The sequence below is a fragment of the Phenylobacterium sp. genome (assembly GCF_030680185.1).
Lineage (GTDB): Bacteria > Pseudomonadota > Alphaproteobacteria > Caulobacterales > Caulobacteraceae > Phenylobacterium.
The window spans coordinates 1-46,896 of the sequence record NZ_JAUXVZ010000037.1 but is presented as its reverse complement, the minus strand read 5'-3'; the positions used below and the strand labels follow the sequence as shown (position 1 = coordinate 46,896).

Below are 46,896 nucleotides of genomic sequence, written 5' to 3'. Positions count from 1 at the left end.
GTCCTGGTACAGGAAGGTGTGCTCCCGCTCCTCGACGAAGGCCCGCTCCACCTGCTCGGTGGTGCGGTAGCGTTCCGACACCTTCACCCCGTCGGAGATGCGGCGCATGTTCAGCTGGGTCACGGGCGTGCCCTTGCCGGGATGGATGTTCTCGACGGTCAGGACCACGTAGAGCTTGCCGTCCACATCGACGACATTACCCTTGCGGAGCGAGCTGGCGGCGACCTTCACGTGATGTCTTCCTCGAACCTGGGGCGGGCCGACGCGGGCCCGTTTGATCTCAAAAACCTATAGAGGTCCCGCGCACCTATAGGATCGCCGGCGTTTTCGCCAGCTTTGGCGCTGATTTTCCCCCTCAAGCCGGACCGCTTCCATGCCGCACGCGACCACGCCCTGGTGGGACAAGGACGCCCACAGGGACCGCCGCCCCTTTCTCGCCGCCCGGGGCGCGATCACCAAGGCCGTGCGCCGCTGGTTCGAGGATCAGGGCTTCACCGAGGTGGAGGCCGCCGCCCTGCAGGTCTCGCCGGGCAATGAGGCCCATCTGCACGCCTTTTCCACGCAAGCCATCGGGCCGGACGGGCGGCGCGCGGCCATGCACCTGCACACCTCGCCGGAGTTCGCGGCCAAGAAGCTGCTGGCGGCCGGCGAGACCAAGATCTTCGATCTCGCCCGGGTGTGGCGCAATCGCGAGCGCGGGCCTTTGCACCATCCGGAATTCACCCTGCTGGAATGGTATCGGGTCGACGCCCCCTATGAGACCCTGATGGAGGACTGCGCCCGGCTGCTGGCGCTGGCGGCCGACACCCTGGACGCCAAGATGCTCACCTGGCGCGGCGCGCAGGCCGATCCCTTCGCCGAGCCGGAGAAGGTGAGCGTGGCGCAGGCCTATGCGCGGTTCGCAGGCATCGACCTGCTGGCCACGGTGGGGGAGGGCGGGGCGACCGACCGAGCCGCCCTGGCGACCGCTGCGCATGAGGCCGGCGTCCGGGTGGCGCCCGACGACACCTGGGCCGACATCTTCAGCCGGGTGATGGTGGAGAAGGTGGAGCCGAAGCTCGGCTTCGGCCGGCCCGCCATCCTCTGCGAATATCCGACCGCCGAGGCCGCGCTGGCGAGGCCCAAGGCCAGCGATCCCCGGGTGGCCGAGCGGTTCGAGCTCTATGCCTGCGGGGTGGAGCTGGCCAACTGCTTTGGCGAACTCACCGACCCGGCCGAACAGCGCCGCCGCTTCGAAGCCGAGATGGACGAAAAGGCCCGCGTCTACGGCGAGCGCTATCCCCTCGACGAGGATTTCCTGGCCGCGCTCGCCCACATGCCGCCCGCCAGCGGCGCCGCGCTCGGCTTCGATCGCCTGGTCATGCTGGCCTCGGGCGCCCAGCGGATCGAACAGGTGATCTGGACCCCGGTGGCCGAGGTCTGACAGGGGGCTTCCATTGCAGGGCGGCCCCATCTCAGCCATATGCCGCCGATGACGAGCCCGGCGCCCAAGACCCTGCGCACGCCTGCGGCCCTGGCCGGGGCCGGGCTGGTCGCGGCTGACGACATCGCGCCGCTGGAAGCCGTCGCCGCCCGCTACGCCGTGGCGATCACGCCTTACCTCGCCCAGCAGATCGCCGAGGGCGGGCCGGGGCTCGCCCGCCAGTATCTGCCGGACCCCGCCGAGCTGGACGCGACGCCAGACGAGCGCGCCGACCCGATCGGCGATCACGCCCATATGCCGGTCAAGGGGATCGTCCACCGCTATGGCGACCGGGCGCTCTTGAAGATCACCCATGTCTGCGCGGTCTATTGCCGCTTCTGCTTCCGCCGCGAGATGGTGGGACCGGGCGGGGAGGGGGCGCTCAGCCCTGCCGAACTGGCCGCGGCCCTGGCCTATCTGGCTGAGCACGAAGAGATCTGGGAGGTCATCGTCACCGGCGGCGATCCCCTGGTGCTGTCGCCGCGACGGCTTGCCGAGCTGATAGCGGGTCTCGGCTCAATCGACCATGTGAAGGTGGTCCGCTTCCACACCCGCCTGCCGGTGGTCGATCCGGCCGCGACGACCGACGAGCTGGTGGCGTCCTTACGTGCGCCGGGCAAGGCGGTCTATGTGGCCCTGCACGCCAACCACCCCGATGAGCTGACGCCGCAGGCCCGGGCGGCTTGCGCGAAGATGATCGACGCCGGGATCGCCATGGTCAGCCAGAGCGTCCTGCTGCGCGGGGTCAATGACGACGTGGCGGTGCTGGGCGCCCTGATGCGCGCCTTCGTCGAGACCCGCATCAAGCCCTACTACCTGCACCAGGGGGACCTGGCGCCCGGCACCAGCCACCTGCGCGTGCCGATAGCTGAAGGCCAGGCCCTGATGCGGGCCCTGCGCGGCGACTATTCGGGCCTCTGCCAGCCGACCTATGTGCTCGACATCCCCGGCGGCCATGGCAAGTCGCCCATCGGCCCGGCCTATGTCGAGGGCGTCGAGGGCGGCTATGAGGTCGAGGACCCGCAAGGGGTCCGCCACCCCTATCCGCCCAAAGCCTAGAGAATGTAGCGGGACAGGTCGGTGTCGCCGGTCAGCTCGCCTAGGCGCTGGCGGACATAGTCGGCGTCGATGGTCAGGGTCTCGCCGTCCTTGTCGGCGGCGGTGAAGCTGATCTCCTCCAGCACCTTTTCCATCACCGTCTGCAGGCGACGGGCGCCGATGTTTTCCAGCGAGCCGTTCACGGCCACCGCGGAGTCAGCGAGCGCATCGATGGCCTCCTCGGTGAAGGTCAGCGTCACCCCTTCGGTGGCCAGCAGCGCCTGGTTCTGACGGATCAGATTGGCCTCGGGCTCGGTCAGGATGCGGCGCATGTCATCCCGCGTCAGCGCCTTCAGCTCCACCCGGATGGGCAGGCGGCCCTGCAGCTCGGGCAGCAGGTCCGAGGGCTTGGCCACATGGAAGGCGCCCGAGGCGATGAACAGGATGTGGTCGGTCTTCACCGGCCCGTACTTGGTGGCCACCGTCGTCCCCTCGATCAGCGGCAGCAGGTCGCGCTGGACGCCCTCGCGGCTGACATCGGCGCCAGCCCGGTCCGAGCGGCTGGCCACCTTGTCGATCTCATCGAGAAAGACGATGCCCTCGTTCTCGGCCAGTTGCAGGGCCTCCTGGGTCAGGGCCTCCTGGTCCAGCAGCTTGTCGCTCTCCTCGGCGATCAAGGGCGCCCAGGCGCCGGCCACCGTGGTCTTGTGGGTCTTGGTGCGGCCCTGGCCGAAGGCCTTGCCCATGATGTCGGAGATGTTCATCACCCCCATGGAGGCGCCCGGCTGGCCCGGCACGTCGAACAGGGGCATGCCGCCGGAATCGGCCAGGGTCAGCTCCACCTCCTTGTCGTCCAGCTCGCCGGCCCGCAACTTCTTGCGGAAGCTCTCGCGGGCCGCGGTGGAGCCTGGGCCGGTGAGCGCGTCCAGCAGCCGCTCCTCGGCCGCCGCCTCGGCCCGGGCGGCGACGGCGCCGCGGCGCTTGTCGCGGACCATGGCGATGGCGCTTTCCACCAGGTCGCGAACGATCTGGTCCACGTCGCGGCCGACATAGCCGACCTCGGTGAACTTGGTGGCCTCGACCTTCAGGAACGGCGCATTGGCGAGGCGGGCGAGCCGCCGCGCGATCTCGGTCTTGCCGACGCCGGTGGGGCCGATCATCAGGATGTTCTTCGGCGTCACCTCGTCGCGCAGGGCGTCGGGCACCCGACGGCGGCGCCAGCGGTTGCGCAGGGCGACGGCGACGGCCTTCTTGGCGTCCTTCTGGCCGACGATGAAGCGGTCGAGTTCGGAAACGATCTCGCGGGGGGAGAAGTCTGTCATGGGTTCACGGGGTTTGAGCCGACGGGCGCCTCTAGAGGCTTTCGACCGTCAGCTCGCCATTGGTGTAGACGCAGATGCGCGCGGCGATGCCCATGGCCTTGCGGGCCACCTCTTCGGCCGAAAGCTGCGAGTCCATCAGGGCCATGGCCGCAGCGAGCGCATAGTTGCCGCCCGAGCCGATGGCCGCCACGCCGCTCTCGGGCTCCAGCACGTCGCCGACCCCGGTGACCGTGTAGATGGCCTCTTTATCGGCCACCAGCAGCATCGCTTCGAGCTTGCGCAGATAGCGGTCGGTGCGCCAGTCCTTGGCCAGGTCCACGCAGGCCCGCGCCAGGTGCTCGGGATACTGTTCGAGCTTGGTCTCGAGCCGCTCGATCAGGGTGAAGGCGTCGGCCGTGGCGCCGGCGAAACCGGCCAGGACGCGACCGCCGGCGAGCGTCCGGACCTTGCGGGCGTTGCCCTTAACTACGGTCTGGCCCATGGAGACCTGACCGTCGCCGGCGATGACGGTCTGGCCGTCCTTGCGCACCGCCAGGATGGTCGTGCCGTGCCAGTCGGGGAAGTTGGAAGAAGTCTGCGACATCCGCCGGGATGTGGCGACCAGGGCAGGTGAGGTCAAGCGCCATGGAATTTTCCGACGCCGAGGTCGAGCGCTACGCCCGCCATCTGGTGCTGCGCGAAGTGGGCGGGCCGGGCCAGCAGAGGCTGAAGGCCGCCCATGTGCTGATCGTCGGCGCCGGGGGCCTGGGCGCCCCGGCCAGCCTCTATCTGGCCGCGGCTGGCGTGGGCCAGATCACCCTGGTGGACCCCGACGAAGCCGACCTCTCCAACTTGCAGCGCCAGGTGATCTATCGCCCCTCAGACATAGGGACCGCCAAGGTCGAGGCCGCCGCCGCCGAGCTTTCCGCCCTCAACCCGCATGTGAAGGTCAATCCCGTCCGCCTGGCCCTCGATAGCGCCAACGCCGGACCCCTGATCGCCGGCGCCGACCTGGTGCTGGACGGCACCGACGACTTCGCCACCCGGTTTGCGGTCAACGCGTCTTGCGTGGCGCACGGCAAGCCGCTGGTCTCCGGCGCCATCGGCCGCTGGACCGGCCAGGTCGGCGTGTTCAAAGGCCAGCCCTGCTACCAGTGCCTGGTCCCGGCCATCCCCCCCGACGCCGAAACCTGCGCCGCCGTCGGCGTCATCGGGGCGCTGGCCGGCGTCATCGGCTCGATGATGGCGCTCGAAGCGATCAAGGTCATCACCGGGGCCGGCGAGGCGCTGGAGGGCCGGCTGCTGATCTATGACGGCCTGGCCGCGGAGACGCGGACGGTGCGGATTGGCGCTGATCCGGAGTGTTCGGTGTGTGGGGATCACGTATTAACGAGAATAAAAGCCAGCACGAGCAGACGTTATATAGTCCATGATTAGTACATGAACAATGTTCGCTGTATTCAACAATGAAATCAAGTTATAGCCGCCAACTCATGAGAGAGGGCTATGCGCACACGATCCCTAAAGCGCTGCATTAGCGAGCCGGACTGGTAGAATCTTGCGGCTCGACCCGAGTCGCTGTTTGGTGCCGCTGTTGCATCCGGTGTGTATTCGCCGGTGTGGGCAACGGAGTTTCGGATTGCGTACATAGCCCCGAGGTCCTCCCACAAACGGATGACCTCCTCGCCCGGTGGCGCATTGACAGGCTGAGCGCCCTCGAAATGCACGGTTCCATTTTGATCGCCTTCGGAACTCTGAAATGTACCAAGAGATATCAGGTGTGCATATACTTTAGCTTGAGCGCCCCTTGTTAGTACCGGCTTTCCCTTTGCGCTCAATATTGGAGATCCATCGGGGTAAAAAATCTGTGTAGTTTCGGATATGATGTGCTTCTTCGCGATGAGCTCCATAAGACTCCAGTAACGCAGGTGTTGAATCCCCGGATCAAACTCAGAAGTCGCATCTGCAAAGTTACTAAACAAGAGACGCGCCCAGGCAGAATTTTGTAATCTAGGCAGTGTCCTTTCGATGTAGTTCTCAATATCGCCACTGAACATTGGCGGGATTTTGTTGCCCCTATATCCGGGATAGTAGTAGCCCACCCGAATATCATCATCTCGGCCCAGTCGCATCGATAAGACGCCGAACACAGACGCCTTCTGGCCGCGTTCAACGCCAAGGACGTCGTTGACGTGGTCGGCGTGTTGCTGCGCGAATATCAAGGCGTCGTCGTGCGAGGTGGCCCGCACTCGATGGTACGCGATAACATATGCAGGGCTACTTTGTTTAAAGTTAGCTGAGAGACCGGCATCAGGCATCACCTCAATGCCAATCTGCTGCATAGTGAATGCGTTCATTGCATTCCGCAGCGCTTCCTCAGTAAGCGCGTTCTGCAGCGGGTAGATAGTGAATCCTGCAAAGTGGTGCTCGCCGTGGATCAGCGTTGCTGCGCAGAAGACATAAACGGAAAATAGATTGCCTCGCCCTCCAGACACTGGAGTGGCGAGCTCCGCCTGAATCGCGTTGTTGCGCGCCCGCTCCGCGCGAACCACCTCAGCCTGGGTTACTGGGCCTATTAGCAGGTGGCTGGACACACGGAAAACAGCCTCTGCGCCGGCAAGCACGGGCGCCTCCTCCTCCTCCTCCCCGGAAATGGCCCTTAAACGCACACGTAAAAAGTGAATGCCGGTTTCAGCAGAGCCCATCAATTCTTGAACGTGTTGAAGGACGCCTGCCTCTACTTGTGCCGCTCCCCATCGAGCCGCCGCGAGCGTATTGCGGATAAGCCCCATCCGCTCCACCTGAACCTCTAGCTGATACTGTCCGTCAGGCACCGGCAACTGCTCAATGCGGAACTCGACAACCGTGAGAGCTGTCAATAGCACCACAGGTGTCGCAAGGATTATTCGCGTCAATTGAAACTCTTCATAATTGGTCGCGCTGACGCGCCCATAGGTGAGCCTTTAGCTCGGCTTGTCTATGAGAAAGAAGCTGTGACCCAGGCGTTTGTTTCCCACGGTCGTCACACGGCAGTCGGGCACGGTCAGAGTCGAGAGCAGAAATGTTTTGGCAGGTAGAAGGCTGGCCTCGCCCGATCCTCGACGATAGCCATCGTCCCTCACGTTGCCCCCAAACCCTCGACCTGACGCGCCAGGGCTGATCCCCTATATGCTGTACCTGCGTCGCCACAGCCCCCAGAGCCCATGCCCCCTCGCCTGAAACCCACCCGCCTGGAATATGTCGTCGATGGGGTGCGGCTGCGCGCTCAGTTGTCGGCGGCGGCGCTGGATGCGGCCGGCGATGAGGCCGAGCAGCGCAGGCGCGCGCTGGAGATCCTGAAACAGGCGCTGTTTCGCGGCCGGATGATCGCCAAGGAGCGGCTGGAGAATGGGGCCGGCGGGATCGAGACCGCGCGGCTGCTGTCCGGGGTCACCGACGAGGTGGTCACGGCGCTCTATGACTTCACCACCGTCCACATGATCCGGGCGCGCAATCCCACCGAGGGCGAGCGCCTGTGCGTGATGGCGGTCGGCGGCTATGGGCGGGGCACGCTCGCGCCCTTCTCCGACCTCGATCTGCTTTTCTTAAGGCCCTACAAGCAGACCGCCCATGTGGAGAGCGTGATCGAGTTCATGCTCTATGCCCTGTGGGATCTGGGCTTCAAGGTGGGGCACGCCTCGCGCACGGTGGACGAGTGCGTCAAGCTCGCCCGGGAAGACTTCACCATCCGCACCTCGATCCTGGAGGCTAGGCGGCTGATCGGCGACGAGGCCCTGGCCCAGGAGCTGACCACCCGGTTCCGCAACGAGGTGGTCAAGGGCACCGGCGCGGAGTTCGTCGCCGCCAAGCTCAAGGAGCGCGATGAGCGCCAGGCTCGGGCCGGCGCCAGCCGCTATATGGTCGAGCCCAACGTCAAGGACGGAAAGGGGGGCTTGCGCGACCTCAACACCCTGTTCTGGATCGCCGAATATCTGAACCCGTCCAAGCCGGTGGACGGGGTGCCGCAGCTGGAGATGTTCGAGGGCCGGGAGATCCGCGCCTTCATCCGGGCCTTCGATTTCCTGTGGGCCGTGCGCGCCCACCTGCATTTCGCCACCGGCCGCCCGGAAGAGCGCCTGACCTTCGACCTGCAGCCGGAGATCGCCCAGCGGATGGGCTATGGCGACCGGGCCGACAATCCGGCGGTCGAGCGCTTCATGCGGCGCTATTTCCTGATCGCCAAGGAGGTCGGCGCGCTGACCCGCGTCTTCGCCGCCAAGCTGGAGGCCGATCGGGTCAAGTCCGCGCCCCGCGGGATTTCGCGCCTGTTCCCCGGCAGCGGCCGCAAGACCACCCGCAAGCCGCTGGATGTGGCGGGCTTCATCGAGGAGGGCGGGCGCCTGGACGTGGAGGGGCCGGAGACCTTCGAGGCCGATCCGCTCAACCTGTTGCGGCTGTTCCAGATCGCCGACCGGCGGAACCTGGACCTGCATCCCGACGCGTTTACCGCCGCGACCCGATCGATCGGTCTGATCAGCTCGAAGATGCGGCGCGACCCCAAGGCGGCGAAGATCTTCCTGGATATCCTGGCCGGCGGGCGCGATCCGCAGCGGACGCTGACCCTGATGACCGAGGCCGGGGTGCTGGGGCGCTACATCCCGGAGTTTGGCCGCATCGTCGCCCAGATGCAGTTCAACATGTACCACTCCTATACGGTGGACGAGCACACCCTGCGGGCCATTGGCGTCATCGCCGATATCGCCGCGGGCCGGCTGATCGACGAGCACCCGCTGGCCGTCTCGCTGATGCCGCAGATCCAGGAGAAGGACGTCCTCTTCCTGGCCATGCTGCTGCACGACACCGGCAAGGGGGGCGTGGCCGGCGGTCAGGAAAAGGCCGGCGCCCGGGCCGCGCGCGCCGCCTGCGAGCGGCTGGGCCTGCCGCGGGCGCGCATCGACCTGGTCGCCTGGCTGGTGGAGCATCACCTGGAGATGAGCGACTACGCCCAGAAGCGCGACATCTCCGACCCCCGCACCGTCGCCGACTTCGTGCGCATGGTGCAGACCCCCGAGCGCCTGCGCCTCCTGCTGGTGCTCACCGTGGCCGATATCCGCGCCGTGGGGCCGGGCGTCTGGAACGGCTGGAAGGGCCAGCTGCTGCGCGACCTCTACGCCTCGGCCTCGGCCGTGTTCCGCGGCGGCCGGGCCAATGACGCCGTGGCTGTGGTGCGCCAGCGCCAGGCCTTCGCCGCCGCCGAGATCCGCGCCCGTCTGGTGGAGGCCGACCCCGCCGCCGTGGCCTGGGGCGAGGCCATGGAGGACGCCTATTTCACGGGCTTCGGCCAGGACGAGATCGCCATCCATGCGGCGGTCTCCCAGCGGGCCCATGCCGAGGGCGCCGCAGCCATGGGCTATGTGCGCGAAGACCTCAACGCCGCCGAGCTGGTGGTCGCCGCCAAGGACCGGACCCGCCTGTTCGCCGACCTGACCCGGGCCATCACCGTCTCCGGCGCCAGCGTGCTCGGCGCCCGGGTCTTCACCTCCCGCCAGGGCCAGGCGCTCGACGTCTTCTACCTGCAGGACATCACCGGCCAGCCCTTCGGCCACGACAACCCTGCCGCCCTGCCGCGCCTGGCCGAGGCCCTGGAGGCTGCGGCCCGCGGCGAGGCGCCGGCCGGCGAACCGCCGCGGGGCGGGGGCGAGGCGCGCACCGCGGCCTTCGCCATCAAGTCCACCGTGCTGATCGACAACGAGGCCTCGGAAAGCGCCACCATCGTCGAGGCCTCGGGCCGCGACCGGCCGGGCCTGCTGACGGCGCTCGCCAATACGCTGGCGGACGCGGGCCTCTCCATCACCTCGGCCCATATCGATTCCTATGGGGAGCGGGCGGTGGACGCCTTCTATGTCACCGACGCCGCCGGCTGGAAGGTGACCCAGACCAAGGCGCTCGCGCCGCTCAAGACCGCCCTGATGGCCGCCCTGAACGAGGGCGACGCCGCCCGCATCCGCAAGAACACCCGCCTCCAACGCGCCCGGGCCAGCGTCGCGCGCTGAGGCTCAGGCGGCTGTCCGAGCCTGGGCCAACTCCGCCACCAGGGGCTCGGCCTGATCGGGATGAGTCAGGCGGAAGATCTGCGCGTGGGCGAAGCGGGAATCTTCCATGCGGGCGGTGAATTCCCGCTGGCGTCGGTGATAGGTGTCCCAGGCCCAGCGGATCGGATGATCTCGGCGGAACCACATGGCGGCGCTTTCGCGATTTCCCGTGCCGGGCCACAGCTCCTTGCGGTCGATGGCGCGGATCACCGAGCGCCAGATCACGCGCCGCATCACCACCGGGCGCGAATAGTCCAGCCAGATCACATGGGTGGCCCGGCTCCATATGCGGTCGCGGACATTGGAATAGCCGCCGGCCATCACCCAGGCCGGCTGGCTGATGGCCGCCTCGATCCGGCGGATGAATTCCGGCTGATCGGTGTCGTTCAGCGAAATCCAGCCCGGCTGCCAGTTGATGGCGTCGAGCTCGAAGTGCGGCAGGTCGAGCGCGCCCGCCAGCCGTCCGGCCAGGGTGGTCTTGCCCGAGCCGGTGGTCCCCACCACGGTGATCCGCATGAGCCTACTCCGGCGTAGATCGCTGGCGGACCTCGGCGAAGACTTCCTCGGTCTGTTCGCCCAGGCGCGGGGGGTGGCGGCGGATGTTGGCCGGCGTCTTTTCGAACTTCACCGGCGGGCGGATGGCCTTGTAGGGGCCGAGATGCGGGTGGTCGTAACGCTCGAAGAGGCCCACGGCCTCCAGGTGCGGATCGCCCTCCAGGTCCTCGAAGCGGTTGGTCTTCTGCACCGGGATCGACAGGCCCTTGAGCAGGGTCAGCCATTCGTCGGTGGTCTTGGTGGCGGTGACCTCTTCCACCATGGCGTAGAGTTCGCGGGTGTGTTTGGCCCGCTGGGCGTAGTCGGCAAAGCGCGGGTCCTTGGCCACCGTCTCGGCCCAGCCGGCCACGGCGAAGAACTGGTCCCACTGTTTGTCGGTATAGGGCAGCAGGCCGATATAGCCGTCCTTCGTGGCGAACGGCTTGCGATGGGGATTGGTCACCCGCTGATAGGACCACTGGCCCGTCGGCGGCTCATAGGCGTGGTCATAGAGATTCTCCACCAGGTTGAAGCTGGTGACGCATTCCAGCATCGGCACCTCGACGAACTGGCCCTCGCCGGTGCGCGCCTTGTGGAACAGGGCCGCGGTGATCGCCTGGGCCATGAAGAGCCCTGAGACCTTGTCGGCCACCAGGGTCGGCAGGATGCGCGGCGTCTCATTGCCATCGGTGCGGGGCAGGAGGTCGGCCAGGCCTGAGGCCGACTGGATCAGATCATCATAGGCCGGTTCCCCGGCATAGGGGCCTTCGGAGCCATAGCCCGCGGCATGGACATAGATCACGTCGGGCCGGATCTTCTTCACCGCCTCATAGTCCAGGCCCAGGCGCTTGAGCCCCTCATAGCGGACCGACGCCGCAAACACGTCGCAGCTGGCGATCAGGGCTTCCAGCGCCGGGCGCATCTCGGTGTCGCGCAGGTCGGCCAGGACGGAGCGCTTGTTGCGGTTGATGGTCAGGAAGATGGGGCCGAGGTCCTTGGGCGCGCCCTCTGGCGGATGGCCGGCCCAGCGCATGATGTCGCCGCCGTCCCCGCGGCCCGAGCCCGGGTCCTCCAGCTTGATCACGTCGGCGCCCTGGTCGCCGAGGATCTGGGTCGCATAGGCGCCGAACACCACGCTGGTCAGGTCCAGGATGCGCACGCCGCTCAGCGGGCCGGTGGCCTCGCTCGCCAGTCGCCTGACGTCCGCCTGCTTGCCTTCCGCCACGGCCGTTCTCCCCTATGCTTCTTATCGGCGTTTATGCTGCGCCCAAGAGATCGCGCCAAGCGACGAACAACCGTGACGTAGAGGGAGGACGCGATGGATTTCCAACTCTCCGACGAGCACCGGATGCTCAAGGAGCTGACCGCCCGCTTCGTCCGCGACGAGCTGATGCCGCTTGAGGCCGGCGTGCTCGACCGCGAGGCCAGGGGCCAGGGCCTGTCGCTGGCGCCCGAAGAGCACGCCCGACTCGATGAAATCTCCAAGGAGCTCGGCCTCTGGGGCCTGGACGCGCCGGAGGACGTGGGCGGCTCGGACCTGCCCTATGTGGCCATGGTCGGCGTCGGCGAGGAGCTGGGCCGCACCGTCACCCCCTACACCCTGCCGCCCGACAGCCCGAACCTGCGCATGCTGATGGCGACGGTGAACGAGCGCCAGCGCGAGGCCTATCTGGCGCCCTATGTGCGCGGCGAGACGGTCTCGGCCATCGGCATTTCGGAGCCCGGCGCCGGGGCCGATCCCTCGGCCATGATCACAAGGGCTGTCCGCGACGGGGACGACTGGATCATCAATGGCCGCAAGATCTGGATCACCCGGGCCGCGGACGCCGACTTCACCATCCTGATGGCGGTGACCGACACCGAGAAGCGGGCCCGGGGCGGCATCTCGGCCTTCCTGGTGGACCGCGATACGCCGGGCTTCAACGTGCTGCGGCAGATCCCGATGATCGGCGGCCAGTCCACCTATGAGATCGCCCTGGAGGATTGCCGGGTCGAGGGCTGGAAGCTGCTGGGCCAGGAGGGCGCGGGCTTTGCGCCGATGCAGATCCGGCTGGGCACGCGGCGGATCGAGATGGCCGCCTGGTCCATCGGCATGGCCCAGCGGGCGCTGGACATGATGGTCGAATACGCCCCGCAGCGGACGACCTTCGGCTCTCCCCTGTCCGAGCGCCAGGCGATCCAGTGGTGGGTGGCCGATGCGGCGACCCGCATCCATGCCGCAAGGCTGATGACCTATGACTGCGCCTGGAAGCTCGACCAGGGCCGCGACACCCGGGTGGAAATCTCGATGATCAAGGCCTACGCCACCGAGATGGCCTGGGAGGTCGTCGACCACGCCATGCAGACCTTCGGCGCCATGGGCATGACCAAGGAGCTGCCGCTGCAGCTGATGGCCACGCGCCTGCGCACCATGCGCATCTATGACGGCCCCACCGAAGTCCACAAATGGGTGGTGGCCCGCAACCTTCTGGGAACCCGCAAATGAGCGCCAAGTCCGACCATCTCTCGATCACCGTCCAGGACCATGTGGCCCAGCTGGTCTTCCACCGGCCGCCGGCCAACCATGTGTCTGTGGAGCTGGTGGCCGACATTGCAGACGCCCTGCTGGCCTTCGACCGTGACCCGGCCGTGCGCGCCAGCGTGCTGGCCTCGGACGGCAAGCCCTTCTGCGCCGGCGCGGATCTGGCCTCGCCGACGGGCATCGGCGGGGCAGGCATGGGCGGGGTGTCCGAGCTCTATGACCAGGCGATCCGGCTGTTTTCGGTGGAAAAGCCGATTGTCGCGGCCGTGCAAGGCGCGGCCGTAGGCGCGGGCCTCGGCCTCGCCCTGGTGGCCGACTTCCGCGTGGCGGCGCCGGAGGCGCGGTTCTCGGCCAACTTCGTCAAGCTGGGCTTCCATCCGGGCTTTGGCCTGACCCACACCCTGCCGCGGGTGATCGGCGCCCAGAAGGCCGACCTGATGTTCCTCACCGGCCGCCGCATCCGCGCCGAGGACGCGCTCGCCTGGGGTCTGGTGGACGAGCTGGTCCCGGCCGATGAGCTGCGCCAGTCGGCCTTTGCGCTGGCCGCCGAGCTGGCGGAGAACGCGCCGCTGGCGGTTGTGGCCACGCGGAAAACCACGCGCGGCAAGCTGGCCGAGGCGGTGCGCGCCGCCACCGCCCACGAGCATGTCCAGCAGACCGCCCTGCGCGCCACCGAGGACTTCGCCGAGGGCGTGGCCGCGGTGAACGAGCGCCGGCCGGGCCAGTTCAAGGGGCGGTGAGGGGCGGGTGGCGCCGCCCTCGTCCTTCGAGGCCGCTTCGCGGCGCCTCAGGGGCGAATGAGAGCATGCCGTTGACCCCCACCTCCTCATGCTGAGGTGCGAGCGCAGCGAGCCTCGAAGCACGCTGCGCTCCATCCCCCTCAGGTGACGGGGAAGCCCTTGTCGCGCAGATAGGCGCCCACGTCCGGGTCGCGGCCGCGGAAGGCGCGATAGGCCTCCGCCTGGTCGACGGTGTCGCCGACCGACAGGATGTGGTCGACCATCCGCCTGGCCACGTCCGCGTCGTACATGCCGCCCGGCGACTCCTTGAAGGCCTCCGCGGCGTCCTGCGACAGCACCTCGGCCCAGAGATAGGAATAGTAGCCGGCCGAATAGCCGTCCGAGGCGAAGATGTGGCCGAACTGCGGGGTGCGGTGGCGCATGGGCAGTTCGCGGGGCATGCCCAGCTTTTCCAGCTCCTCGCGCTCGAAGGCGTCGGGGTCGATATCGGCGTCGCCGGCCAGGTGCAGCTTCATGTCGATCAGCGCCGAGGACAGGTACTCGGTCACATCGAAGCCCTGGCGGAAGGTCGAGGCCGCGGCGATCTTGTCCACCAGGGCCTGGGGCATGGGCTCGCCGGTCTGATAGTGCAGGGCGAAGCGGCTCAGCACGGGCTGGGTGGGCAGCCAGGCCTCGTTCACCTGGCTGGGGAACTCCACATAGTCCCGCGGCACGCTGGTGCCCGACAGGGACGGATAGGTCACGTTCGACAGCAGGCCGTGGATGGCGTGGCCGAACTCGTGGAACAGGGTGGTGGCGTCGTCCCAGGAGATCAGCACCGGCTGGCCCGGCGCGCCCTTCACGAAGTTGGAGTTGTTGGAGACGATCGGGGTGATCGGCCCGTCCAGCTTCCGCTGACTGCGATAGGCGTTCATCCAGGCGCCCGAGCGCTTGCCGGTGCGGGCATAGGGGTCGAAGTAGAAGAGGCCCAGATGGCCGCCCCCGCGCTTCACCTCCCAGACGCGGACATCGGGATGGGCGACCGGGACATTGGTCACCGGGGCGAAGCTCATGCCGTAGACCTCGCCGGCGGCCCAGAACATGCCGTCCACCAGCTTGTCGAGCTGCAGATAGGCCTTCACCTCGTTCATATCGAGGTCGTAGCGGGCCGCCCGCACCTTCTCGGCATAGTAGCGATAGTCCCAGGGCTCGATCTTGATCCCGGCCTTTTCGGCGTCGGCGATGGCCTGCATCTCGGCCACCTCCTCGTGCACCCGGGCCACGGCCGCCGGCCAGACCCGCATCATCAGCTCCATGGCCGCGTCCGGGGTCTTGGCCATGGCCGCCTCCAGCCGCCAGTGGGCGTGGGTGGGATAGCCCAGCAGCGCGGCGCGCTCGGCCCGCAGCTTGAGGATCTTCTGGATGACGCCGTTGTTGTCGTGGGCGTCGCCATTGTCGCCGCGGCTGTAATAGGTGCGCCAGACCTTCTCGCGCAGGTCGCGGCGATCCGAATAGGTCAGGAACGGGTCCATGGAGGACCGGGTGTTGAGGATGGCGTACTCACCCGGGCGATCCCGATCCGCGGCGGCGGTCGCCGCGGCCGAGCGCACATCCTCTGGCAGGCCGCGCAGTTCCGCCTCGGTCTTCAGATAGAGGACGTAGTCGGTCTCGTCGGCCAGCAGGTTCTGGCTGAAGGTGGTGAAGGCCTGGGCCAGCTCGCCGTTGATCACCGCCACGCGGGCCTTGGCGGCGGGATCGAGACGGGCGCCGGCCCGGACGAAGGCGTTCCAGCGCTTCCAGGTCAGCCGCTGCTGCTCCGGCGTCAGGCCGGCGCTTTCCCGGGCTTCATAGACCTGCTCGATGCGCTGGAAGAGCGCGGCGTTCTGAAGGATCCGGTCCCCGTGGGCGGCGAGTTTCGGCTCCATCTCGGCCTCGACGGCCCGCATCTCCGGCGTTGACAGGGTTCCGCCCCAGACCCCATAGGCCATCACCACCCGGTCCAGGGCCGCGCCCGCGCGTTCCAGCGCTGCGATGGTGTTCTCGAAGGTGGCGGGCTCGCGACGGTTGGCGATGGCCTCGACCTCGGCCAGCTCCTGCGCCATGGCCGCATCCAGGGCCGGGGCGAAGTCGGCCACCTTGACCTTGTCGAAGGGCGGCACGCCGCCATAGGGCCCTGTCCAGGGCGCCAGCAGGGGCGCGCCGTCGGCGGCGAAGGCGGGCAGGGGAAGGGCGGCGGCGCCGAGCGCTGCGCTCGAGACGGCCAGGAACATGCGCCGGTCCATGAAATCTCCAGGTCGGACGGTAAGGGTTGGCGCGACCTTAGGCGCCGCGGGGCGAGCCGTCACATGACAGCCTTGTAATGTTACATCTGCGACCTCTGGCCGGGAACCCGGCGGCCAGCTAAAGCCGTCGTCATGGCCATTGGCGTGTTTGATTCCGGAGTGGGCGGCCTGACCGTCCATCGCAAGCTGGTCGAGCGCTTCGCGGGCGCCGACCTCGTCTATCTGGCCGACCAGGCCAACGCCCCCTATGGCGGCCGGAGCGGCGAGGAGATCGTCGCCCTGACCCAAGCCGGCTGTGACCGGCTGTTCGCGCAGGGCTGCGATCTGGTGGTCCTGGCCTGCAACACCGCTTCGGCGATTGCGCTGCGCCGCCTGCAGCAGACCTGGCTGCCCCAGCGCCGCCGCGAACTGGGGCGGCCCGTCAACGTGCTGGGCCTGATCGTGCCGACCATCGAGGCGGCCACCGGCCTGCCCTGGGAGCACGAGGCCGAGCGCCGCGGCGACAAGGTGGAGAAGCTGGACATCCTGGCGGTGTTCGCCACCCCGGCCACGGCCCGCAGCCGGGTCTATGAGATCGAGATCGACAAGCGCCGCCAGGACGTGGCCGTCTTCGTCGAGCCCTGTCCGGACCTCGCCCGGATGATCGAGGGCAACGCCGGCGCCGTCGAACTGGCGGCCGAGGTCGAGCGGCATGTGGTCCAGATCACCGCCCGCATCGGCCGGGCGCCCGATCGCGCCATCCTCGGCTGCACCCACTATGAGATCATCGCCGACATGTTCCGCGCCGCGTTGAAGCCCGGCACGCCGCTGATCCACCAGCCGGAGGCCACGGCCGCCGCGCTTGCGGCCTATCTCGAGCGACACCCGGAGATCGACCCGGGCTCAAGCGGCCTGCGCCGCTTCCTCACCACGGGCCGCCCAGGCGCCCAGCACCAGCTGGTGGAGACCTTCTGGGAAGGTCCCTTGAGTTTCGAGCAGGCCTGAAGGGAAAGGCGGGGTCCGGGGGCGCATCGGCGCTGGGGGAGAGAAGACGCTAACCCCCGGACATTGAGGCGGCTTGGAAGCGCGCCGCCTCGACACCGCCAATCTCGCCCAGGCGCGCCCTGGGGTCCAATCGATTGTTTTTGGAAACTCGATAGGCGCGCCCTATATTGCAGGCATGATCCTGCCCACCGTCCGCCAACTGCAATATCTCAAGGCCCTGGCCGAGCACGGCGCCTTTGGCCGCGCCGCCGAGGCGGCCCATGTCACCCAGCCCACCCTGTCGGCCGGCATCCAGGAGCTGGAGCGCACCCTGGGCGCCCCGGTCGTGGACCGGGCGAGGTCCGGGGTGATCCTCACCGCCGTCGGCGAGGCCGCCCTGCGCCGGGCCGCCACCATCCTCAACGAGGCCGAGGAGATGGTGCAGGAGGCCCGCCACGCCGGCCAGCCCCTGGCCGGGCGGTTCCGCCTGGGGGTGATCCCGACCATCGCCCCCTTCCTGCTGCCCAGGGCCTTCCCCCTGCTGCGCACCCAGTATCCCAATCTGCGCCTGTTCCTGCGGGAAGACCTGACTCAGCGCCTGATCGCGGGCCTCAAGGCCGGCCAGCTGGACGCCGCCCTCATCGCCCTGCCTTACGAGACCACCGGCCTTGACCTCGCCCATGTGGCCGATGACGAGCTGGTCGCCGCCCTGCCGGCCAACCACCCCCTGGCCCAGATGAGCGCCACCCCGCCCGACGAGCTGGAGCGGGCGGAGATGATCCTGCTGGAGGATGGCCATTGCCTGCGCGAGCACGCCCTGGCCGCCTGTGGCCTGAAGGCGCCCCGGGCCAACGCCGATGACGGACCCTTCGCGGCCACCTCCCTGCCGACCCTGGTGCAGATGGTCGGCTCAGGGCTGGGCGTCAGCTTCCTGCCGGCCATGGCCGTGGCTGCGGGCCTGACCGACGCCGCGGCGGTGACCATCCGGCCGCTGGCCACCGACCATCCCAGCCGTGAGATCGTGGTCGCCTGGCGCTCGGGCTCCAGCCGCGCGGCCGAGGGCCGGCTGCTGGCCGAGATCATGCGCAGCGTGGTCGACAAGCCCCTGACCCACTGAGGCCTCGCCTTTTGGCCCCGGCGCCTTGCGCTCCGATATGTTTCGATATATCTATTATTTCGATAGATCGAAATAGGAACGAAAACACACATGCACCGACACTTTGGTTTCAACCCCCACCGCGCCCGTCACAGCCGCGACGGCATGTCCGGACACGGCGGACCGCTCGGCGGTCATGGCGGCCGGCGCGGCGGCGGACGGCCCCGCATCGGCCGCTTCCTGGAGCACGGCGACCTGCGCTTCGTGCTGCTGGCCCTGATCGAACAGGCGCCTTCCCACGGCTATGAGCTGATCCGCGCCCTGGAGGAGCGCACCGGCGGGGCCTATCGCCCCAGCCCCGGCGCCATCTATCCGACGCTGGCCCTGCTGGAGGACGAAGGCTTCGCCCTGCAGAGCGGCGGCGAGGGCGGACGCAAGCTCTATGCGATCACGGAGGCCGGCCGCGAGGCCCTGGCCGTCCAGAAGCCCTCGGTGGACGCCATCTTCGCCCGCATGAGCGCGGTGGGCGCCGATGACGCCGGCCGCGACAAGGTCCGCCGGGCCATGGAAAACGTGAAGATGGCGCTCAGGCTGCGCCTGGCCCGCGGGGCCAGCGACGCTGAGGCCGCCGCCGTGGCCGCCGTCCTCGACGAGGCGGCCGGCAAGATCGAACGTCTGTGAGGGCCAACCCCATGCTCACCGCAACCGCATCGGTCGCGACCGCCCACGCCCACCGCTACATGGTCCAGCTCTGCAAGCATTTCGGCCACAAGGTCACCGCCGAGTTCGACGAGACCAGCGGGCGTATCGCCTTCCCCATGGGCGAGACCCGCCTGGCCGTCGCCCCAGAAGCTCTGGAGCTGTCGGCCCAGGCGAATACGCCAGAGGACCTCGCCCGCCTGGAAGAGGTGATCGCCAGTCACCTCAAGCGGTTCGCCTTCCGCGAGCCGGACCTGGCCGTGGCCTGGCGCCCCGAGGCCTGAACCCTCAGGCTGGCAGGACGATGACCCCGTCCTCGTCGGCGAACAGCTTGTCGCCCGGGGTGAAGATCACGCCGCCGAAGGCGATCACGACATCGGTCTGCCCCTGATCGCGGCGGACGCTGCGCAGGGGCATGGTCCCCAGCGCCTTGACGCCCAGGTCCAGCGTGGCCAGGACGGGGGCGTCGCGCACCGCCCCGTGGACCACCAAGCCTGCCCAGCCGTGATCGACCGCGCTCTGGGCGATCATGTCGCCCACCAGGGCGCAGTTCAGCGAGCCGCCGCCATCCACCACCAGAACCGCGCCGTTCCCCGGCGTGGCGAGGATGGCCTTCACCTTGGAATTGTCCTCATGGCAGGCCACCGTGCGGATCGGCCCGGAAAACGCCTTGCGGCCGCCGAGGTCGCGCATCTGCAGGCGCAGGACCTGGGCCTGGCCCTCGTTCTCGTCGCTGAGGTCGGCGACCGACGTCTGGGATTCCGACATGGGGCGAGGGCTCCTGCGTAGAATGAATGTGCGTCCCGCTGATAGCCGCAGGGGGCATGATCTTCCAACCCCTTGCCAGGGCGGGCGGTGGCGGGGGAAACTGGTTTCGCCGCCCGCCCATTTTGGCGGCATACCATTTCATAGAGATCGCGGACGCTTCAACGAGCCGCGACGACGCATTAGGGACGACAAGCATGGCCGACGAGACGATTTCCCTGGGCGCCCGCCTGGCGGACCTGGCGCGGGAAAAGCCGGACGCCCCGGCGGTCTCCTGCGGCGACGAGACCCTGACCTATGGCCAGTTCCACCGGCGCACCAACCGCCTGGCCCGCGGCCTGATGGCGCTCGGGGTCAAGCACGGGGATCTCGTCACGCTGGGCCTGCCCAACAGCATCGGCTTCGTCGAGGCCTGCTGGGCCCTGTGGAAGGTGGGGGCGACGCCGCAGCCGGTGTCCTTCCGCCTGCCCAAGGCCGAGCTCGAGGCGATCATGGAGTTGGCCAGGACCCCCATCGTCATCGCCGCCTTCGACCATGCGATCGACAAGCCCCTGGTCAATATCGACGATATCGCCGCCAAGGCCGATGACGACAGCGACCTGCCCGACGCCATCGCGCCGGTCTCCAAGGCGCCCACCAGCGGCGGCTCCACCGGCCGGCCCAAGCTGATCCTGGCCGGCCAGCCGGGGGTCACGGCGAAGGAGGCGCCCGAGGTCGGCGGCTGGCAATTGCGGGCCGAGTCCGTCGCCCTGCTGCCAGCGCCGCTCTATCACAACGCGGGCTTCGGCATGATGATGTCGGCCATCAACATGGGCGCCCACATCGTGGTGATGCCGAGGTTCGACCCCGAAAAGACCTTGGCCGAGATCGAGCGCTGGAGGGCCACCTGGATCTACATGGTGCCGACCATGATGAACCGGGTCTGGCACCTGCCCGAGGAGACGCGGGCCAAGTACGACCTGTCCTCGCTGCAGACGCTCTGGCACCTGGCCGCGCCGTGCCCGCCCTGGCTGAAGGAGGCCTTCATCCACTGGCTGGGGGGCGAGGTGATCCAGGAGCTCTATGCGGGCACCGAGGCCCAGGCCTCCACCGTGATCTCCGGAACCGAATGGCTGGAGCACCGCGGCTCCGTGGGCAAGGTCCGCATGGGCGAGATGGTCGCCATGGACGAGGCGGGAAACCCCCTGCCGCCCCGGGAGGTCGGCGAGATCTATATGCGCCGTCCCGAGGGCGCCGGCCCGTCCTACCAATATCTCGGCGCCACGGCCAAGACCCTGCCCGGCGGCTGGGAGAGCCTGGGCGACATCGGCTGGTTCGACGAGGACGGCTATCTCTACCTGGCCGACCGCCGTACCGACATGATCCTGGTGGGCGGCTCCAACGTCTATCCGGCCGAGATCGAGGCGGCCCTGGACGAGCATGAGGCGGTGATGTCCTGTGCGGTCATTGGCATCCCCGACGACGACCTGGGAAACAAGATCCACGCCATCGTCCAGGTGAGCCGGCCGACCACGGAAGCCGAGCTGCGCGACTATCTGTCGTCGCGTCTGGTCACCTACAAGCAGCCCCGGACCTATGAGTTCGTCGACGAGCCCCTGCGCGACGACGCCGGCAAGGTCCGCCGCTCGGCCCTGCGCGAGGCCCGCATCGAGGCGCTGAAGGCGCAGCAGCCGGCCTGAGCCGGCGCGGTGCGTGCTTCGAGGCTCGCTTCGCTCGCACCTCAGCATGAGGAAGCGGGTTGGGCGACAGCCTCTCAGTCGTCCTCATCCTGAGGCGCCGCGAAGCGGCCTCGAAGGACGAGGGCGGCCGCACCTCATCACCAGGGATGACACCGCGCGCCTGCGCGGATAAGGCCAATCACATTGATCAGAACCATAATCCGGGAAGGGACATGAGCATTAAAGGCAAGGCCTACATCATGGGCGCCTACGAGCATCCGCTCCGCGACGCCCCCGACAAATCCACCCCCCAGATCCACGCCGAATGCGCCAAGGGCGCGCTCGAGGACGCGGGCCTGACCAAGGACGACATCGACGGCTACTTCTGCGCCGGAGACGCCCCGGGCTTCGGGGGCATGTCCATGATCGACTATATGGGCCTGCGGAATGTCCGTCACATGGACTCCACCGAGACCGGCGGCTCGTCCTACATCCTGCATGTGGGCCACGCGGCCCAGGCGATCGCCGAGGGCAAGTGCAAGGTGGCGCTGATCACCCTGGCCGGCCGTCCGCGGCAGAACCAGTTCGGCGGCTTTGGCGGCGGCGCCCGTCCGGGCAAGCTGACCGACGGCCCGCCTGAGGCCGGCTTCGAGAACATCTACGGCGGCACGACCCACAACACCTACGCCATGTGCGCCGCGCGCCACATGTACGAGTACGGCACCACCTCCGAGCAGCTCGCCTGGATCAAGGTCGCCGCCAGCCATCACGCCCAATGGAACGAGCACGCCATGCTGCGTGACGTGGTCACGGTCGAGGACGTGCTGAACTCGCCGATGATCTCCGATCCCCTGCACCGGCTGGACTGCTGCGTCGTCTCCGACGGCGGCGGCGCGCTGATCGTCACCAGCCCCGAGATCGCCAGGAGCCTGAACCGGCCGATGGTCAAGGTCATCGGCGCTGGCGAGAGCCCCAAGGGCCCGATGGGCGGCCACGACCTGGACCTGACCCATTCGGGCGCGCTCTGGTCTGGCCCCATCGCCTTCGAAGAGGCCGGCGTGAAGCCGTCCGACATGAAGTACGCCTCGATCTACGACAGCTTCACCATCACCGTGCTGATGCAGCTTGAGGATCTCGGCTTCTGCGCGAAGGGCGAAGGCGGCAAGTTCGTCGCCGACGGCAACCTGATCTCCGGCGTCGGCAAGCTGCCCTTCAACACCGACGGCGGCGGCCTCTGCAACAACCACCCGACCAACCGCGGCGGCATCACCAAGGTGATCGAAGCCGTCCGCCAGCTGCGCGGCGAAGCCCACCCTAAGGTCCAGGTTCCCAATTGCGACCTGGCCATCGCCCACGGCACCGGCGGCTCGCTCGGCACCCGCCACGGCTCGGCCACCCTCATCATGGAACGGGAGTAGGTCCCATGAGCGATACGAAAACCGCCCCTGAGGCGCAGGCCCGCAAGATCCCCGCCCCGGCGGTGACCATTGAGTCCAAGCCCTTCTGGGACGCGGCCGCCGAAGGCCGCTTCCTGATCAAGCGCTGCAACGGCTGCGGCAAGGCCCACTGGTATCCGCGCGCCATCTGCCCGATCTGCTTCTCCGACGACACGGTCTGGGAAGAGAGCCCGGGCGAAGGAGTAATCTACGCCCACTCGGTCATGCGCCGCTCGCCGACCGGCCCCTTCGCCATCGGCTATGTGACGCTCGATGAAGGCCCGGCCGTCCTGACCAATTTCGTGGACTGCGATCTCGACGCCCTGGCCATCGGCCAGCGGGTCAAGGTCAAGTTCCAGGAGACCGAGAACGGTCCCCCGGTCCCAGTCTTCAGCCCGGTCTAGGCTCCTCCCCATTTCCGTCACCCTCGGGCTTGACCCGAGGGCCCATGCACACAGGCCTCTGGCTGGTGTTCATGGATGGCCCGGTCAAGCCGGGCCATGACGGGGGAGGGGTTGTGCGACCGCCCTCGTCCTTCGAGGCCCTTCGGGCGCCTCAGTATGAGGACGGACTGATGGGCTTCAGCCCCCACCCACCTCCCTCATCCTGCGGTGCGAGCGCAAGCGAGCCTCGAAGGACGCAAGGCCCTCTCGACACGGCCAAGCCGGCCGTGCGCTTATGACGCCCGATGCGTTCCGAATTCCTCCCCCGCTCGCCCCTGCGCCTGATCGCGCCCCTGATCGCTGCCCTGGCGCTTGTCGCCTGTCAGGAGGGACCGAGCCGTCCGCCCTGCGCGGCTGGCGAGACCTGTCTGGAGTTCGGCAACAATACCGAGCCGGCGACGCTGGACCCGCAGAAGAGCAATCTGGTCGACGAGTTCCAGGTGATCGGCGACCTCAATGTCGGCCTGACCACCGATGCGCCGGACGGCACGCCCATCCCGGCCCTGGCCGAACGCTGGGAGACCAGCGCCGATGGCCTGGTCTGGACCTTCCATCTGCGCGAGGCGCGGTGGTCGGACGGGGCGCCCATCACGGCGGACGACTTCGTTTACGCCTATCGCCGAATCCTGGCCCCGGAGACGGCGTCGATCTACGCCTATCTGGTCTTCCTGCTGAAGAACGGCGCGGCGGTGAACGCCGGCCAGGCCGCGCCGGAGACCCTCGGCGTCCGGGCGCTTGGTCCGCGCACCCTCGAGCTGACCCTGGACCACCCGGCGCCCTACCTGCCGGAAATGCTCAAGCACCTGTCCTTCTTTCCTGTGCCGAAACATGTGGTGGAAAAGCTCGGGGACGCCTGGGTGCGGCCGGGAAACTATGTGAGCAGCGGCCCATACCAGCTCGTCGCCTGGCGGCTGGGCGAATATATCGAGGTCAAGAAGAACCCCGAGTTCTGGGACGCCGAGCAGGTCTGCGTCGACACCATCCGCTACTATCCGACGCCTGATCAGGTGACCGCCGAGCGCCGGGTGGCGGCGGGCGAACTCGACATCAACACCGCCTTCCAGTCCAACCGGCTCTCGCGGATCAATGAGGCGATGCCTGGCTATGCGCGCACGCACATCTCCCTGGCCACCTCCTATCTCTCGTTCAACACCCGCGAGGTGGCCGCCTTCCGCGATCCGCGGGTGCGCAAGGCCCTGTCGGCGGCGGTGGACCGGGACTTCCTCACCGACAAGCTGATGCGCGCCGGTCAGGTCCCGGCCTACGCCTTCGTGCCGCCGGGCACGGCCAACTATGTGGAGGACGGCCCGAAGGCGAGCTTCGCCGGCCTGGGCTTCGAAGCCCGCCAGGCGCTGGCTCGCCGGCTGCTGGCCGAAGCCGGCTATACGCCTGAGCGCCCGCTCTCCATCGAGATCAAGACCGGCAACACCCCCGACACCATCCTGATCGTCCAGGCCATCCAGGCCGACTGGGAATCGGTGGGCGTCCATGTCCGCCTGGTGCAGAACGAGGGCCAGATCGCCTTCGCCGCCTACCGCCTGCGCGACTTCGACGTCGGCGCCATGAGCTGGTACGCCGACTATAACGACCCCCTGACCTTCCTGGAGCTTCTGAAGTCCGACACCGGGGCGCAGAACTATGGCGACTATTCCAATCCCCGCTATGACGCCCTGCTGGCCGCCGCCAACGCCGAACCCGACCTGGCGGCCCGGGCCGAACTCCTCGCCCAGGCCGAGGCCCTGATGCTGGCCGAGGACGCCCTGGCGCCCCTTTACTTCGTGGTCAACAAGGCCCTGGTGGCGCCCCGGGTCACCGGCTGGGTGGATAATATCGCCAACTTCCACCGCAGCCGCTGGCTGTGCGTGGACGGCGCCGGGCAGGGCGGCGCTTGACCCCTTCCTCCGGGCGGCGCAAAGGCGCGGCGTGAGCCAGACCCCGCCCACCGATTCCGCAAGAGACGTCGCCGCCCCGGGCGAGCCTGCGTCCCCGCCGCCGCCGGCCCCCCGCCGCGGGGGCATGCTGCGTTCGTCGGTGATCTTTGCGGCGCTCACCCTGTTCAGCCGGGTGCTGGGCCTGGCCCGGGACCTGGTGGTCACCGCCAAGCTGGGCGCCAGCCTGACCATCGCCGCCGACGCCTATTATACGGCGCTGGCCTTCCCCAACCTGTTCCGCCGGATCTTCGCCGAGGGCGCCTTCGCCGCCGCCTTCGTGCCCGGCTACGCCAAGCGGCTGGAAGGCGAGGGCGAGGCGGTCGCCAATCAGTACGCCGCCGATGCGGCGGCCGGCCTGGCCGTGGTCACGGTCGCCCTGACGCTCGTGGCCCAGGCGGCCATGCCGTGGCTGATGTACGCCATCAATCCCGGCTATGTGGATGAGCCCGACAAGTTCCGGCTGGCGGTGATCCTGACCCAGATCACCATGCCCTATCTGCCCTGCATGGCGATCGCCGCCCTGTTCTCCGGCATCCTCAATGCGCACGGCCGGTTCATCGTCTCGGGCTTCTATCCGACCATATTGAACGTGGTCATGCTGGCCGTGGTCTGGCCGCAGGGGGATGCCATCACCGCAGCCTATGCGGCCTCGGTGGGCGTGATCGTAGCGGGGATCGGCCAGGCGGCCCTGGTCATCTGGGCCGCCCGAAAGGCCGGCGCCCGGGTGCGGTTCGTGCGCCCGCGGCTGACGCCGGACATGAGGGCCCTGGTGCGCCGGGCCATCCCGGCGGCCATCGCCAACAGTGCCACCCAGATCAACATCTTCGTCTCCGGCATCCTGGCCTCGCAGGTGGCCGGCGCCCGGGTCTGGCTGAACGTCGCCGACCGGCTCTATCAGCTGCCCATGAGCCTGGTGGGGGTGGCCATCGGCGTGGCGCTTCTGCCCCGCCTCTCCCAGTCCCTGCGCCGGGGCGACGCCGCCGACGCCAAGCTGGTGATGGACCAGGGCCTGGTGTTCGGCCTGGCGCTCAGCCTGCCGGCGGCTGCGGCCCTGATGGCCATGCCGGTCTATCTGATCGACGGCCTGTTCACCCGCGGCGCCTTCGTCTTCACCGACGCCGCAGCCGCCGGCGCGCTCCTGTTCCACTATGGCTGGGGGACGCCGGCCTTCGTCCTGCAGCGCATTCTGCAGCCGGCCTTCTTCGCCCGCGACGACACCCGCACCCCCATGCGCTTCGCCCTGATCTCAGTGGCGGTGAACATCGTCGCCGGGGTGGCCCTGTTCTTCGTGATCGGCGTGCCCGGCATCGCCGCGGCCACCAGCCTGGCGGCCTGGATTGCGGTGATCCAGATGCTGCTGGCGCTCTGGCGGCGGGGCGACTACCGGCCCTCGCCCCAGGTGATTTCCAAGATCGTCCGGGTCGCCGCCGCCAGCCTGGTCATGGGGGCCGCGCTCGCCTTTGCGGCCCTGAACCGGGCGGCCATCGAGGCGGCGCTCGCCGGCCTCGACCTGCCCCTGATCGGCGCCAAGGAGATCGGCGTGCTGGGGCTGTCTCTGGCCGGCCTGGCGCTCTACGGCCTGCTGGTCCTGGTCTTCGGCGGGGTGACCCGCGCCGAGCTCAAGGCCGCCATGACCCGGCGCAGCGGGACGCCGGCGACGCCCGTGGATCTGGGCTAGGGCTTTTCGCCCTCCCCCCAGCGTCATCCTGGGCCTTGTGCCCAGGACCCCTCGCGACGCTTGCGCCTGCCCTCGACAGGGATGCTCGGCACAAGGCCGAGCATGACGGGGTTTGGGGTTGAGGCGGGGCTGCGCCTCGCCCTGGCCCTCTCCAGACTTGCCACCGGACCTTGGCCCGACTATGCGCATCGGCATGGCTTTTCCGGCTCGGATCTCCTGGCGATGGCGCCGCGCGTCCTGAACGCCCCTTCCTAGGGGGCGCAAAGCCCCTGCGCGTCCTCGGCGCGTGTCTTCAAACTCCCCTCGAAGTCGAAGCCTTGATCCCATGACCGACCAAGTCCCCCCCGCCTATAGCGGCCCCCAGCGCGTGCTGTCTGGCGTGCAGCCCTCCGGCGCCCTGCATCTGGGCAACTATCTGGGCGCGCTCGTAAAGTTCGCCCGCCTGCAGCACGAGATGGACACCTTCATCTTCGTGGCCGACCTGCACGCCATCACCGTCTGGCAGGACCCGGCCAGGCTGGCCGATCAGGTGCGCGAGATCACGGCCGCCTATCTGGCCGCGGGCCTGGACCCGGAAAAGGCGACCATCTTCCCGCAGTCGGCCGTGCCGGCGCATGCGGAGCTGGCCTGGATCTTCAACTGCGTCGCCCGCCTCGGCTGGCTCGACCGGATGACCCAGTTCAAAGAGAAGTCGGGCAAGCACAAGGAGCGGGCCAGCGTCGGCCTCTACACCTATCCGGTGCTGCAGGCCGCCGACATCCTGCTCTACAAGGCGACCCACGTGCCGGTGGGCGACGACCAGCGCCAGCACCTGGAGCTGACCCGCGACATCGCCGCCAAATTCAACCACGACTTCGCCGCCGAGGGCTTCTTCCCCCTGCCCGACGCCCTGACGCAAGGCCCCGGCTCGCGGATCATGTCCCTGCGTGACGGGACGGCGAAGATGTCCAAGTCCGACCCGTCGGACAATTCGCGGCTGAACCTGCTGGATGACGAGGACGCCATCGCCCAGAAGGTCCGCAAGGCCAAGACCGACCCCGAGCCCCTGCCCGAAACCCTGGACGAGCTGAAGGGGCGGGCCGAGGCGGAGAACCTGATCGGCATCTATGCGGCGCTGGATGGGCGGACCGCGGCCGAGGTGTTGACCGAATTCGCCGGCCAGGGCTTTGGCGCCTTCAAGCCCAGGCTCGCCGATCTGGCCGTGGCCAAGCTCGGCCCGGTGGGCGGAGAGATGCGGCGGCTGATGGCCGACCCGGGCGAGATCGACCGCGTCCTGGCCAAGGGCGCCGAGCGGGCGCGGGCGGCGGCGGCCCCGACGCTCGCGGAGGTGCGGGCCAAGGTGGGCTATTGGGGCGCCTGAGGCCCAGCCCGCGGCCCCTCTTGCCCAAATCCCGCAGCCGGGCCAACGTCGCCCCATGAGTCAGCGCAAGTTCCTCGTCATCGCCGACGACACGCCCGAGTTCCAGACCGCCCTGCGGTTCGCCTGCCGCCGCGCCCGGTCCACCGGCGGCCACCTGGCCATGCTGCGGGTGATCGAGCCGGCCGTGTTCGAGCACTGGTCGGGCGTGCGCGAGGAGATCGAGCGCCAGGCGAGAGCCGAGGCCGAGGCCTTCCTGCAGAAGATGGCCGAGTTCGTCATCGCCGAGACCGGCGCGGCGCCGGAGTTCATCATCGTCAACGCCGAGAGCGCCCGCCAGGCCCTGCGCAGCGTCATCGCCGACGACCCCGACATTAAGATCCTGGTCCTGGGCGCGGCGCCGCACGGCCGCGGGCCAGGCCCCCTGGTCTCCTCCATCGCCAAGGAGGGCATTCGCTGGGGCGGCCGCAACCTGCCGGTCACCGTGGTGCCGGGCGAGCTGACCGACGCAGAGATCGCCGACCTGGCCTGAGGGCGTCGCGTCCTTCGAGGCTCGCTTCCGCTCGCCCCTCAGGATGAGGGGCGTGGGTGCAGGCGGCGCCCTCTCATTCCGACCTCATCCTGAGGCGCCCTGCGTCAGCAGGGCCTCGAAGGACGAGGACGGTCGCAGGGCCCCCGCCGCCATGCCCCACCAACACCAGGGGTCTTGCGCCCCGCGGCCGCAGAGGCCACATCTGATCCATGTTCATCCAGACCGAAACCACCCCGAACCCCGAGGTCCTGAAGTTCCTGCCCGGCCGCGACGTGGCCGGCGAGGGGAGCCACGACTTCCGCACCATGGAGGCGGCCCAGGCCTCGCCCTTGGCGGCCGATCTCTTCGATATCGAAGGGGTGGAGCGGGTTTTCTTCGGCCCGGACTTCGTCACCGTCGGCAAGGACGTCCATTCGGCCTGGCCGCACCTGAAGGCGCCGATCCTGGCGGCCATCATGGACCACTTCACCTCCGGCAGGCCGCTGTTCACCGGCGAGGCCGCGGCGCTGGACGAGGTCGAGCCCGTCTATGAGGGCGAGGTCGCCCAGATCGTCACCGAGATCAAGGAGCTGCTGGACAGCCGCATCCGCCCGGCCGTGGCCCAGGACGGCGGGGACATCGTCTTCTCCCGCTTCGAGGCCGACACCGGCGTGGTCTGGCTGCACATGAAGGGCGCCTGCGCCGGCTGCCCTTCCTCGACCGCCACCCTGAAGTCCGGCGTCGAAAACATGCTCAAGCACTACGTCCCCGAAGTCACCCGGGTCGAGCAGACCCTGTAGGGCGCGGACGACGGGAGGGCTCAGCGCCTGACGGCGGGGGCGCCCTTCATTTAGCCCCTGGCCAAGGCGCTGGCCGCCTTGCCGTCATACTGGCCGCCGAAGTTCGTCTTCAGGTGGGCCATGATGGTCCCGACGTTGGCGTCGGGGTTTGTGGCTCGGAAATCGTCGATGGCCTGACGCAGTTCCGAGTCCGTCATCTGCTTCGGACCATATGAGGACAGGATCGCCAGTTCGGTTTCAGCGGCCCTGGCGCGCTGGTCGACCTTGGACGCATCGCTGCCGGCCTCGATCAGGCGGGCGCGCTCGCTCGCGAGGTTGTCTAGGGTCAATTTCGTATTCTTCAGGAACTTCGCGACGGTTGCGGCGACCTTCTCATCTGTGATTTCCGTCACGCCGCGCTTGAACTCTTCGGTCGTGATCTGCGTGGCTTCGCCGATCAGCGTGGTGAGCAGGTCAGCCTTCAGACGGTCGTTCGACTTACGCGCCGCGAGTTGGTCAGCTTTGAGCTCGTCGAGCAGAGCCATGTCGCCGTCCTTTCAATTCAATCTATTGGGCCGTTCCGGAGTGGGGGAGCCAGACCGCCGTTCGCGCGCGGTCGCGCCGGAGGGGGCAGCATAGCAGGCGCTAGCAATATCCACGGCCGCATTCCGTCAGCCGTGCGCCAGCACACGACATTGGGTTCGGGCCGCAGAGCGGACCTTCACCTTCCATGCCAACCCAATGGCTGCCCCCGTCTAATCGGCCAGCAGTGGTAGGAGCCCAAAGCATCCGATTTCATTTCGGTTTCACAGGTTGCGCTTTGTGCAATCAAGGGGTACCTTCTTTGTTAGGAGATCGCCCCATGAGCAAGAACGTCGTCTATCTGCACGGCCAGCCAAGCCCGATCGGGCACTTCCTGCGGATCGGCACGTCCGGTCATCGTCAGCTAGAGACGCTGCTGAGCTCCGGGAAAATGATGGTCGACCGCGTTGTGGTGGAGGCGTCGGCAGCGACGCGACAGCGCGACCTCATCAGCGCAATCGGTGAAGCTGGCGGAGAGCTGATCCTCGACACCAATGTCGCGGAATTGTCATCCGTCGGTCGTTTCTCCGGAGCAGCCAAGGCTACGCCTTGGGCCAATCCGGACGCGGTTCTCACGCACGACGATCTTCGTCCGAGCGCGCAACGCGACGTGATCGGGCACATCGCCCGCTTTGCCGTGCGCGAAGGTTTCCACGCCGTCCAAGCTCCGGCCCATGTCATCGAGGACTCCACCGATCCCCTCTTCCGCTTGGACCTCCAGTCGGCCGTTGCGCTGCGCAAGGCGCTGGACGCTGAGGGGGGCAAGCACATCGGCTTGGATTTTCCCCTGATGATCAAGAATGCCTCTCTGCGCGATCCCGTGCAGCGGCGGGCGTTCATCGCCGGCCTGGCCGACACGCCCTTCGACAACCTGTGGTGCCGCGTTTCAGGGTTCGGAGCCGACGCCACGCCCTCGGGTCTGCGCCGCTACATCGCCGCTGTGATGGATTTCCATCGCCTGGATCGCCCGATTATCGCTGATGGCGTGGGAGGCCTCACCGCGATGGCGATTGCTGCGTTCGGCGCAGCCGGAGGAGTATGCCACGGGGTGGCGGAGAAGGAGCGGTTCAACGCTTCCGACTGGCATAAGCCGCCGCAGAGTGGGGGCGGCGGCCGAGAGAAGCGGGTGCTCGTGTCGGGTCTTGATCGGCTGCTGAGCATGAAGCAGATGGCCGCTCTGATGGCCGCCCCCGGCGCGCGTCGTCATTTTAGCTGCGGCGACCCATCCTGCTGCCCTCGAGGGCTCGACGACACCTTGAAGGATCCGAAAGCACACTATCTGCGCCAACGTCATCGTCAGGTCGAAGAGCTCTCACGCGTGCCCGAATCGCGCAGGGCTCAACACTTCCTTGAAAAGCAGCTGGCCCCCGTCGAGAAGTCGGCACGCCAGGCCGCGAAGCTCAAGGTGGCGGACGAGGCCCTGGCCAAGTCGCTCCAGAAGATCAGCGAGCACCTGGAAAAGAAGCACGCCGTGCTGGAGGCGCTGCATGCGGCCATGCCGGACGCCGCCCATTCTCGTGCGCCAGCGCGCCGTAAGGGGCTACCCTTGGGCGCAACAATGCGTAAGAGGTGACGTCATGAGTACGGCCGTCGCCAGAATTCTAGAGGGCCTTCGCTCCGTCGGAGGGCTGCAGGGTAAAGACATCGCGAACATCGTCGATGTCTCGACCGCCACTGTCTCGCGCTGGTCGCACGGCAATGGGTCGCCTAACCTCCGCACACAGACCGTCATCGCCGATCTGCGCTATGTCGTTGATCGCCTCAGCGACTTTTACACCGCCGACGAGACCAGGCTTTGGCTTCACTCGCGCCATCCCCTGCTCAATGGAGAGCGGGCGATCGACCTTATCAACACCGATCGCACCGAAGAGGTGCTCGCTGTGATCGAGCGCCTCGACGCTGGGGCGTATGTCTGAGGCGTGACTGAGCGACGGGCCCGCGATCTTCAGCTACTCGACGCGCTTGATGCCCATGCGGGCGTAAGTTTCGACGGCGATGTATGGCGCATCGTGCGTGAAGAGCGCGACGTCCTTCAAGGATATCCCGCCGCCGCGCGATGGGATCCGGGGTCCTTCGATGTCCTCTACACCGCCCTTGCGCCAGAAGGGGCGTTGGAGGAAATCCATTTCCACCTCAGTCGCCAACCCGTGTTTCCATCCAAGATTCGCTCGGTACTGCACCGGATCGCGGTCCGCACCCAGCGCACGCTGAAACTGGCCGACCTTCAAGCGGTCGAAGCGCTTGGCGTCACGCCTGAGACCTACGGCACACTCGACTACGGCCGCTGCCAGGAGATCGGAGACGCCGCCGCCTTCCTGGGCTTTGACGGCATCCTGGCGCCCAGCGCGCGATGGCCGTGTCAAAACTTGATCCTTTTTTCGGAAAGCTATGGGCCAGACGAGCTGCAGGTGGTCGAAAGTGCGCCTGTAGACTGGGCCGACTGGCGGGCGCGTCGGCTCGAAGTTCGCAAGAGCGCCCTGGAGGCCGACTGATGCGATGGGTGACGTGACCCCGTTTCTCAACCAGCGATAACGAGAGTCCTGGGTTGATCTGAGCCTTGCTCGGCCGGCGTCTCCGGATATGGCTCTGGCGTAGTCCCTGGGCGTCAGCCAGCCGAGCTTCGAGTGCGGTCGCTCTTCGTTGTAGTCACGCCCCCAGGTCTCCAGCCCGTGCGGGCATGGGGCAGCGATCGGAAGCGGACTTTCTCAGGGGCGGCTTCGAGCCCAACCCGTCATTGGCGACTTGGCGTTGCGACGACGCCCACCTGTCGGGACGCGCTCTAGGCGGGGGCTTCCTAGCGCTTGGTCAGGATCGCCGAGGTCAAGGGCCGTCGACGCGCCACGCTGGTGGCGGTCCAGACTAGGACCGAGGTCGAGAGCAATATCCCTGAGACCAGGGCGCCGATGGTCAGCAGGCCGGCCGGTGTGACCTTCACCTTGGCGACGAACCGGGCGTCGCCGACGCGGAAGCTGGCGGCGGCGGTGTTGGGGTCGAGCATATCCATGCGGGTCTCCGGGCCTGGGGATTAGCCAACAGGTTTGCGCAAGCCCCGTTCCCCGCGCCAGTCCGAACCCGGCTTGCGCTTTCCATTCCCGCGCGGGCCTGATAGCGCCCGCTCATGATCGTGCTCGCCCTTGACACCTGCCTGGACGCCTGCTCGGTGGCCGTTCTCGACGGCGCCGCGGTGCGCGCCCAGGCGAGCCACCCCATGGGCCGGGGCCATCAGGAGGCGATCGCGCCCCTGGCGCAGGCCGTGATGGGGCAGGCGGGCCTGGCCTTTTCCGAAATCGAGCGCATCGGCGTGACCATCGGCCCCGGCTCCTTCACCGGTCTGCGGGTGGGGCTGGCCTTCGCCAAGGGGCTGGGCGCGGCGCTGTCCATCCCGGTGGTCGGCGTCGGAACCCTGGCGGCCCTGGCCGAGCCCCTGGGTCGGGGCCTGGTCTTTTCCGTGATCGATGCGCGCCGGGGCCAGGTCTATCTGCAGGCCTTTTCCGAAGGCCGGCCCCTGATGGCGCCTGACGCCCTCGAGGTCCCGACGGCGGCGGCGCGGGTGGCCGAGCTCTCCGGCGGCCGCGAGGCGGTTCTGGTCGGCAGCGGCGCCGCCCTGCTGGCCGATCTGATGCCCGGCGCACGCATCGTCGATGCGCCGGCCTGCGATCCCACCGCGGTCGCGCGGCTGGCGGCGGCCCAGGCCAGCCCCGCCGCGCCGCGGCCCCTCTATCTGCGGGCGCCCGACGCGCGGCTGCCGGGCGGCGCGCCCGGGCCGGACATGGCATGAGCCTCACCCTTAGCCCCGCCGGCCCCGAGGCGGCCGAGACCCTGGCGGCCCTGCACGCCGCCGCCTTCGACAAGCCCTGGAGCGCCTCGGAGATCGCCGCCCTGATCGGCGGGGCCGGCGCCTATGCGGTGATGGCGAGCGACGCCGCGCCCCTGGGCATGGTCATGTCGCGCATCCTGTTTGAGGAGGCCGAGATCCTGACCCTGGCGGTGGCCCCGCTGGCCCGGCGTCGCGGTGTCGGCTCGGCCCTGGTGGCCGCCGCCGCCGGTCTCGCCCGCCAGGGCGGCGCCTCGAGCCTGGTGCTGGAGGTGGGGGAGGACAATCCCGGCGCCATCGCCCTCTATGGCGCCAGCGGCTTCGTCCAGGTCGGGCTGCGGCGGAACTACTATGACCGTGGGGGTCGACAGATCGACGCCTTGTTGATGAGGCTCGATCTTAACAGCGAGCGGCCTTAGACCTATTCTTCAGGTTCAGCGACGAGGAGGACCGGCGTGGATCGGATCGAAAATCTCTGCATTGAAAAAGGGATGCGTATGACCGAGCAGCGCCGGGTGATCGCCCGTGTGCTGTCGGCCGCCGACGACCACCCCGATGTGGAAGAGCTCTATCGCCGCGCCCACCAGGTCGATCCGCACATCTCCATCGCCACGGTCTATCGCACGGTGCGGTTGTTCGAAGAGGCCGGCATCATCGCCCGGCTGGACTTCCGCGACGGCCGCTCGCGCTATGAGGAGGCCACCGACGACCACCACGATCACCTGATCGACATGAAGACCGGCAAGGTGGTGGAATTCGTCGATCCCGAGATCGAGGCCCTGCAGGTGGCGATCGCCCGCAAGCTCGGCTACCGGCTGGTGGACCACCGGCTGGAGCTCTATGGCGTGCCCCTGGAAGACTGAGGCGGCCGAAATCGGGGGCGGCCGCACAGCTTCGTCCATAGCGCGAACCGCTTGAACCCCTCGCCCCGCGACCCCATAAGGCCTGAATGACCCCCCCCGCGCCGCCCAAGCGCCTCTTCATCAAGACCTACGGCTGTCAGATGAATGTCTATGACAGCGAGCGCATGGCCGATGTGCTGGCGCCGCTGGGCTATGGCATGACCGATACGCCGGAAGACGCCGATCTGGTGGTGCTGAACACCTGCCACATCCGCGAGAAGGCCACCGAGAAGGTCTATTCCGAGCTGGGCCAGATCCGGCTGATGAAGCTGGCGCGCCAGGAGGCCGGCGCCGGCATGACCATCGCCGTGGCCGGCTGCGTCGCCCAGGCCGAGGGCGAAGAGATCATGCGCCGCCAGCCGGCCGTGGACCTGGTGGTCGGGCCGCAGGCCTATCACCAGCTGCCCGAGCTGATCGCCCGCACCCACCGGGCCCGCGGCGAGCGCCTGGCCGCCGACTTCGCCGCCGAGGACAAGTTCGACGCCCTGCCGACAGCGCGCAACGCCGGCGGCGTCACCGCCTTCCTCACCGTGCAGGAGGGCTGCGACAAGTTCTGCACCTTCTGCGTGGTGCCCTATACCCGCGGGGCCGAATGGTCGCGGCCCGCCGCGGCCATCCTGGCAGAGGCCCGCAGCCTGGCCGACCAGGGGGTGCGCGAAGTCACCCTGCTGGGCCAGAACGTCAACGCCTATCGCGATCCGGACGCCGGCGGCGGCCTGGCGGCGCTGGCCCGGGCGCTGGCCGCCATTCCGGGCCTGGACCGCATCCGCTACACCACCAGCCATCCCCGGGACATGGACGACGAGCTGATCGCCGCCCACGGCGAGCTGGACGCCTTCATGCCGTTCCTGCACCTGCCGGTGCAGTCGGGCTCGGACCGCATCCTGAAGGCCATGAACCGCGGCCATACGGTGGAGGCCTATCTCGCGCTGATCGACAAGATCCGCGCTGCGCGGCCCGACATCGCGATTTCCAGCGACTACATCGTCGGCTTCCCCGGCGAGCGGGACGCCGATTTCGAGGCGACCCTTTCCCTGGTGCGGCAGATGAGCCACGCCAGCGCGTTCTCGTTCAAATATTCCCGCCGTCCGGGCACGCCGGCCGCGGCCCTGCCGGGCCAGGTGGCCGAAGAGGTCAAGGCCGAGCGCCTGGCCCGCCTGCAGGCGGTGCTGGACGAGCAGCAGGTGGCGTTCAACGCCGCCCAGGTGGGCAAGACCCTGCCGGTCCTGTTCGAGCGCGTCGGCCGCCACCCCGGCCAGCTGGTCGGCCGCAGCCCCTATCTGCAGGGCGTCCACGCCCAGGCCGACCCGTCCCTGATCGGCCAGATCGCGCCGGTGCGGATCGACGGGGCGAGCAAGAACAGCCTTTCAGGCGTTCTGGCTCTGAAGCCGCAAACTGCGCCCGCCCTGGAGTCCCTTTGAGCCGCGCCCCGGAATTCATCGTCCTGACCGACGCGGCCGCCCGCGCCGTCAGCGGAACCAACAGCCGCCACGCCGCTCTGCTCGAGGACGCCTTCGGGGTCCTGGTGGAGACGCCGGGCGGCGGCGTGCAGCTGAGCGGCGACGCCAAGTCCCGCGGCATGGCCAAGCGGGCCATCCAGTCTCTGGCCAGCCGCGCCGACCAGGGGCTGGAGGTCAATGAGGCCGACGTCCGCGTCGCCATCGGCCAGGCTCGGATCGGCTCGGGCGCAGCCCCTGGCGGCCTGCCCGTGGGCCGTCGCGGCCAGGTGGCGCCCAAGACGCCTGCCCAAGCTCGTTATCTCAAGGCGCTCACCGATCATCCCCTGGTCTTCGGCCTGGGCCCCGCCGGCACCGGCAAGACCTTCCTGGCGGTCGCCCATGGGGCGGGCCTGCTGCTGCGCGGCGAGGTGGACCGGCTGATCGTCAGCCGCCCGGCCGTCGAGGCGGGCGAGCGCCTGGGCTTCCTGCCCGGGGACCTGTCGGAAAAGGTCGATCCCTATATGGCCCCGGTCTGGGAGGCCCTGACCGACATCATGGGCGTCGATCAGTTCCGCCGGCGCCGCGAAAAGGGCGAGATCGAGCTGGCCCCCATCGCCTTTATGCGCGGCCGCACCCTGTCGCAGGCCTTCGTCATCGTCGATGAGGCCCAGAACGCCACCCGGCTGCAGATGAAGATGGTCCTCACCCGCCTCGGCGAGGGCGCCCGCATGGCGGTGACCGGCGATCCCAGCCAGGTGGACCTGGTCAACGCGCGGGATTCCGGCCTCGCCCACGCGGTCGGCCTGCTGGACGGGGTCGAAGGCGTGGGCGTGGCCCGCTTCGCCGCCGAGGACGTGGTCCGCCACCCGCTGGTGGAGCGCATCGTGCGCGCCTATGAGGCCGATGCGGCGATGAACGGACGACCCGATTGATCGATATCGAGATCGAGGACGAGGCCTGGGCCGACGCCCTGCCGGACGCCCCTGTCCTGGTGCGGGCCGCCGCGCTCGCCGCCCTGGAGGGGGCCGGCAGGCGGCCGGCTGCGGCGGAGACGGAGTCGGCGTCTGGCCTGGTGGCGATCCTGCTCACCGACGACGAGGCGGTGGCCGACCTCAACGCCGAGTATCGGCGCAAGGCCGGGCCGACCAATGTGCTGTCCTTTCCGGCGGCGCAGAATCCTGAGGGATTTCTAGGCGATCTGGCCCTGGCCTTCGGCGTCTGCGCCCGGGAAGCCGACCAACAGAACAAGTCTCTGGCCGATCACCTGCAGCACCTTGTGGCGCACGGGGTTCTGCATCTTGTAGGCTATGACCATATGAACGAGGACGAGGCCGCCGATATGGAGGGCCTGGAGCGGCGAATACTCGCTGGCCTGGGCGTTGCAGATCCCTATGCGGCCGAACAGGGAGACCATGACTAGTTCGGAAGATCGAAGTTTGCCCGAGCCCGCCCCACCCCGACAGGGCGGCGGGTTTCGGGCGATCCTGAAACGTTTCGGCCGCAATGGCGCGACCCCGGAAACCGAGGACGCGCCGGCCGAGCCGGAAAACCGCATGGTGCGGCAGGCCGTAGCCTTCCAGTCCCTGCGGGTGGACGACGTGATGACGCCACGGGCCGACATCATCGCCGTCGAGCTCACCACCCCCTTCGGCGAGGTGGTCGAGCGCTTCATCGACGCCGAACATTCCCGAATGCCGATCTATCGCGAGACCCTGGACGACCCTGTGGGCGTGGTTCACGTCAAGGACGTCTTCCGGCTGCTCTCGGCCAATGGGTCCGGCCCCAAGGCCGATGAGGCCTTTCTCCACCGGGTTCGCCGGGACGCCCTCTATGTGCCGGCCTCCATGCGCGCCGCCGACCTGCTGCTGCAGATGCAGGCCGCCCGCACCCACATGGCCCTGGTTATCGACGAGTTCGGCGGCACCGATGGCCTGGTGACGCTCGAGGACCTGATCGAGGCCGTGGTCGGCGAGATCGACGACGAGCACGACGTGGCCCAGGCCAAGTCGATCATCGCCCGGCCCGGCGGCGTGTTCGAGGCCGACGCCCGCGCGCCCCTGGAAGAGCTGGAGGCCGCCGTCGCCCAGGCCCTGGCGCCGCCGGATCTGGAAGAAGAGATCGACACCGTGGGCGGCCTGGTCACGGCCCTGGCCGGCCGCGTGCCCCAGCGGGGCGAGCTGATCGAGCACCCCGCCGGCTTCGAACTGCAGGTGATGGACGCCGATCCGCGCCGGGTGAAGCGGGTTCGTCTGCGGCCCATCTCTGCCGCCGCCCCGGCCGGGGCTGGATCTGCGGCGAGCCCGGCGATGGGCGAGGCTTGAGCGGCCTCCTGAATCGGCTGGGCGGCCTTTTGCTGGCCCTGGAGGCGCGCGCCTGGAGCCGAGGCTTGCTGGCGCTCTTCGCGGGCCTCGCCGTCGCCCTGGCCCATCCGCCGTTCGGCGTTCTGCCGGGCCTGCTGGGCCTGGCCCTGCTGTTGCGGCTGGGAGATGGCGCAGGTCCCCGCCGCCCCCTGGCCTCGGCCTTTTTCCGCGGCTGGCTGGCGGGTCTGGGCTATTTCGCCCTCAGCGTCTGGTGGGTCACCGAGGCCTTTCTGGTGGACGCCGCGGCGCATGGCTGGATGGCGCCCTTCGCGCTGATCCTGCTGGCCGGCGGCCTGGCCCTCTTCTGGGGGGCTGGCCTGTGGCTGTATCGGCTGATCGCGCCGACGGGACCTGGCCGCGTGCTGGTCTTCGCCGGCGCCCTGGCGCTGGTGGAATGGCTCCGCGGCAACATCCTCACCGGCTTTCCGTGGAATCTGGTGGGGGAGGCCTGGCGGGCCGGCGGCGCCCCCTCCCAGGCCGCGGCCCTGGTCGGGGCCTATGGGCTGACTTGGCTGACCCTGGCCCTGGCCGCCAGCCCCGCCGTCCTGCCCGGGCTCGAGGCCCGCAGCCGCCGGATCGTCGGCGGCGCGGCGCTCGCCGTCGTGGTCCTGCTCTATGCCGGCGGCCTCTGGCGCCTGGCGGCCGCCCCGACGCCGCAGGACACCGCCGCCGTCGTGCGGATCGTCCAGGCCGATGTGGACCAGAAGGACAAATGGCGGCCGGAAAATCTCGACCTCATCTTCGACGACTATCTGCGCCTGTCGACAAGGCCGGCCGCCGTGACCCCCGACGTGGTGATCTGGCCCGAGGGCGCCCTGCCGGCGGTTATCGACGATCTCCTGGCGCCCGGCCGGCCCTACGCCGCCCGCCTGTCGGCCGCCCTTCCCCCGGGTCAGGTGCTCATGCTGGGCGCAAATCGGGTGGGCCTGGGGCGCGAAGCAGAGCTCGACTACTTCAACACCCTGGTCGCCTTCCGACGCGCCGAGGCGGGCGGACTTGAGGTTCTGGGGCTCTATGACAAGCATCGCCTGGTGCCCTTCGGGGAATATCTGCCCCTTGGGAATGCGATGACCCGCCTTGGCCTGCGCAGCCTGGTGAACATGCCCGAAGACTTCACCGCGGGCCCGCCGCCCCAGCCCCTGACCCTTCCGGGGCTGCCGCCGGTGCAGCCGCTGATCTGCTATGAGGCCCTGTTCCCCCGGTTCACCGGCCAGGCCGCCGCAAGGGGCGGCGTCCGCGCCGAGTGGATCTTGAATGTCTCCAACGACGCCTGGTTCGGCGCGACCTCGGGGCCGTGGCAACACCTGAACCTGGCCAGCTACCGCGCCATCGAGGAGGGTCTGCCCCTGGTGCGGTCCACCCCCACCGGCGTCTCCGGCGTCATCGACGCCCGCGGGCGACTGCAGACCGGCGCCTGGATGAGCCAGGGCCGTCAGGGGGTGATCGACTCCGCCCTGCCGCCGCCGGACGCGCCGACGCCCTTCTCGAGGTTTGGAAACCTGCCCTTCGCCCTGATGCTGCTCGTTTCAGGAGCTATGGGCGTCGCACCTTTGCTCCGTCGGCGATGAAGGTGGCTTGCGGGCGTTTTGCCCTTTTGCGAGTGATGTGCAGTTCGGTAAAGGGAGCGCCATGACCAAGGACCTCGATCTCGACCGATCCCCCAATCCGGTCGATCGGCATGTGGGCCTGCGCATCCGCCTGCGCCGGAAAGAGCTTGGCGTCAGCCAGGAAAAGCTGGCCGACTCCATCGGCCTCACCTTTCAGCAGGTCCAGAAGTACGAGCGGGCGGCCAATCGGGTCAGCGCCTCCAAGCTCTGGGAGGTGGCCCGGGCCCTTCGGACCTCCATCGCCTTTTTCTACGAGGGCCTTGGCGATCCCGCCCAGCACGGCGCCAATGGCCCCGACGACGGCCGCGACACGGTGCATGATTTCCTGCTGACCCCGGAAGGCATGGAGCTCGCCACCCTGTTCCCGCGGATCCGCCGGGCCAGGGTGCGGCGCAGGCTGCTGGACCTGGTGCGGACCATGGCCGAAGAGGCCGAGGCCGATCTGGACGAGACCGAGGGCGGCGAAGAAGTCTGACCGCACAGCTTGCGGGATATAAGGATTTCTTTATAGGGTGCCCGGCAAGTTGCCGGCCCGCCGCGTGCGCGGCCGCCTTCGCCTGACCGGAGCCCCGATTTTGAGCCGTTCCTCCTATATCTTCACCAGCGAAAGCGTCTCCGAAGGCCATCCCGACAAGGTCGCCGACCGGATTTCCGACACGGTGGTGGACGCCTTCATCGCCGCCGAGCCCCAGGCCCGCGTCGCCTGCGAGACCCTGGTGACCACCAATCGCATCGTGCTGGCCGGCGAAGTCCGCGCCGGGCGTCCCGGCGCCTCCAAGTCCGAGAACAAGGCGCTGACCAAGGAAATCATTCATAGCCTGGAGCCCAAGGTTCGCCAGGCGGTGAAGGATATCGGCTACGCCCAGAAGGGCTTCCACTGGGATAAGGCCAAGTTCGCCTGCTATCTGCACGCCCAGTCCGAACACATCGCCCAGGGCGTCGACGCCAGCGACAAGAAGGACGAAGGCGCCGGCGACCAGGGCATCATGTTCGGCTATGCCTGCGACGAGACCGCCGAGCTGATGCCCGCGGCCCTGCAATATTCGCACAACATCCTCAAGCGCCTGGCCGAGGTGCGCCACTCCGGCGAATGCGAGGCCCTGGAGCCCGACGCCAAGAGCCAGGTCACCCTGCGCTATGAGGACGGCAAGCCCGTCGAGGTGCTGAAGATCGTCGTCTCCACCCAGCACAAGAAGCGGATCGGCCTGCACACCGCTACGCCCAAGCGCGTGCAGGAGATGATCAAGCCCTATGTGGAAGGCGTGATCCCCGAGGGCCTGATCACCCGCAAGACCCAGTGGCTGGTCAATCCCACCGGCAAGTTCGAGATCGGCGGCCCGGACGGCGACGCCGGCCTGACCGGCCGCAAGATCATCGTCGACACCTATGGCGGCGCGGCCCCGCACGGCGGCGGCGCCTTTTCCGGCAAAGACCCCACCAAGGTGGACCGCTCGGCGGCCTATGCCTGCCGCTACCTGGCCAAGAACGTGGTCGCTGCGGGCCTGTCGCGCCGCTGCACCATCCAGATCAGCTACGCCATCGGCGTGGCCGAGCCCCTGTCCTTCTATGTGGACCTGCATGGCGAAGGTCATGTGGACCCCACCAAGCTGGAGCTGGTCCTGCCCGAGCTGATCGGCGGCGCCACCCCGCGGGCGATCCGCGAGCATCTGGGCCTGAACCGCCCGATCTACGCCCGCACGGCCGCCTACGGCCACTTTGGCCGCGAGCCGGACAATGAGGGCGGCTTCTCCTGGGAAAAGACCGATCTGGTCGACCAGCTGAAGAGCCTGGCCTGAACAACGCCGCCGGCGCGCCGCTCCACGACAGGAGCCGCGCGCCGGTCTAAGGCTTTCGCCCATGACGTCTGATCCCCATCCCCCGATGCGCTCCTTCGGGCGCATCAAGTCGCGGCCGATCAAGCCGCGGCAGGCCGCCCTGATGGACAGCCTGCTGCTGGAGATCCGCTGCCCGCTCGAGGATTTCGATCCCCGCGCCCTTCAGCCCCAGGCCAAGGCCGTCTGGCTGGAGATCGGGTTCGGCGGCGGAGAGCACATGGCCGCCCAGGCGGCCCGCGCGCCCGATACCCTGATCCTGGGCGCCGAGCCGTTCCAGAACGGCGTCGCCAGCGCGCTGCGCCATATCGACGAACAGGGCCTGGGCAATGTGCGCCTGCACGATGGGGATGTGCGCGAGCTGATGGCGCGGTTGCCGGACGGCGGCCTGGACCGGGTGTTCATCCTGTTTCCCGACCCCTGGCCCAAGGCCCGGCACAACAAGCGCCGGCTGGTGCAGGCCGAGCTGATCGCCGAGCTCGCCCGGCTGATGGCGCCGGGCGCCCGGCTGCGCTTCGCCACCGACTGGGCCGACTATGCCGACTGGACCCTGGAGCGGTTCCTGGCCTCGCCGGCCTTCGTCTGGGAGGCCGAGACGGCGCAGGACTGGCGCCAGCCGCCGGCCGACCACATCACCACCCGCTATGAGGAAAAGCGTCTGGGGGACTGCGCGCCGGTGTTCCTGGATTTCGTGCGGGTCTGACGCCAGGCTCTGAGGGCCGCCCACGAAAAAGGGGCGGTCAGCACGCCGACCGCCCCCGAAACACGACCGGCCTTGGCCGGTTACTTCTTGGCGTTCTGAGCCCGCTCGATGCCGGCGCGGATCAGGGCGGCGGTCTCGTCGGGATCGGCCCAACGGACGATGTCGACGCTCTTGCCCTTCTCCAGGTCCTTGTAGTGCTTGAAGAAGTGGGCGATCTGCTCGGTGAGGATGGCGGGCAGGCCGCGCCAGGATTCGACGCCCGTATAGAAGGGGTGCAGCTGGTCGACCGGAACAGCCAGGACCTTTTCGTCGGCGCCGGCCTCATCGGTCATCATCAGGGTGCCCACCGGACGGCAGCGGATGATCGCGCCGGGAACCACAGGGGTCGGGCCGACCACCATCACGTCCATCGGGTCGCCGTCTTCCGACAGGGTGTGGGGAATGAAGCCGTAATTGCCCGGGTAGAACATGGCCGTGTGCAGGAAACGGTCCACCAGCAGCGCGCCGGACTCCTTGTCGAGTTCGTACTTCACCGGCTCGCCGCCCTGCGGGATCTCGATGATGGCGTTGACGTCGTAGGGCGGGTTCACGCCGATGGCGATCTTGGAAAGGTCCATGTTCGAAATGACTCTTGTGATCTGTCTCGGGGAGGAGATGGCCCTCCCATAGGGCGAAAACCCGCCTGGGGAAACGGGGTTTGGCGCCCAGACACCGATGATCTCCGAGGCGAGGTCGCCGGGGCGGCCCGGCGCCGGCCTTGCGGCCCAGGCCGAAGCCGTCGACGCGGCCGGTCACGGGAAGGGTGACAAGCCCGTTGCAAGGGCCTATATTTGCAGCAACATCGTCCGATAGCGCTGGATAGCGCTTTCGAGCGGCGGGCTCCGGCCCAGCCGCTTTTTTCTTTGCCTGAGGACGGCTGGAGCTATGCGCGGCAAGACCGCAGAGGACCTGAGACTTCTGGAGCTGCTCGACCCCGTGGCCGAGGCGGCGGGCTATGAGATCGTGCGCCTGCGCCTGATGGGCGGCGAGCAGCAGCGCCGGCTGCAGATCATGGCCGAGACTCCGGACGGCGAGATGAACGTCGATGACTGCGCCGCCCTGTCCCGGGCCGTGGCCGAGATCATGGACGCCGCCGACCCGATCGCCGGGGAATATGTGCTGGAGGTCTCCTCGCCGGGGATCGACCGGCCGCTGACCCGGCTGAAGGATTTCGACACCTACGAAGGCTATGAGGCGAAGCTCGAGCTGGACCGCATGGCCGAGGGCCGCAAGCGCTTCCGCGGCGCCCTGGCCGGAACCGAAGAGGGCCAGGTCTGCCTGGACCTGGAGGGCGAGGACGAGACCGTGCTCGTGCCCTTTGACTGGATCGTCGAGGCCAAGCTGGTCCTGACCGATGAACTGATGAAACGCGGAGCCGAGCAGCGCGCCGAGCGCATCGCCTCCGACGGCGCCGTATCCCACCAAGAGGATTAGACCCATGAGCCTGACCGGCATCTCCGCCAACCGGCTGGAGCTTCTGCAGATCGCCGAGGCGGTGGCCCGCGAGAAATCGATCGACAAGGAGATCGTCATCGAGGCGATCGAAGAGGCGATCCAGAAGGGCGCGCGCTCCCGCTACGGGGCCGAGCACGACATCCGGGTGAACATCGACCCCAAGACCGGTGAGACCGTGATCAAGCGCGTTGTCACCGTGGTGTCCGACGACGCCGCCTGGGACGAGGAGGCCGGCGAAGAGGCCCCTCCGGGGATCATGCGCCTGTCCGAGGCCCGTCGCGACGACCCGAAGGCGCAGATCGGCCAGGTCTACGAAGAAATCCTGCCGCCCTTCGAATTCGGCCGGGTGCAGACCCAGATGGCCCGCCAGGTGGTGACCGGCAAGGTCCGCGAGGCCGAACGCGAACGCCAGCACGAGGAATTCAAGGATCGGGTCGGCGAGATCATCAGCGGCTCGGTCAAGCGGGTCGAGTACGGCAATGTCGTCGTCGATCTGGGTCGGGGCGAAGGCATCATGCGCCGGGACCAGTCGATCCCCCGCGAGAACTTCAATATCGGCGACCGCATCCGCTGCTACATCTACGACGTCCGCCGCGAGACCAAGGGTCCGCAGATCCTGCTCTCGCGCGCTCACGGCGGCTTCATGGCCAAGCTGTTCGCGCAGGAAGTGCCGGAAGTTTACGACGGCGTGATCGAAATCCGCGCCGTGGCCCGTGATCCGGGTTCGCGCGCCAAGATGGCCGTCGTCTCGAACGACAGCTCGATTGACCCGGTCGGCGCCTGCGTCGGTATGCGCGGTTCGCGCGTGCAGGCGGTGGTGGCCGAGCTGCAGGGCGAAAAGATCGACATCATCCAGTGGAGCCCGGACGAGGCGACCTTCATCGTGAACGGTCTGGCCCCCGCCGAAGTCTCCAAGGTGGTGATGGACGAAGAGGACGAGCGCGTCGAAGTGGTCGTGCCGGACGAGCAACTGTCGCTCGCCATCGGCCGCCGCGGTCAGAACGTCCGCCTCGCCAGCCAGCTGACCGGCTGGCAGATCGACATCATGACCGAGAGCCAGGAGAGCGAGCGCCGTCAGCGTGAGTTCGCCGAGCGCACGGCTCTGTTCCAGGAGGCCCTGGACGTCGATGAGGTGATCGCTCAGCTGCTGGTGACCGAAGGCTTCGCCACCGTCGAAGACGTGGCCTATGTCGACAACGCCGAAGTCGCGGCCATCGAAGGCTTCGACGAAGACACCGCCGAGGAAATCCAGGCTCGCGCCCGGGACTTCCTGGAAAAGATCGCCACCGAATACGACACCAAGCGCCTGGCGCTGGGCGTCGAGGACGGGTTGCTTGAGATCCAGGGCGTCACCCTGCCGATGGCCGTGGCCCTGGGCGAAGGCGACGTGAAGAGCGTCGAGGATCTCGCCGGGCTGATCCCCGACGACCTGCGCGGCTGGTTCGAAACCAAGGACGGTGAGCGCGTGCGCGAGCCGGGCATCCTGGAAAGCTTCAACATGGACGCGGCGGACGCCGAAGCCCTGATCATGCGCGCACGCGTCGCCATGGGCTGGGTCGAAGCGCCTGAGCCGGTTCCTGAAGCCGAGGTCGAGTATTCGGAAGTCGACGCGGTGTTCGGGCATGCGCCTGAACAGGCGCCGGTCGAAGCGGCTGAGGCTGAAGAGCCCGCGGCTGAAGCTCCGGCCGCCGAAGAAGGCCCGGAGGCCTAGTCCACGGTGACCAATCCCGCCCCGACCGTGACCGCCACGCGGGCTCCAAAGACCCTCGCGGCGGCCGCGCGGGAGCGGCGGGACATCGTCTCCGGCGAAGTGATGGACGAGGATCGCCTCATCCGTTTCGTCGTCGGTCCCGATCAAACCGTGGTTCCGGACCTGGCGCGCAAGTTGCCGGGCCGGGGGCTGTGGGTCGCCGCCGACCGCGTGTCGGTGGAGACCGCCGCCAAGAAGGGCCTGTTTTCGCGGGCCGCCAAGGCCAAGCTGACGCCGCCCGTGGGGCTGGCCGACCAGGTCGAGGAGCTGATGCTCCGGCGGCTAATGGACGGGCTGGGCCTTGCGAAACGCGCCGGCGACCTTATCTCGGGGTTCGAGAAGGTCGCCTCGGCCGTGAACGCCGGCAAGGCCGCCTGGGTCATCGAAGCCGCCGACGGCGCCGCTGATGGCCGCCGGAAGATTTTAAATGTGGCCCGCAGGTCACCGAAACCCCCGCAAATCTTCGGACTCTTCGCCGCCGAGGAATTGGGTTTGGCCTTGGGGGCAGAGAATGTGATACACACCGCCTTCCTTGCGGGGCGTGGCGCCGATCGTTGGACTGTAGATGTCCGCAGATTGACTGGCTTCCGCCCGCTCCTTCCCGAGAGTTGGCGCGAGGAAAAGCCTTCTGAGGCGAGTGGAACCTAAGTCGGTTTCGCGTGCCTAGAGCTATTGAAATGTCCGTGGTCGGGACCGTCCCGACCTGTAAGTAAAGCGAGCGCATGAGCGACGAGAACGACAACGGCCGGGCCCCTGGCGGGCGAGCTCCCCTGACCCTCAAGCCCCGTGGGGCTGGATCGGTCAGCGCGGGCACGGTGAAGCAAAGCTTCAGCCACGGCCGCTCCAAGACCGTGGTCGTGGAGACCAAACGCCAGCGGACGCACAACGCGCCGTCGGGCAATCTCGCCGCGCCTTCGTCGGCCGAGAAGCGCGCCTTCACGCCTCCGTCCTCCGCGCCACGCTCCTCGCAGGGTCCCTCGGGCGACAACTCGAACCTGTCGGCTGAAGAGCAGCGGGCCCGCCAACGCGCCATCGAACTGGCGCGTGAGCATCAGGCCCGTCAGGCCGCTGAGCAGCAAGCGCGTGAAGAACGTGCTCGCGCCGAAGCTGACGCCGCGGCCCGCGCCGCTGCTGCTGCGGCCGCCGCCGCTGCTGCTGCTGCGAAGTCC

46 protein-coding genes and 2 pseudogenes are annotated in these 46,896 nt (G+C 68.3%); 36 read left to right on the top strand and 12 right to left on the bottom strand.

Translation table 11 applies throughout. From position 1 onward, the window contains the following. Positions 1-231, bottom strand: a pseudogene (locus tag Q8L83_RS09385) (elongation factor P); the annotation flags it as partial. Positions 232-373: 142 nt separating this feature from the next. Between Q8L83_RS09385 and epmA the strand changes: the two are divergent. Further along, a complete protein-coding gene (epmA, locus tag Q8L83_RS09380) occupies positions 374-1,423 on the top strand; it encodes an EF-P lysine aminoacylase EpmA (RefSeq protein WP_305286296.1) in 1,050 nt (349 codons plus the stop codon). 48 nt (positions 1,424-1,471) lie between these two features. Then, the gene (locus Q8L83_RS09375) at positions 1,472-2,521 is read left to right on the top strand and encodes a lysine-2,3-aminomutase-like protein (protein WP_305286294.1); all 1,050 of its coding nucleotides are present in this window, start codon (positions 1,472-1,474) and stop codon (positions 2,519-2,521) included. On the opposite strand, the gene hslU is transcribed toward Q8L83_RS09375, so the two are convergent. Further along, on the bottom strand, positions 2,518-3,822 hold the full coding sequence (gene hslU / locus Q8L83_RS09370; protein WP_305286292.1) for an ATP-dependent protease ATPase subunit HslU: 1,305 nt from the start codon (positions 3,820-3,822) through the stop codon (positions 2,518-2,520). The genes Q8L83_RS09375 and hslU overlap by 4 nt on opposite strands. A 31-nt stretch (positions 3,823-3,853) precedes the next feature. Then, complete coding sequence (gene hslV / locus Q8L83_RS09365) at positions 3,854-4,405, bottom strand: ATP-dependent protease subunit HslV (RefSeq protein ID WP_305286290.1); 552 nt, start codon at positions 4,403-4,405, stop codon at positions 3,854-3,856. Between the two features lie 41 nt (positions 4,406-4,446). Between hslV and Q8L83_RS09360 the strand changes: the two genes are divergently transcribed. Beyond that, positions 4,447-5,238, top strand: coding sequence for a molybdopterin-synthase adenylyltransferase MoeB (locus Q8L83_RS09360; RefSeq protein WP_305286288.1), 792 nt, complete (start codon positions 4,447-4,449; stop codon positions 5,236-5,238). A 35-nt stretch (positions 5,239-5,273) separates the two neighbouring features. Here the strand turns inward: Q8L83_RS09360 and Q8L83_RS09355 are convergent, their stop codons facing one another. After that, positions 5,274-6,716 carry a hypothetical protein gene (locus Q8L83_RS09355; protein WP_305286286.1) on the bottom strand — a complete coding sequence of 481 codons (1,443 nt, stop codon included), beginning with the start codon at positions 6,714-6,716 and terminating at the stop codon, positions 5,274-5,276. Between the two features lie 288 nt (positions 6,717-7,004). Here Q8L83_RS09355 and Q8L83_RS09350 point away from each other — a divergent pair, with 288 nt between their 5' ends. Beyond that, positions 7,005-9,833, top strand: coding sequence for a [protein-PII] uridylyltransferase (locus Q8L83_RS09350; protein WP_305286284.1), 2,829 nt, complete (start codon positions 7,005-7,007; stop codon positions 9,831-9,833). A gap of 3 nt (positions 9,834-9,836) precedes the next feature. Here the strand turns inward: Q8L83_RS09350 and Q8L83_RS09345 are convergent, their stop codons facing one another. Both Q8L83_RS09345 and Q8L83_RS09340 read right to left on the bottom strand, forming a co-directional pair. Beyond that, positions 9,837-10,388, bottom strand: a complete 552-nt coding sequence (locus Q8L83_RS09345) for a hypothetical protein (protein WP_305286281.1) — start codon at positions 10,386-10,388, stop codon at positions 9,837-9,839. Positions 10,389-10,392: 4 nt separating this feature from the next. Next, positions 10,393-11,631, bottom strand: coding sequence for a CaiB/BaiF CoA-transferase family protein (locus tag Q8L83_RS09340; RefSeq protein WP_305286280.1), 1,239 nt, complete (start codon positions 11,629-11,631; stop codon positions 10,393-10,395). A gap of 93 nt (positions 11,632-11,724) precedes the next feature. Here Q8L83_RS09340 and Q8L83_RS09335 point away from each other — a divergent pair, with 93 nt between their 5' ends. Both Q8L83_RS09335 and Q8L83_RS09330 read left to right on the top strand, forming a co-directional pair. Next, positions 11,725-12,891, top strand: a complete 1,167-nt coding sequence (locus Q8L83_RS09335; RefSeq protein WP_305286279.1) for an acyl-CoA dehydrogenase family protein — start codon at positions 11,725-11,727, stop codon at positions 12,889-12,891. Beyond that, positions 12,888-13,667: an enoyl-CoA hydratase/isomerase family protein gene (locus Q8L83_RS09330; RefSeq protein WP_305286277.1), complete on the top strand. Its 780-nt coding sequence runs from the start codon at positions 12,888-12,890 to the stop codon at positions 13,665-13,667. Before Q8L83_RS09335 ends, Q8L83_RS09330 begins: the two co-directional genes overlap by 4 nt. A gap of 140 nt (positions 13,668-13,807) precedes the next feature. Here Q8L83_RS09330 and Q8L83_RS09325 read toward each other — a convergent pair whose 3' ends face one another. Continuing rightward, positions 13,808-15,928 (bottom strand): M3 family metallopeptidase, encoded by a 2,121-nt coding sequence (locus Q8L83_RS09325; protein ID WP_305286275.1) that lies wholly within the window; start codon positions 15,926-15,928, stop codon positions 13,808-13,810. Between the two features lie 132 nt (positions 15,929-16,060). Between Q8L83_RS09325 and Q8L83_RS09320 the strand changes: the two genes are divergently transcribed. The 4 genes from Q8L83_RS09320 (at position 16,061) to Q8L83_RS09305 (ending at position 18,970) form a co-directional block, all read left to right on the top strand. Further along, positions 16,061-16,912 (top strand): glutamate racemase, encoded by an 852-nt coding sequence (locus Q8L83_RS09320; protein WP_305286273.1) that lies wholly within the window; start codon positions 16,061-16,063, stop codon positions 16,910-16,912. Between the two features lie 175 nt (positions 16,913-17,087). Further along, positions 17,088-18,008: a hydrogen peroxide-inducible genes activator gene (locus Q8L83_RS09315; protein WP_305286271.1), complete on the top strand. Its 921-nt coding sequence runs from the start codon at positions 17,088-17,090 to the stop codon at positions 18,006-18,008. A 90-nt stretch (positions 18,009-18,098) separates the two neighbouring features. Next, positions 18,099-18,668, top strand: coding sequence for a PadR family transcriptional regulator (locus Q8L83_RS09310; protein WP_305286269.1), 570 nt, complete (start codon positions 18,099-18,101; stop codon positions 18,666-18,668). A gap of 11 nt (positions 18,669-18,679) precedes the next feature. Further along, positions 18,680-18,970: a DUF2218 domain-containing protein gene (locus tag Q8L83_RS09305; RefSeq protein WP_305286266.1), complete on the top strand. Its 291-nt coding sequence runs from the start codon at positions 18,680-18,682 to the stop codon at positions 18,968-18,970. 4 nt (positions 18,971-18,974) lie between these two features. On the opposite strand, the gene rraA is transcribed toward Q8L83_RS09305, so the two are convergent. Then, positions 18,975-19,454 carry a ribonuclease E activity regulator RraA gene (gene rraA, locus Q8L83_RS09300; RefSeq protein ID WP_305286264.1) on the bottom strand — a complete coding sequence of 160 codons (480 nt, stop codon included), beginning with the start codon at positions 19,452-19,454 and terminating at the stop codon, positions 18,975-18,977. Positions 19,455-19,648: 194 nt separating this feature from the next. Here rraA and Q8L83_RS09295 point away from each other — a divergent pair, with 194 nt between their 5' ends. The 8 genes from Q8L83_RS09295 (at position 19,649) to Q8L83_RS09260 (ending at position 29,265) form a co-directional block, all read left to right on the top strand. Beyond that, positions 19,649-21,130: an AMP-binding protein gene (locus Q8L83_RS09295; RefSeq protein WP_305286263.1), complete on the top strand. Its 1,482-nt coding sequence runs from the start codon at positions 19,649-19,651 to the stop codon at positions 21,128-21,130. Between the two features lie 212 nt (positions 21,131-21,342). After that, positions 21,343-22,527, top strand: a complete 1,185-nt coding sequence (locus Q8L83_RS09290) for a thiolase domain-containing protein (protein WP_305286260.1) — start codon at positions 21,343-21,345, stop codon at positions 22,525-22,527. Positions 22,528-22,532: 5 nt separating this feature from the next. Continuing rightward, positions 22,533-22,949, top strand: coding sequence for a Zn-ribbon domain-containing OB-fold protein (locus Q8L83_RS09285; RefSeq protein ID WP_300574730.1), 417 nt, complete (start codon positions 22,533-22,535; stop codon positions 22,947-22,949). Positions 22,950-23,233: 284 nt separating this feature from the next. After that, complete coding sequence (locus tag Q8L83_RS09280) at positions 23,234-24,880, top strand: peptide ABC transporter substrate-binding protein (RefSeq protein WP_305286257.1); 1,647 nt, start codon at positions 23,234-23,236, stop codon at positions 24,878-24,880. 124 nt (positions 24,881-25,004) lie between these two features. Further along, a complete protein-coding gene (gene murJ / locus Q8L83_RS09275; RefSeq protein WP_305286302.1) occupies positions 25,005-26,597 on the top strand; it encodes a murein biosynthesis integral membrane protein MurJ in 1,593 nt (530 codons plus the stop codon). A 325-nt stretch (positions 26,598-26,922) separates the two neighbouring features. Further along, positions 26,923-27,957 (top strand): tryptophan--tRNA ligase, encoded by a 1,035-nt coding sequence (trpS, locus tag Q8L83_RS09270; RefSeq protein ID WP_305286255.1) that lies wholly within the window; start codon positions 26,923-26,925, stop codon positions 27,955-27,957. Positions 27,958-28,012: 55 nt separating this feature from the next. After that, the gene (locus Q8L83_RS09265) at positions 28,013-28,486 is read left to right on the top strand and encodes a universal stress protein (protein WP_304711501.1); all 474 of its coding nucleotides are present in this window, start codon (positions 28,013-28,015) and stop codon (positions 28,484-28,486) included. A 209-nt stretch (positions 28,487-28,695) separates the two neighbouring features. Continuing rightward, positions 28,696-29,265, top strand: a complete 570-nt coding sequence (locus tag Q8L83_RS09260; protein ID WP_304712666.1) for a NifU family protein — start codon at positions 28,696-28,698, stop codon at positions 29,263-29,265. 50 nt (positions 29,266-29,315) lie between these two features. Here Q8L83_RS09260 and Q8L83_RS09255 read toward each other — a convergent pair whose 3' ends face one another. Further along, positions 29,316-29,789 (bottom strand): GatB/YqeY domain-containing protein, encoded by a 474-nt coding sequence (locus tag Q8L83_RS09255; protein WP_305286251.1) that lies wholly within the window; start codon positions 29,787-29,789, stop codon positions 29,316-29,318. Positions 29,790-30,106: 317 nt separating this feature from the next. On the opposite strand from Q8L83_RS09255, the gene Q8L83_RS09250 reads away from it, so the two are divergent. The 3 genes from Q8L83_RS09250 to Q8L83_RS09240 are packed head-to-tail and all read left to right on the top strand — an operon-like array spanning position 30,107 to position 32,318. Continuing rightward, entirely contained in the window at positions 30,107-31,399 is a 1,293-nt protein-coding gene (locus tag Q8L83_RS09250) for a hypothetical protein (RefSeq protein ID WP_305286249.1), read from the top strand. A gap of 4 nt (positions 31,400-31,403) precedes the next feature. Beyond that, complete coding sequence (locus Q8L83_RS09245; protein ID WP_305286247.1) at positions 31,404-31,742, top strand: antitoxin Xre/MbcA/ParS toxin-binding domain-containing protein; 339 nt, start codon at positions 31,404-31,406, stop codon at positions 31,740-31,742. 3 nt (positions 31,743-31,745) lie between these two features. Next, positions 31,746-32,318 (top strand): RES family NAD+ phosphorylase, encoded by a 573-nt coding sequence (locus tag Q8L83_RS09240; RefSeq protein WP_305286245.1) that lies wholly within the window; start codon positions 31,746-31,748, stop codon positions 32,316-32,318. Positions 32,319-32,432: 114 nt separating this feature from the next. On the opposite strand, the pseudogene Q8L83_RS18635 reads toward Q8L83_RS09240, so the two are convergent. Next, positions 32,433-32,492, bottom strand: a pseudogene (locus Q8L83_RS18635) (integrase core domain-containing protein); the annotation flags it as partial. Positions 32,493-32,620: 128 nt separating this feature from the next. After that, positions 32,621-32,830, bottom strand: coding sequence for a hypothetical protein (locus tag Q8L83_RS09235; protein ID WP_305286243.1), 210 nt, complete (start codon positions 32,828-32,830; stop codon positions 32,621-32,623). Between the two features lie 117 nt (positions 32,831-32,947). On the opposite strand from Q8L83_RS09235, the gene tsaB reads away from it, so the two are divergent. From tsaB to trmB, 11 genes are all read left to right on the top strand, one after another. Beyond that, entirely contained in the window at positions 32,948-33,604 is a 657-nt protein-coding gene (gene tsaB, locus Q8L83_RS09230) for a tRNA (adenosine(37)-N6)-threonylcarbamoyltransferase complex dimerization subunit type 1 TsaB (protein WP_305286300.1), read from the top strand. Further along, the gene (locus Q8L83_RS09225; protein WP_305286241.1) at positions 33,601-34,059 is read left to right on the top strand and encodes a GNAT family N-acetyltransferase; all 459 of its coding nucleotides are present in this window, start codon (positions 33,601-33,603) and stop codon (positions 34,057-34,059) included. The genes tsaB and Q8L83_RS09225 overlap by 4 nt, the downstream gene beginning before the upstream one ends. Before the next feature lie 36 nt (positions 34,060-34,095). Then, positions 34,096-34,503 carry a Fur family transcriptional regulator gene (locus Q8L83_RS09220; RefSeq protein ID WP_304712673.1) on the top strand — a complete coding sequence of 136 codons (408 nt, stop codon included), beginning with the start codon at positions 34,096-34,098 and terminating at the stop codon, positions 34,501-34,503. An 86-nt stretch (positions 34,504-34,589) separates the two neighbouring features. Next, positions 34,590-35,963, top strand: coding sequence for a tRNA (N6-isopentenyl adenosine(37)-C2)-methylthiotransferase MiaB (gene miaB / locus Q8L83_RS09215; protein ID WP_305286237.1), 1,374 nt, complete (start codon positions 34,590-34,592; stop codon positions 35,961-35,963). Then, positions 35,960-36,913: a PhoH family protein gene (locus Q8L83_RS09210; RefSeq protein WP_305286235.1), complete on the top strand. Its 954-nt coding sequence runs from the start codon at positions 35,960-35,962 to the stop codon at positions 36,911-36,913. The genes miaB and Q8L83_RS09210 overlap by 4 nt, the downstream gene beginning before the upstream one ends. Continuing rightward, positions 36,910-37,401 carry an rRNA maturation RNase YbeY gene (gene ybeY / locus Q8L83_RS09205; RefSeq protein ID WP_305286233.1) on the top strand — a complete coding sequence of 164 codons (492 nt, stop codon included), beginning with the start codon at positions 36,910-36,912 and terminating at the stop codon, positions 37,399-37,401. Before Q8L83_RS09210 ends, ybeY begins: the two co-directional genes overlap by 4 nt. Continuing rightward, positions 37,394-38,302 (top strand): hemolysin family protein, encoded by a 909-nt coding sequence (locus Q8L83_RS09200; protein WP_370868376.1) that lies wholly within the window; start codon positions 37,394-37,396, stop codon positions 38,300-38,302. Before ybeY ends, Q8L83_RS09200 begins: the two co-directional genes overlap by 8 nt. Then, positions 38,299-39,909 (top strand): apolipoprotein N-acyltransferase, encoded by a 1,611-nt coding sequence (gene lnt, locus Q8L83_RS09195; RefSeq protein WP_305286230.1) that lies wholly within the window; start codon positions 38,299-38,301, stop codon positions 39,907-39,909. Before Q8L83_RS09200 ends, lnt begins: the two co-directional genes overlap by 4 nt. Before the next feature lie 61 nt (positions 39,910-39,970). Continuing rightward, the gene (locus tag Q8L83_RS09190; RefSeq protein WP_305286228.1) at positions 39,971-40,423 is read left to right on the top strand and encodes a helix-turn-helix domain-containing protein; all 453 of its coding nucleotides are present in this window, start codon (positions 39,971-39,973) and stop codon (positions 40,421-40,423) included. A 100-nt stretch (positions 40,424-40,523) separates the two neighbouring features. Further along, positions 40,524-41,744 (top strand): methionine adenosyltransferase, encoded by a 1,221-nt coding sequence (metK, locus tag Q8L83_RS09185; protein ID WP_305286226.1) that lies wholly within the window; start codon positions 40,524-40,526, stop codon positions 41,742-41,744. A gap of 61 nt (positions 41,745-41,805) precedes the next feature. After that, positions 41,806-42,483, top strand: a complete 678-nt coding sequence (gene trmB, locus Q8L83_RS09180; RefSeq protein ID WP_305286223.1) for a tRNA (guanosine(46)-N7)-methyltransferase TrmB — start codon at positions 41,806-41,808, stop codon at positions 42,481-42,483. An 80-nt stretch (positions 42,484-42,563) separates the two neighbouring features. Here the strand turns inward: trmB and ppa are convergent, their stop codons facing one another. Next, positions 42,564-43,100: an inorganic diphosphatase gene (gene ppa / locus Q8L83_RS09175; protein WP_305286221.1), complete on the bottom strand. Its 537-nt coding sequence runs from the start codon at positions 43,098-43,100 to the stop codon at positions 42,564-42,566. 307 nt (positions 43,101-43,407) lie between these two features. On the opposite strand from ppa, the gene rimP reads away from it, so the two are divergent. The 4 genes from rimP to Q8L83_RS09155 all read left to right on the top strand — a co-directional run. After that, a complete protein-coding gene (gene rimP / locus Q8L83_RS09170) occupies positions 43,408-43,956 on the top strand; it encodes a ribosome maturation factor RimP (RefSeq protein WP_305286219.1) in 549 nt (182 codons plus the stop codon). A 4-nt stretch (positions 43,957-43,960) separates the two neighbouring features. Then, entirely contained in the window at positions 43,961-45,688 is a 1,728-nt protein-coding gene (gene nusA, locus Q8L83_RS09165) for a transcription termination factor NusA (protein ID WP_305286218.1), read from the top strand. A 27-nt stretch (positions 45,689-45,715) separates the two neighbouring features. Continuing rightward, positions 45,716-46,375, top strand: a complete 660-nt coding sequence (locus Q8L83_RS09160) for an RNA-binding protein (protein ID WP_305286298.1) — start codon at positions 45,716-45,718, stop codon at positions 46,373-46,375. 74 nt (positions 46,376-46,449) lie between these two features. Continuing rightward, on the top strand, positions 46,450-46,896 hold a 447-nt coding region (locus tag Q8L83_RS09155; RefSeq protein WP_305286216.1), incomplete at its 3' end, for an IF-2-associated domain-containing protein.

Coding starts and splice junctions, on each gene's coding strand:
- epmA (WP_305286296.1), top strand. CDS start 374: ATGCCGCACGCGACCACGCCCTGGTGGGACAAGGACGCCCACAGGGAC.
- Q8L83_RS09375 (WP_305286294.1), top strand. CDS start 1,472: ATGACGAGCCCGGCGCCCAAGACCCTGCGCACGCCTGCGGCCCTGGCC.
- hslU (WP_305286292.1), bottom strand. CDS start 3,822: ATGACAGACTTCTCCCCCCGCGAGATCGTTTCCGAACTCGACCGCTTC.
- hslV (WP_305286290.1), bottom strand. CDS start 4,405: ATGTCGCAGACTTCTTCCAACTTCCCCGACTGGCACGGCACGACCATC.
- Q8L83_RS09360 (WP_305286288.1), top strand. CDS start 4,447: ATGGAATTTTCCGACGCCGAGGTCGAGCGCTACGCCCGCCATCTGGTG.
- Q8L83_RS09350 (WP_305286284.1), top strand. CDS start 7,005: ATGCCCCCTCGCCTGAAACCCACCCGCCTGGAATATGTCGTCGATGGG.
- Q8L83_RS09345 (WP_305286281.1), bottom strand. CDS start 10,388: ATGCGGATCACCGTGGTGGGGACCACCGGCTCGGGCAAGACCACCCTG.
- Q8L83_RS09335 (WP_305286279.1), top strand. CDS start 11,725: ATGGATTTCCAACTCTCCGACGAGCACCGGATGCTCAAGGAGCTGACC.
- Q8L83_RS09330 (WP_305286277.1), top strand. CDS start 12,888: ATGAGCGCCAAGTCCGACCATCTCTCGATCACCGTCCAGGACCATGTG.
- Q8L83_RS09325 (WP_305286275.1), bottom strand. CDS start 15,928: ATGGACCGGCGCATGTTCCTGGCCGTCTCGAGCGCAGCGCTCGGCGCC.
- Q8L83_RS09320 (WP_305286273.1), top strand. CDS start 16,061: ATGGCCATTGGCGTGTTTGATTCCGGAGTGGGCGGCCTGACCGTCCAT.
- Q8L83_RS09315 (WP_305286271.1), top strand. CDS start 17,088: ATGATCCTGCCCACCGTCCGCCAACTGCAATATCTCAAGGCCCTGGCC.
- Q8L83_RS09310 (WP_305286269.1), top strand. CDS start 18,099: ATGCACCGACACTTTGGTTTCAACCCCCACCGCGCCCGTCACAGCCGC.
- Q8L83_RS09305 (WP_305286266.1), top strand. CDS start 18,680: ATGCTCACCGCAACCGCATCGGTCGCGACCGCCCACGCCCACCGCTAC.
- rraA (WP_305286264.1), bottom strand. CDS start 19,454: ATGTCGGAATCCCAGACGTCGGTCGCCGACCTCAGCGACGAGAACGAG.
- Q8L83_RS09295 (WP_305286263.1), top strand. CDS start 19,649: ATGGCCGACGAGACGATTTCCCTGGGCGCCCGCCTGGCGGACCTGGCG.
- Q8L83_RS09290 (WP_305286260.1), top strand. CDS start 21,343: ATGAGCATTAAAGGCAAGGCCTACATCATGGGCGCCTACGAGCATCCG.
- Q8L83_RS09285 (WP_300574730.1), top strand. CDS start 22,533: ATGAGCGATACGAAAACCGCCCCTGAGGCGCAGGCCCGCAAGATCCCC.
- Q8L83_RS09280 (WP_305286257.1), top strand. CDS start 23,234: ATGCGTTCCGAATTCCTCCCCCGCTCGCCCCTGCGCCTGATCGCGCCC.
- murJ (WP_305286302.1), top strand. CDS start 25,005: ATGCTGCGTTCGTCGGTGATCTTTGCGGCGCTCACCCTGTTCAGCCGG.
- trpS (WP_305286255.1), top strand. CDS start 26,923: ATGACCGACCAAGTCCCCCCCGCCTATAGCGGCCCCCAGCGCGTGCTG.
- Q8L83_RS09265 (WP_304711501.1), top strand. CDS start 28,013: ATGAGTCAGCGCAAGTTCCTCGTCATCGCCGACGACACGCCCGAGTTC.
- Q8L83_RS09260 (WP_304712666.1), top strand. CDS start 28,696: ATGTTCATCCAGACCGAAACCACCCCGAACCCCGAGGTCCTGAAGTTC.
- Q8L83_RS09255 (WP_305286251.1), bottom strand. CDS start 29,789: ATGGCTCTGCTCGACGAGCTCAAAGCTGACCAACTCGCGGCGCGTAAG.
- Q8L83_RS09250 (WP_305286249.1), top strand. CDS start 30,107: ATGAGCAAGAACGTCGTCTATCTGCACGGCCAGCCAAGCCCGATCGGG.
- Q8L83_RS09245 (WP_305286247.1), top strand. CDS start 31,404: ATGAGTACGGCCGTCGCCAGAATTCTAGAGGGCCTTCGCTCCGTCGGA.
- Q8L83_RS09235 (WP_305286243.1), bottom strand. CDS start 32,830: ATGGATATGCTCGACCCCAACACCGCCGCCGCCAGCTTCCGCGTCGGC.
- Q8L83_RS09225 (WP_305286241.1), top strand. CDS start 33,601: ATGAGCCTCACCCTTAGCCCCGCCGGCCCCGAGGCGGCCGAGACCCTG.
- miaB (WP_305286237.1), top strand. CDS start 34,590: ATGACCCCCCCCGCGCCGCCCAAGCGCCTCTTCATCAAGACCTACGGC.
- Q8L83_RS09200 (WP_370868376.1), top strand. CDS start 37,394: ATGACTAGTTCGGAAGATCGAAGTTTGCCCGAGCCCGCCCCACCCCGA.
- Q8L83_RS09190 (WP_305286228.1), top strand. CDS start 39,971: ATGACCAAGGACCTCGATCTCGACCGATCCCCCAATCCGGTCGATCGG.
- trmB (WP_305286223.1), top strand. CDS start 41,806: ATGACGTCTGATCCCCATCCCCCGATGCGCTCCTTCGGGCGCATCAAG.
- ppa (WP_305286221.1), bottom strand. CDS start 43,100: ATGGACCTTTCCAAGATCGCCATCGGCGTGAACCCGCCCTACGACGTC.
- rimP (WP_305286219.1), top strand. CDS start 43,408: ATGCGCGGCAAGACCGCAGAGGACCTGAGACTTCTGGAGCTGCTCGAC.
- nusA (WP_305286218.1), top strand. CDS start 43,961: ATGAGCCTGACCGGCATCTCCGCCAACCGGCTGGAGCTTCTGCAGATC.